Genomic DNA, 57,671 nt, shown 5'->3' on the forward strand with positions numbered 1-57,671 from the left:
TGTGAGCATGACCATGATACGCGCCTGCTTCAGGATGGAAGGGCGCATCCTCAGTGGTTAAGCGTAGACCCAAATGCTCCGCCAAATGTTCAAGCACATGATCCGGCTGAAAACGCAACCAGCGACTGCCTAATTGAAGAGTCACGTGGCGATTACCCAAGTGATAGCAGGCGCGCGCAAAGCTTGCCCAATCATCGGCATGCGCAGTGACTACGTTTTCAGGCTTAGCCACCACAGCAAAAACTCGCCCATCTTCTGCTTGCAGTCTGTCGCCATCTGCCAGCACTTGACCACGCTCTAAAAACACGCCCAATTCAATTCCGTTCTCGCTCACCGCTTTAAAGCGACCTTTCTGGCGCACTTCAAACGGCAAGGTCACGCTATCGTCGACTGCTTGCGTCGTTTGTCCTAAGTAGTGAATAATTTTTAACATAAGTTTTCCCCATTAGGCGTCTTAAAATAACATATATAATTGTGCCATTGGCAGCACTTCAGCAGGCTCGCAAGTCAATAATTCTCCATCACAGCGCACTTCATAGGTCTGAGCATCGACTTCAAGTTCAGGGGTTGCGCCATTATGAATCATGTCTTGCTTTTGAATTGAGCGGGTATTAAAACAGGCGTTTAGCTCACGGGTTAATGCCAGTTTGGTTTTAATATCGCGATCTAGAGCAGCTTGGCTGACGAAAGTAATACTCGTGGCAGCTGCACCACGACCTTGAGCGCCAAACATAGGACGATAATGTACTGGCTGCGGGGTAGGAATAGAGCCATTGATATCGCCCATGGGTGCATAAGCAATCATGCCACCTTTTAAAATCAGTGCAGGCTTGATGCCAAAAAATGCTGGATCCCACAAGACCAAATCGGCAAGTTTGCCAATCTCAATAGAGCCGACCACATGTGAGATGCCATGGGCAATAGCAGGATTAATAGTGTACTTAGCAATATAACGCTTGGCACGGAAATTATCACAGCCTAACGCTTCATCTTCGGGTAATAAGCCACGCTGTTGACGCATTTTATGAGCCGTTTGCCATGTGCGGCAGACCACTTCGCCCACGCGTCCCATCGCTTGGCTGTCGGATGAAATCATCGAGATGACACCCAAATCTTGCAAAATATCTTCAGCGGCAATGGTTTCTTTACGAATACGCGAGTCCGCAAACGCCACGTCTTCTGGAATATTGGGGTCTAAATGATGGCAGACCATCAACATATCCAAATGCTCATCAACGGTATTCACCGTATAAGGGCGCGTAGGATTGGTTGAAGACGGCAATACGTTGGATAAACTACAGGCTTTTAGAATATCGGGAGCATGACCGCCACCTGCGCCTTCGGTATGATAGGTATGAATGGTGCGCCCTTTAAATGCCGCTAACGTGTCATCGACAAAACCAGATTCATTTAACGTGTCGGTATGAATGGCAATTTGCACATCATACTCTTCCGCAACCAATAAGCAGCAATCAATCGCTGCAGGGGTTGAGCCCCAATCTTCATGGAGTTTTAAACCGATAGCCCCCGCGTTTAATTGTTCACGCAATGGGGCAGGTACGCTGGCACTGCCTTTACCCATAAAGCCAAAGTTCATCGGCAGCTCGTCGGTCGCTTGCAGCATACGTGAAATATGCCAGGCGCCAGGCGTACAAGTGGTCGCCTTACTGCCTGTTGCCGGACCTGTACCGCCACCAATCATGGTCGTTACACCTGAACATAACGCTTCTTCAATTTGCTGCGGGCAAATATAGTGAATATGCGTATCGACACCGCCTGCCGTCAAGATTTTGCCTTCACCGGCAATCACTTCACTACACGCACCCAAATTGATGGTTACGCCATCTTGAATATCCGGATTGCCCGCTTTACCAATGGCAACGATACGTCCCTCTTTAATGCCCACATCGGCTTTGACAATGCCCCAATGGTCTAAAATCACCACATTGGTAATCACCGTATCGACAGTATCCGCATCGCCAAGTTGGCTTTGACCCATGCCATCACGGATGACCTTACCGCCACCAAAGCTGACTTCATCGCCATAACAGGCATGGTCGTGCTCAATTTGAATCCATAAATCGGTGTCCGCCAAGCGAATTCTATCGCCCGTGGTCGGACCGAACATCTCAGCGTACGCGCTGCGACTGATTCTAGTCATTTTGATCTCCTAATTCGCCCATAACCTCACCGCGAAACCCATAAACGCGGCGCAATCCACCTAATGCCACTAAGTTAACCTCGCGCGATTGACCGGGCTCAAAGCGAATGGCGGTACCGGCTGCGATATTAAGGCGAAAGCCACGTGCCAGCGTACGGTCTAACAATAATGCTGGATTAACTTCAGCAAAGTGATAATGTGAGCCGACTTGAATGGGTCTATCACCGGCATTAGCGACTATAATAGTGCGTTTTTCACGTCCGACATTCAGCTCAATATCGTCTGCACCCAGTTGTAATTCTCCTGGCTTCATTGGTATTCCTTTTACTGAATCGGATCATGCAAAGTTACCAGTTTAGTGCCATCAGGGAATGTGGCTTCCACTTGTACTTCATGAATGAGCTCAGGTACACCATCCATTACCTGCTCGCGTGTGAGCCAATTGCGCCCGCTGCCCATCAATTCTGCCACCGTACGACCATCACGTGCGCCTTCCAAAATAGCCGCTGACAAATACGCCACCGACTCTGGATAATTTAACTTTAAACCACGTGCCAGACGGCGCTCTGCAACCAGGCCAGCGGTAAACAATAACAGTTTGTCTTTTTCTCTTGGCGTTAATTCCATAATGCATATCCTTGCTAGAAAGCCATTTTTTAGTCCACCAAATATAGGCAAATAAAAAATAGCGGTGTTAAAGGGCGTTAATTTTCAAAGCAATAGTCTAAAAACAGTATTTCTAAAACAATGTTTCTAAAACGGAATTTTAAAATGAATGGTTGTCAATGAGATGAATAACGTGTTTTTAATAAAATATGCCGCTGATAACCAAGCTAATAAGGGTTCAACGAATACTCATTAAGTCAGCCAAATACGTGGCGTACAAGCAGGGCGTCCTAGTAGCATCGGTCGAATCAGCGCCCATGCGCGCCACATACCCGCGCGGCACTCATTCATATCTTCACCCAAATAACGCACTAGCAGCACACCTAAGCGTTGGGTAACGGTAAAGGCGGGGCTAGTAAGTTCGGCACGTAACGTTTTTAACAACGTAGAGTCGAATTCTGTTCCACAAGCCACTAGCGTCCCAAAAACACTGTTATTATTTAACCCCGCTCGGCTGTGATGCATAGTGCTATTAGCTGTCAGCTGTAAGCGTTCGTTGAATAACAAACGTCCATCGCGCCACAAGCGGATACTTTGACTTAATGAACCTTCACTAAAACTCACGCCCGATGCCGGTCGACCTAAGCAAACCAAATCCCAGCCAATAAAACGCGCGCCATTCTCTAGCTCAATACGAGTATCTAAGACGGCATTAGCATCATTATATACGATGGTTTCTTGCGGTAGCCATTCACATTCGGCATTCTCCGCAAGCGTCAGATGTACGGACTGTCCCTGCGGCACACCATCGCTGTCGCGCCCGTATACCTTACCGGCAGACGGTGTGGTCAGCAGCGTTTGACTATTGGCAGCACCGTGAGCATTGATATTTAGTTGATCGCCAGACACCAAACCACCCGGCGGGTGTAAGACATAAAGATGACAAACACCGCCTTCCGGATAAAAAGGACGTTGAATACGTAAAGGGCCGGTAAAAGCCAATTGTTTTAGGTAAGTTTTATCGCCGGTTGGTACCAGCTGAAGGTCAAGCGTAGCGAGCCATTGTCGATCAGCTCCATAACCACGGGCGGCAGGGCTCGACACTGTATTCATGGTCATGACCATGTGGTGATTTCCGAAAAAAAGGACGTTGGAGTAAAAAAGGACGATAGATAGAATAATTGGGTTATGGCTACTAAAAAGTCAAAAGGAACGCTAGAAACCAGCTATGGCGACAAAAAGAGACAAGGCAAACTAAAGTGTTATAAAGGTGATGTTACAACACGGTTGCGCAAAAATAACATTGTCATTATTATATGATGTCTCAAAGAGGTGCATCGTATATAAGTGAGCCATAGACTAAAAAGCTGGATATGAGCCTCAGTAAATAAACCGTAGAATCGTTCAGTACAAAGGCATAAGGTAAACCAGTAATCAGCTTTTAGCATCGTAGCACTACATCATTGCGGGCTAATTTTACGCCTATCATTTCTGATTTAACAGAAAAAATTAAAAAAACACAACGACAAATGTAAAACTATAATACCAATTCCAAAACAAATTTACTGCCCACAAAACCAATCGCTAGCAAAATAAAGGCATAAATGGTGATATTGGCAGCACGTTTACCGCGCCAGCCAGCGCGCCAATTGCCAAGTAACAACGCCCCAAATAGTAACCATGATAAGACGCTAAAGACTGTTTTATGGACGATATGCTGCGCAAACAGGTCTTGGACATAAACAAATCCTAAGCCTAGCGCAATACTGAGTAGCACAAAGCCGACTAAAATCATATCGAACAATAAGCCTTCCATACTTTGCAGCGAGGGTAGTTTATTCACCCAAAAGCGGTGTATGGTATGATGTTTGAGCTCACGGATTTGCAGCCGTAAAAATAGCGCCTGTACCGTTGCCATCAGTAGCACACAGTAGGCGGCAAACGATAGTATAATATGAGCTTCAAGACCTAAACCAACATCCGTAAGTGGCTGGTAGGGTGCACGACCAATATAACCAACAGTCATACCGATAAAGGCAGTTGGCGCTGCTAAAATGCCCAAGCTAACAATAGGGCGGTAGAGACAGAATAATACGTAAAAGAATAAGAAAAATACGCTAATTAGACTGAGCACATTAAATAGATTAAAATTTAACCCATATAAGGTAAAAATATAAGGGTATAAGAGTACAACATGTGCCAGCATACCCACGAGTAATAAGCCAAGACTGGCATTTTTATGGATAGGCTTATCTGTTGTCAGTGCCCAACCGATATGGAAACTAACGACGATATAAGCCATACTAGCTATCACAAACGCAAGTAACACGGGCATGCCTCATTGAGTAACAGGAGTGCCCCATGGTCACTGTTGCAACTTAGGGCCGCTCAAGTTAATGCTAAAATGTTATGATTAGAATAATGGTTCAATTTATCATAAAATAGAAGTCAATTGAGACTCATCGCTATTATTCTTTGGGTTGAGCTTTTATTAATATTTTAATGTGCGCCTTTACTGAAAAATAGTTACCTAGCAAATACGACACATATAGAGTTAAATAGAAAATTTGTGACTGGCGTCCATATTTGAAAAGCTTGTTGATTAAACCCTATTTTCGTTGACCTCGAGACAATCATTACATTGATTACTAACTGATAAATTATTAATTGAAAAACTATTACCTGATTACTAATTGAGAACTATTTATGTTTGATACCTTAACCGAACGCCTCACATCGAGTCTACGCAATATCGTCGGTACTGGCCAGTTGACCGAAGACAATATTAAAGACACCTTGCGCGAAGTACGCATGGCGCTATTAGAAGCTGATGTGGCACTACCTGTAACCCGCGATTTTGTAAAACGTGTGAAAGAGCAGGCTATGGGTGCAGAAGTGCTCAAAGAATTAGCGCCAGGGCAAGCCTTTGTTAAAATTGTCCATGATGAGTTAACCGAGATGATGGGCAGTGCCAATCAGCAGCTCGAGATGACGGGTAAGCCGCCGATTATTTATTTGCTGGCAGGTTTGCAAGGCGCAGGTAAAACCACTACCGCGGGTAAATTGGCTAAATACTTACAAGAGCGCCATAAAAAGAAAGTCATGCTAGTTTCCGCTGACGTTTATCGTCCAGCAGCGATTGCCCAGCTTGAACAAGTTGCTGGGCAGGTTAATGCCAAGTTTGTCAATTCAAGCACGGATGAAAATCCGATTGATATTGCGCTGCGGGCAATTGAAGAAGCCAAAATTCAATATCAAGATATCTTGATTGTTGATACTGCGGGTCGCCTAGCTATTGATGACGCTATGATGGATGAGATTAAGGCGCTAACTGCCGCCATCAATCCTTCTGAGACCCTATTTGTTGTTGATGCGATGACCGGTCAAGATGCGGCGAATACTGCCAAAGCCTTTAACGATGCGTTGCCATTGACTGGTGTTATTTTAACTAAGACTGATGGTGATGCTCGCGGCGGTGCGGCGTTATCTGTCCGTGCTATCACCGGTAAGCCGATTAAATTCTTAGGTCGCGGTGAGCAATTAGACGCACTAGAGCTATTCCATCCTGAACGTATCGCTCAGCGTATTTTAGGTATGGGTGATGTCCTAAGTCTGGTTGAGGAAGTTGAGCAAAAGATTGACCGTGATAAAGCCGAAAAAATGGCGAAAAAGATGCAAAAGGGCGGCGAATTCGACCTTGAGGACCTATTAACTCAGTTCCAGCAAATGAAGAACATGGGCGGTATGTCAGGCTTCTTAGATAAGATGCCAGGTATGGGTGGCTCTGATATGCAAAAAGCGGTCGAAGATGCCAAGCCCGAAGAAAAAGTGCGTGAAATGGAGGCTTTGATTAATTCTATGACCCCGTTTGAGCGTCAAAACCCTGACAAGATTAACCCCAGCCGTAAGCGCCGTATTGCAGCAGGCTCCGGTAAAGACATTCAGGATATCAACCGTCTGCTCAAACAACATAAGCAAATGGCAAAAATGATGAAAATGATTTCAAAGCCTGAAGGCATTGGTAAAATGATGAAGGCTATGCAAGGTTTAACTGGTGGCGGTGCAGCAAGTGGCGGCGGTGGACCGTTATTTGGTGGCGGTCAGTCGCAAGGAAAAAGTGGCATGAAGGATGTCAATCAAGCGCAACTGGCAAAGCAGATGGGTCTTGATCCTAACAACATTCCAAGTACGGAAGAGATGCAAAAGCAGATGCAAGACATGCAAAACCAAGCGCCAAAAGGCTTTAAAAAACGCTTTTAGGTTAGGTTGACTGTATTACTGGTAAAATAAAAGCCCCAAAGCTGATAGTAGTTTTGGGGTTTTTTATGGCGATATTTTTGTGATTTGATTGCCCGTTCTTTAGTGCCTGGCATGTACCGCTTGAATTGACGGCTTTGCAGTCAGTAACTTTAATGAATAAAATTGCGAAAATGTAGAAAGTAATAAAATTTGCTGACCCTAAATGCTATGATAGGCGCTATTTTGCAACATCAGTCGCTTAACCGAGGTCATAATGTTTTTAGCAATGGATACCGTGTTTGACCAGTGTTCGATCGCGATACTTGATGGCAGTGGTAAAACCGTCACCTGTCTTACTGAAACCGGTAAACGCATGCAGACGCAGCAAATATTGCCAATGATTGATGCTGCCTTAGCTGAAAGCCAGCTGAGCCTTGCTGATATGCAAGCATTGATCTTCAATCGTGGCCCTGGCGCATTTAGTGGTATCCGCATCAATACGGCCGTGGTACAAGCGTTATCGGTGGCGCATGATTTACCCTGCGTTGGCGTGTCAAGCCTACAAGCGATAGCACAATGCGCTTATCAACAATATGGCTTAGCGCAGGTGTATAGCGCTCTTGATGCGCGCATGCAGCAAGTCTATTTTGGTCATTATGAATTAAAAAACGATAGCGGATTTAGTAGTGCGATTATGCAGCCTGTTGATATGGAAAACGGCGATGATACTGAGCGCTTGCTCGATTATGAGCGCCAAACGTCCCTTAATATTCCTATTGTTGGTAATGGCGCTGGGCTATTAAGCCTGCATGAGGGACAAATAGGTTATGATGCGGTTTGGCCTGATGCGGTAATTATTGGACTATTGGGTATCGCGCAATTTATGACAACTGGCGGTACCGATGCGGCGCATGCGCTGCCAAAATATCTGCGTAATCAAGCATGGAAAACCCTCAAAGAGCAAGGCAAGGCCTAAGGTCTGTCTACTGCCATTTAAATTTTATTCAGAATGAGCAGACACTTTATTCGAAATTATTAAGCGTCTGGCCTCAATCGTATCACAACAACATCAAACGCTCAGCAAGCCTGTTTTTAGGCCTTTTGTCAGGAAGAAATTGTGGACATCATTTTATTAATACAAGCCGTCATCATGGGTATCGTTGAGGGTATTACCGAGTTTTTACCCATCTCCAGTACTGGTTATCTCATCTTATCAGCGGATTTAATGGGTTTTTGGACCAAAGAAAAAGTTGATTTGTTCGTTGTTGTAATCCAGCTGGGTGCCATTCTAGCGGTCATTTATGATTATTGGGGACGACTGTGGCATGCGCTTACGGGGTTAATAACTGGCAAAGCAGAAGGACTTAATAATCCAAGACAGCTAGGGTTAAGTCTTATTATCGCTACTATTCCAGTAATGATACTTGGTTTTATCTTCGCCGATGATATTAAAACGCATTTATTTAATCCAGTTACTGTAGCAATTATGCTCATTATTGGTGGTCTGCTGATATTTTATGTCGAAAGTCGCCCCAAAACTATTATTGCGGTCGAGGCCGAAGATGTCAGCTTTAAAACGGCATTGATGATTGGACTGTTTCAGTGCTTGGCATTGATACCAGGTACGTCCCGCTCTGGTGCAACTATTATTGGGGCGCTGTGGCTTGGGGTGTCGCGTAAAGCATCGGCGGAGTTTTCTTTCTTCTTAGGTATTCCGGTTATTATCGGTGCTGCGTTACTTGATTTACTCAAGCATAGCGATGTACTAACCAATAGCGAAGATTGGTTAGTACTCGGTGTGGGTACACTGGTGTCCTTTATTGTTGGGCTATTGCTTATTCGCTGGCTCGTGGCATGGGTTAGCCTACGTGACTTTAAGATTTTTGCATGGTTACGTATTATCACAGGCGTTGTAGTATTAATCGCAGCTTGGGTGTTTGGCTATCAGTTTGCAGGCTAGTCGCAGTTTGTTTTCATGCTAAAGTTATTTTTTTCTATAAGCTTCGTTGTGTTGGTTTTTAGCTTAACATTTGAGGAGTAATAGTCATGACTGCTCAACTTATGGCTGGTTCGTTCAACCAGTGTAAATTACTCTATGTTAATAAGGCGCAGTTACCAGAAGTTGAGCGCCTGCAAACATTAGCGCGTGAGCATGATCTGTCATTATCTTTATCTATTGAATTGATTAGCGGTAAGCTGAACCAAAAAAGCCGTGAGCAATTATGTTCGGACACTACCCAAATTATTTTATTATTAGATGGTAAAAATAAGCTGTCATGGCTCAGTAATGGTCTCAGTGTCGCGCCTGAATGGGATAAGTTACAACGGCGCGTGGTCAGCGCAGGTCGTAAGACGGAGCTATTGTTACAAGCGGCAAAAGTTACAGCGGATAGTGTGGTAATTGATGGTACTGCTGGCTTTGGTCATGACAGTTTAATATTGGGAAGTACTGGTGCACAAGTTACCATGCTAGAGCAGCAGCCGTTAATGGCCTTATTACTGCTTGCAGAACAGCAACGTATGAGTACTCGGCCCAATTGGCAAAAACTGATGGCGCGCTTGCATATTATAAATACCGATGCGCTTAGTTATTTTGAAAGTATGCAAAATATGACAGAAACTGCTGATTTATCTGATAAGAAAGTAATTGATGTTATCTATTTAGACCCTATGTTTCCCGATAACAGCTATCAAGATAGCAAAACTGGCAAAGGGGCTAAAGTCGGCAAACATATGCAAGCGCTGCATTATTTAGCCAATCCACCGACCTTAATTGAGGAGCAGCAGCTTCTCCACAATGCGCAAGCGCTGGTAAGTAATAAGATCAACGAGAATAAACAGCAGGGGCGGGTTATCGTCAAGCGTCCGCAATATGCACCACTATTCGCCAACCAAAAACCAGATGATAGCTGGCAGAATGGTGCGGTACGTTTTGATGGCTATTTTTCATAACAGCTATTTGGTATAGGCGTGCTGAGTAAAATTTGGCATAACTTTTGGCATAAATAAAGTCCAAGAACAGAGGAGTGGGTGATGCTAACAATTATAGTTTGGGCGGTGGGTGCAGGCTTACTACTAATCAATATTATGCTGCGCACACGGATTCTTCGGTTAGAGGCGCGCTTAAAAGAGTTAACTAATCCCCAACAGCACTTAGCCTACTTACGTAAGCTGCCCGTAAAGAATGATAAAATAGCGGCTATCAAGGCCCTGCGTAAAAAGTATCCTGAATTATCATTGGTCGAAGCCAATAAACTATGGCAGCAAAGATAGAAGCTATAAAGATAAAAATTATAAAGATAAAGAGCATAAACCTATGATATCGAAGCGCCCCTCAATGACCTTTAAAGACAAACTTCACGCTTATATGCAGCTGACTCGCTTTGATAAGCCGGTTGGGATTGAGCTCTTGTTATGGCCAACTTTATGGGGGGTATTACTGGCGGCGATGGGTCAAGCCCAGCAGCAAGGTGCGACCGCTGGTTTACCCAGTCTAAAAATATTTGTAATTTTTGCGCTTGGGGCTATTTTAATGCGGGCGGCAGGTTGTGCGATTAATGATTTTGCTGACCGTAAAGTAGATGGTCATGTCACCCGTACCAAAGGCCGTCCATTAGCCGATGGTCGCTTATCGGGTAAAGAGGCTATTGGTGCATTTTTAATATTAGTATTATTAAGTGCCAGTTTATTATTATTGTTACCGATTCAGGTGTTTTATTGGGCGCTTGGGGCGGTATTTTTAGCCTTTATTTATCCCTTTATGAAGCGTTATACCCATCTGCCGCAACTGTTTTTAGCGGCTGCTTTTGGTTGGGCAATACCGATGGCTTATGTGGCTATCGCGGGTGCGCCTGATATTTGGTGCTGGCTGCTATTTTTAGCTTATATGTGTTGGACAGTGGCTTATGATACCCAATATGCAATGGCAGATCGTGAGGATGATTTAAAGATTGGGGTCAAGTCTACAGCGATATTATTTGGTCGCTACGATATAGTGATTGTCTCTATTTTACAAACCCTATTCTTATTATTAATGGGCGTGGTGTTATGGCATTATTTTGCGCCAACCAGTTTGGGTATCTCACTGATATTTGGTTTGGCCTTAGTCGCTATGATGTTTACCAAACAAAATAATGCTTGTGCCAGTCGTCAGGCATCTGCTTGTTTTCAAGCCTTTTTAGCCAATATTTGGGTGGGGCGCTATGTCTTTGCCTTAGTCGCTGCCGCTTGCATTTGGACCAGCCTAAATGGGTAAGTTGCCGAAGTTAAAAAAGACTAAGCCTGCGACCCTCTCTGCTGTTGACTATCAACTTAACCTTACCCAGCACGGTTTGACCCGCGCGCAAGTGATCGCCACTGAGCGCAAGTTAGCCAAATTTGCTAATGCTATGGACTCAATAGTGCGTATTCCTTTTACCAAACAAGGGGTAGGTGCGGATGCAGCGTTATCAACGATACCCCTAGCGGGTGACTTGGCAGGATTGGTCTTGACTAGCTACGCTTTTATATTAGGTCGGCGCTTGGGTGTGCCGATACAGAAGATGACCCCTGCGGTTAGACTGGCGCTCATTGATATGGTAGTAGGGATTGTTCCAGGAATTGGTACCTTGCTGGATATATTCATTCGACCCAGCCGTAAGACGCTGAGCATTGTCCATAAACATATACAGGATGAATATGGCATCACAGAAACCACCCATATGGACCGCCCATTTTTACATCAACAACTAGAAGACAAACAGCAACACAGCCGTTTTTGGCGCCATCCCATCGCTGCTTGGGTTTATCTACATATTCCTGATGTATTGGGCATTATTGTAATTGGTCTGCTAATTTGGGGCTTGTGGACAGCCATTGGCTGGTTAAGTAATATTTTTGGCAATATGACCGGCTTTGGTTAAAGGCCGCTACTCAGTTTTTGTCTGCATCGTTTGTTGATGGCTTCCATTTTAATACCCTTAGCTTTTTAGATGCTCTTTTAAGTACTAGGTAGTCAATCTTATGCAACGTTTAAAAATCGTTTTTAGCGGGCCGATAGGCGCAGGTAAGACCCAAGCTATAGCCAGTTTATCTGATATTCCAGTCGTGTCGACTGAAGCACAAAATACCGATTTGGCTGCGCATACCAAAGCGCTTACTACAGTCGGGATGGATTATGGTGAGCTGACTTTAGAGGGTGGAACAGGTATTGGTCTGTATGGTACACCAGGGCAAGAGCGCTTCAATTTTATCTGGCCAATATTATCGCAAGGGGCGCTAGGAGTGATTATTCTCATAGATCATTCTGCTGCTGACCCGGTACAAGATATGGCGCGTTATTTGGCAAATTTTGATAAAATATATCAAGGACACATTATTATTGGTGTCAGTCAAATTGATAAAAAACCAGAACGTCCTTTTGAGATTTATCGTGATTGGCTGCGTGAAAACTCGCGTAATTTACCGATTTTCCCAGTAGATATGCGTAAAAGAGACGATGTGTTATTGCTGGTTGAAACTATCATTACTAAACTTGAGCAAGAATAAATATTAATAATTGTATATTTAAATACAAAGTAAAAAAGCCGTTGTAACCTCAAACCTATATAAGCAATCCCTTTAAAGAATAATCGACAAACCTACCAAATAAAAGCTAAGCAGATCAATCAAAACCTAAAAATAACGGACAATATACAATGAACGATAAGCTGTTTCAGATGGAATCAAATCGCCTAAAACCTTCTGAGCAATATTTAGTAGCCGCAAAAGAGGTGCTGCACGAATTAGTACACGCGACCAGCGGTATTGATGGCGTACTGCTGGCTTCAACTGACGGTTTTGAAGTCAGCTCTATCTTTCAAAAGGATTATGACGGCGGTAAGTTATCTGCTGTCGGTAGCTCTATTTTAGCCTTAGTACAAGCATTGACTAGTGAGGCGCAGCTGACCGGTTGTCGCTCAGTGATTTTGGATGCCCAAGACGGCAAAATCATGATTAGTGCCGTACCTAACCAACACCAGCCAATGATAGTCATTATAGTGACCAAGCAGCAAGTATTGCTTGGACAAATCATGCATGGCATGAATAAAGCGATTAACCATTTAACCGAGCTTGACCAGCAGTACAATAATAAATAGCATTATAGATTAAGCGCCTACTGATTTTTAAACGTAGTCTCGATCAATTTTTAAATGCAGCGATAGCCAGTAGCCGTGCGGCTTTATGATCGACCCTGGGTACTGGATAATCGATAAGATTAAACAAACTGCCAGTAGTTAGTGCAGCTCGTAGTTTATCCTCTGCATGCAAGATATTAGCGGGCAGTTCTTGCAACTCAGGTAGCCAAGTTTTAATAAATTCAGCATCAGGGTCGTGACTTTTGGCTTGGCTAAAAGGATTCATAATACGGAAGTAGGGCGCTGCATCGGTACCCGTTGAGGCGCTCCACTGCCAGCCGCCATTGTTAGAGGCAAAGTCCCCATCTATTAGCTGCTGCATAAAATAACGCTCACCCCAGCGCCAATCAATCAGCAAATCTTTAGTCAAGAACATCGCCGTGACCATCCGCAGACGATTATGCATAAAGCCCGTTGCATTAAGACAGCGCATCGCGGCATCTACTAGCGGCACACCAGTTTGTCCGACACACCAAGCGTCAAAATCGTCCTGATTATATGACCAGTTGATACTCTTATCCATATCATCTTTATAAGCCTGATGGCGAATCAGTGCTGGCTTATCCGCCAATACATGCCGATAAAAATCTCGCCATGCCAGCTCACTTATCCAGCGATTAATGTCTTTATTATCACTATTATCTTGCAAGGCTTTAGTGGCTTGGATATAACAATGGCGCGCGCTGATAGTACCAATAGTAAGGTAAGCGGACAGCTGGCTGGTAGCATGTAAGCTAGGTACGTCGCGGCTCACATTATAATTATTAATGCCATCAGCGATAAATTGGTCTAAGCGATGACAGGCCGCAACCTCACCAGCAGGGTAGGCCGCGCGAGCATGAGACAGCTGCGTAGTACTTTCATTACTGCCTACTATTCCAGCGTCTTGTAAGCACAGTTGGTAATCTTTGACTACTTTTTCGCCCAATGTCTTTATAGTTTCAGCACTACTTGCACTGGCCGTTATTTGAGTCAGCTCTAGTAAGCCATTACTATCTTGAGTGTTTTGGTTTGAGTTTTTGTTGTCCTTAACCGCTTGTGCTTGATAAGACTCAATGAGACCAATATCCAAAGTGTGCCGCCATTTTTTATAAAATGGGGTAAATACTTGGTACATGCTGTCATCATTGGTCGTGATACTTTGGGGCGGTAAAATACATTGGTCATGGAAACGTAGAAATTCAATATTATGCTGTGCTAGCCGTTTAATTAACTGCTCATCACGCACAATCTCATGGCCTTCATATTCGTGATTTGCCATTACTTGAGTTATATTTTGCGCTGCATAAGTCTCGATGATTAAATCATTACAATCTTTAAAATTTTCACAGACATAAACGGTCAAAGGAATATTCAATTGTTTCGTTAAGCTTTGCGCCAACTTTGGCAAGGTACGGGCAATGTGGTCAACTTGCGCTAATGACGTATCATGCGACTGCCATTGCTCAGGAGTGAAGAAGAATAGTGCTGATGCCTTTGCATTATCTGATTGAGCGCGCTCGCAAAGTGCGGTCAAGGCTGTATTGTCATGCAGACGCAAATCACGGCGGAACCACATTAAATAATGTGGTTGGTTAGGATTAGTGTCAGTGGTCGCATTTTCCTCTCTATTCCTATCGCTATTCTTGTCACTGTCTCTAACGTTATCAGGGCTTGTATTGTCAGTTATTGGGGCAGGCGTGGTCATTCACGTATCCTTTTTTGAATCATAAACAAAACTATGAATAAAAGTATGCTAGGATAAGTTTTTGGATGCAATTTATTTGGCATTCAATTAACAAATCCTAACCATTTCTTATGATTAATTATTCATTTTGATTCATAATCAAGGCTTGCCGATTGTTAAGGTCATATTAAGGTTATACGATGCACGTTAAGTTCTGTGGTTTTACTCAGCTTGCCGATATCCATACTGCTGTTGCTTTAGGTGCCGATGCGGTAGGCTTAGTGTTTTATCCACCAAGTCCGCGTGCCGTAACCCCAGTACAGGCGCAAGCTTTGAGTGCGGCGTTACCTGCTTTTGTGAGCGTAGTCGCTTTGGTGGTTAATATGCCACAAGAAGAATTAGTTGAGCTGGCAGATACAGTAACCTTTGATATCATACAATTCCACGGTGACGAAAACCCTGAACAGTGTCAGCGATTGGCGGCGGCTGTTAATAAACGCTGGATAAAAGCTTTGCGTATTGATACCGAGCAAGACACGCTTGCTAGTGTAAGCGCTCAAATCAGAGAATTTGCAGCAGTTGGCGCGAGCAGTATTTTACTTGATGCTTATCATCAGCAGAAATATGGTGGTACTGGTGCGCGCTTTGATTGGAGTCTTATTCCAAAGGGTAGCGCACTACCGATTATTTTAGCCGGTGGCTTGGATGCGCAAAATGTTGCCGCTACTCGTGACTTGCCTATTTATGGGGTTGATGTCAGCGGTGGTATCGAAATCGATAAAGGTAAAAAAGACCCCGCTGAAATGCGCGCCTTTATGAAAGCCGTTAAGCGTGACCGATGGTAAAACGATACGGGCGTTGACGTCAGCTAAGCCTGTTCGTAGTAGCGTGCTCTTCTGCTAACTATTTATCCTTACCTGTTTGTCATTCCGAACTCCTTTATTAAATCGATATTCTTTTATACCTTGTTTTACACTTGTCTCAAAATCATTTATAAACACCACTTATTGTAGGAATTATCATGAGTCATGTCGACAGTAATACTGCAACTGATGCTTCATCTGCTACTGCTCAATCTGTGAATACTTTTACCAATCCAAAAGACGTACAGGACTTTAACCAGTATCCTGATGCCCGCGGCCATTTTGGTGTGCACGGTGGCCGTTTTGTCTCCGAAACTTTGATGGCCGCGCTAGAAGAGCTAGAGGCGTTATATACCAAAGTTAAAGCGGATCCGGCATTTTGGGAAGAGTATCACACTGATTTGGTCAATTATGTTGGACGTCCAACGCCGCTTTATCATGCCAAGCGTTTGAGTGATGAGATTGGCGGGGCGCAGATTTATTTTAAGCGTGAAGACTTAAACCATACCGGTGCTCATAAGGTAAATAATACTATCGGTCAGGCGTTATTGGCCAAAATGTGCGGCAAAAAACGCATTATTGCTGAAACGGGTGCTGGGCAACATGGCGTTGCGACGGCCACTATTGCGGCGCGGTTGGGACTTGAGTGTATTATTTATATGGGTGCCGATGATGTCGAGCGCCAAAAGATGAACGTCTATCGTATGCGTCTGTTAGGTGCGACTGTTGTGCCGGTGACTTCTGGTTCACGCACACTCAAAGACGCGATGAATGAGGCGATGCGCGATTGGGTGACTAATGTAGACAGCACTTATTATATTATTGGTACGGTAGCAGGCCCGCATCCTTATCCGCTGTTGGTACGCGATTTTCAGGCAATTATTGGTAAAGAAACCCGTATTCAGCATTTAGAAAGAACTGGTAAATTACCCGATGCCTTGGTTGCTTGTGTTGGCGGTGGCTCCAACGCGATTGGTCTATTCTTTGACTTCCTAAATGACACGAGCGTGAAAATGTATGGTGTCGAAGCGACTGGTGATGGTATCGAAACCGGTCGTCATTCAGCGCCACTTGCTGCCGGACGTATTGGTGTGCTACATGGCAACCGTACGTACCTCATGGCAGATGATGACGGTCAGATTCAAGAAACGCACTCAATTTCAGCAGGTCTTGATTATCCCGGTGTTGGCCCTGAACACAGCTTCTTAAAAGATATGAAGCGGGTTGAATATGTTGGCTGTACGGATAAAGAGGCGTTAGAGGGCTTCCATGAGTCAACGCGTAAAGAAGGTATCATTCCTGCGCTTGAAACGGCTCATGCGGTTGCGTATGCGCTCAAGCTTGCGAAGACTATGACTCCTGACCAAACCATCGTTGTAAATATGTCTGGTCGCGGCGACAAAGATTTGCATTCTGTTATGAAAGCGGAAGGTCTTGAGTTTTAGAGTTATATAGATTTTTAACGATCTTAAATAGGGTAATTGCATAACTAGTAATTGCTCTTTTAATTACTACCAGTCCTCATATGAACTATTAACAGCTGTTTAAAGTAGGCTGCTTTTGCGAAATATTTAAAAATAATAAGAGACCACTATGACCCGTATTGAAACCACTTTTGCAACTTTAAAATCACAAAATAAAAAAGCCCTCATTCCTTACGTGATGGCAGGCGACCCTAACCCTAGTAACTTTGTTGGCTTGCTACATGACTTAGTCAAGCACGGCGCAGATATGATTGAGGTTGGTTTGCCATTCTCAGACCCAATGGCTGATGGCCCAACGGTAGCATTAGCTGGAGAACGTGCTTTAGCAGCGGGTACTAGTACGCGTGACGCGCTAAAAATGGTTGAAGAATTCCGCACTACAGACACCCAAACGCCAATTATTCTAATGGGTTATTTGAATCCTGTTGAAATTATAGGCTATGACAAGTTCGTCGCACTGTGTGAGCAGTCCGGAGTTGATGGCCTATTGATGGTTGATTTGCCACCAGCGGAAGCGGGAAGTTTTACCCAGCATTTAACCGATCATGCAATGAATGAGATTTTCTTATTATCGCCAACCACGTTAGCGGAACGCCGTCAGCAAGTATTGACCCATTGTGGGGGTTATATTTATTACGTATCGCTTAAAGGCGTGACTGGCTCAGCGACACTAGATACTGATGATGTAGCGACACACGTAAAAGCGATTAAAGCGGAAACTGATTTGCCAGTATGCGTGGGCTTTGGTATTCGTGATGGGGCATCGGCGAAAGCGATTGGCATGCATGCAGACGGTATCATTGTCGGTAGCGCTTTGGTAGAGCATTTTGCTGATATAGATGCGAATGATGATGAGGCTATTGGTATTGCTCAGCAAAAAATCATGGCAAAAATGGATGAGTTACGTGAGGCTTTAGATAGCCTAAGCGCGTAGCATTATCACATTTATAATCATAGTGGCTTTATGCTAAGAATGGCAGATTCACCAATAACTACAAAGATGTTGAATGACTTTGCTAATTTTAGTTTACGTGTGTAAACTAATATGACATAAATATAGTGATAAACTACGCGCAAGCGTGCCTCATAACTGCTCATGTTATGACTAATTTTGATTTTCAAACTAACTCTAAGCGACAAGCGAATGAGCGAGCTTGCCAATAAGCCTTTGATAATGGCGAATAATATGACTGATACCATAAAAAAACCTGATACTCAAAACGATAGCGCGATTAACTCTGCTGAAAGTAACACACCGGCGAGTACGTCATGGTTTACCCGCTCGGTACCGGGCGTCAAGCAGCAGTTAACGGCACCATTGACAGCGGTCGAGACTGAACCATCAACTGAGTGCACCAGCTGTCATTCGATGATTACAAATACGGCGCTGATTTTTAACTGCTATGTCTGTCCGCATTGCGATCATCATTTGCCGATGTCTGCCCGCGAGCGTCTGCAATGGTTCTTAGATCAAGTCGATGGCGAACTTGGACAAGAGTTTGTTGCCAAAGATCCGCTAGGATTCGTGGATAGTAAGCCGTATCCGCAGCGTATGACTGAAGCACAAACCAAAACGGGCGAGACCGAAGCACTGATTGTTCTATATGGCAAATTGCGTAATTTGGATGTGGTTGCTTGTGCCTTTGACTTCCGCTTTATGGGTGGTTCGATGGGTTCGGTGGTTGGTGACCGTTTTGTACAAGCCGCTGAAAAGGCATTGGCAGAGCGTAAACCATTAGTCTGCTTTGCAGCATCGGGTGGCGCACGCATGCAAGAAGGCTTACTCTCATTAATGCAGATGGCGCGTACCGCTGCTGCCATTGAGCGTTTGCGAATAGCTGGCGTGCCTTACATTGTTGTATTAACCAACCCCGTTTATGGTGGTGTGACGGCATCCCTAGCTATGTTGGGTGATATTCATTTAGCAGAACCAAAAGCGATGATTGGCTTTGCCGGTAAGCGCGTTATTGAACAAACGGTGCGTGAAACCCTAGAAGAACCCTTCCAGCGTGCTGAGTTTTTATTAGAGCATGGTGTGGTTGATGAGGTCGTCCATCGTCATCAATTGATTGATACCATTTATCGTTTATTAGCAAAATTATGCAGCCAACCGAACGTTGATGCTTAGCTTTTTATTTTTTTAGGTTAATTTTTAAACTCAATTGTTTAAAAAAATAATGAGCAAGCATTCTAATAGCATTTACCGTCAAGCGATGGTAAATGCTATTTTGGTTTTCGCCTTTGGTTTTTAACGCGCTTGTTATACACTGGTCTCAGCACTCATTTAAGTGTTGATTTATTTTCAATAGACCGTCTTTTGACTCTACCTTTTAACACTGTCACGTTCTTTACTATAGGTTTTATTCATGTCTGCATCTTTATCTTCTAACACGGTTACGACCGATATTCCTAATAGCCAGTCTAGCCTTACAGAATGGTTGGATTATATGCAGCAGATTCATGTGTCAGCCATAGACATGGGGCTGTCACGGGTGTTACCTGTGGCTGAGTATTTAGGAGTGGTACAATCGGCTAAAGACGATGCTTATGTATTTACCGTTGCCGGCACGAATGGTAAAGGGTCGACGACAGCAGTGATTAGCGCCATGTGTCAAGCCGCAGGTTATAAAACGGCACTGTATCAGTCACCGCATCTCAGCTGTTTTAATGAGCGCGTGCGTATTAATGGCGAGATGGTCAGTGATCAAACTTTAATTCAGGCTTTTAGTAAAGTTGAAGCGGCACGTTTACAGTGTGAACTAACGTTGTCATTCTTCGAGATGACCACACTAGCGGCACTATTAATATTTGCCGAAGCGGATTGCGATGTTTGGGTGCTAGAAGTAGGGCTAGGCGGACGCTTAGATGTGGTGAATATTATTGACCCTGATATGGCAGTAATTACTAATATCAGTATCGATCATGTTGATTGGCTAGGGGATAATGTCGAGCAAATCGGTGCTGAAAAGGCGGGCATTTTACGTGACGATATTACTTTAATTTATGGTGCAGCTGACATGCCATATAGTGTGCAGCAACTTATTAAGACTCATCATGCCACTTGTTATCAAGTTGATCAGGATTTTAGTTATCGCGTACAAGACGCACAGACATGGCAATATAGCAATGCAGCTGTTACCTTGCAATTACCGCGACCAGCATTGTCATTAATGAATACAGCTAACGCCTTATCCGCAGTGCTGGCAAGTCCGCTTAAAGTTGATATAGCTGCTATTGAGCAAGCCTTAAAGACAGTGAAGCTGGCTGGACGCTTTGATTATCGTGATCTTGAAAACCGTCATTGGTTGTTTGATGTCGCCCATAACGAGCAAGGCGTAAATTTTCTATTGGCCCAGCTATTGCCGCTTTGGCAGCAGCATCTTGAAAGCCAACAGCATAACAAAACGGGTAGCATTAAAATGCTGTTTTCAATGTTAGGGGATAAAGACATTGGGATGGTGGTACAACGTTTAACGCAAGCTGACTTACCGATGACCGATTGGTTTATTGCAGAGATTGACTATCCACGTGCAGCGAATGTTGAGCAACTTCAAAGCGCGTTAGCGGTGCATGTTGCGCCCACTAACATTCATGTTTTTACGAGTTTACAACAAGCAACTCATGCTGTTATTGCTAGCAGTCAGCCGCAAGATTTAATTGTTGTTTGTGGTTCTTTTCATACGATTGGTGAGGCGCTTGCGGCACTTGAAGTTTAATGATATCTAACAGCAATTAGATATTGTCTAAGCATTATATTAAGAGTGCTTTGATAGCAGACAGCTTGAAAAATATGTTTTATAATCAATATGTTTACGTGAAAATAGTGATGTTCTTATATTAACACTATGAAATTTTAGACGCGCCGATTACTCAACCTTACGACAACTAAGAGACGGGAACGAATGAGCTTTTCGAGACAGGCCTTATTGGGCATTGGGATGGTTGTAGGCGGCATTGTCATGCTATCTGCTATGGTGCAACAGCTTGGAGTGAGTGATGACAACCCCTCCCTCACACCGGCTATTGTAGACAAGTCAAGCGCAGAGACCGCCTCGTCCTCGTCTTTGACGACAGATGTAGATACTGAAAAACGCCTTCTGGCATTAAAACAAAAAGAGCGAGCCGCACGCGTCGCTGAGCAAGAAAGACGCGCAGAGTTATTTTCAGAAGAGCAAGCCAGTGCAGAGACCCAAGCCTTGGCCAAAGCCCGTAACGAAAATCAGCAATACAGTGTCAATGATGACCCAACAGAAGAAACAGGGCAAAGCGACGTTACCTATCCTAAACTACAGCCGCGCGCCGGTAGTACGGTCAGCACTCCTGTAAGCTCTACTAATAAAGCTAATGATGACTCTCAAAAAGCTGAGCAGAAAAAAGATAAAAAACAGGTTGAAGAAAAAGCGGCTAGTAAGGAGGTCAAAAAGTCTCCACCGAAAGCGCCTATTGACTATACCATTGAGAGCGGTGATGGCTTGTTAAAATTGGCGCACCAATACAACGTCTCTGTGGCAGTGCTAGCACAAGCTAATAATATTGAGCCATCAGCAACGTTGCAGATAGGGCAGGTATTGACCGTTCCTTCACGTAAACAAATTGAACGCCTAGAACGTGAAGCGACTGCAGCTGAGAAGAAACGCGACGAAAAACGTAAGAAAGAAGAGGCCTTGGCTAAAAAATCTGTTGAAGCAAAAAATGAGGCTCAGAACAAGCTTGGCGCAGCGCGTAAAGAAGTTAAAGAGACGGATGCTAAAGGTAGTTTTGGGGTACAAGTTGCGTTAGCAACCAACCAAGCTTCAGCTGATGAAGTTGTTAAGAAGTTTAAAGCCGCCGGTTATCAAGTAAAGACTAGCCAAACCACTCGTGGCGTACGCGTCGTTGTAGGGCCTGAGCGCGGCAAAATTGCTGCCTTGGCATTAAAAGACAAAGTCAATAGTGATCCTGATGTGAATACTACCAGCGCTTGGGTTTTATATTGGTGATAATTAGTGGTATTAAATTATTAACTAGATAACAGCTTTATTTAATATAAAGATATATTTAATACGAAGCTAAGCATCCTCCAAAACACGACTTTTATGGTCGTGTTTTGTGCTTTATAAAATGTATATTATGATTTATTTTAATCAAAACAATATACTCTTTTCAACGAAATTATTCTGTAAGTGATGTCGTTCTAACAAACTAGCAGCGTTACGATTAAGAGTCTGGCCTATATAATATTTTGATTATCTGACTTTGATAAAGGGAAAGCTATGTCATTTGGCGTTATATTTTTAGTGTTGGCCGCTGGGTTTTTGGGCTTGATAGTAGTGTCAAAGTTGCGTTCATCGCACCCATCAAAGCATCAGGAACCAACTAAAGATACGGATTCTGAACCAAAACCAGTAGGTGGTGACGAATTGGCTATTTGGCCATTTGCGCCTATGCCAATTATGACGGATACCGAAGTTATATTTTTTCATAAGCTCAAAAACGCGCTGCCGGAATATCATATTTTTGTGCAAGTCCAGTTATCACGTATCATTGCTAGTAATAGTGAAGAGGCGTCTGAGCGCAGCTTTTGGTTCAATCGTATTTGCCGTCAAAGTGTCGATTATGTGATTATAGATATTGACGCGCAGACTACCCTAGTCGCTATCGAGCTGGATGATTGGACGCATAATAGCAAAGCAAGTCAAAAGGCAGATGATAAAAAGGACAAAGCGCTTGCCAGTGCCGGTATTCCAATTGTGCGCTTTCATGCTGAGCGTATGCCGAGTGCTGACATGCTCCGTTATGAGTTGATACAAGTCATCGAGACTTATTAAGCTTCTCTAAACCTAAAGCTTCTATGTCAACTAAAACAGGTTACCTACAGCAGCTGACTATGTTAATTAGACAAGCTGTCATGCCCGTCATCCTTATTGGTTTGTAAAATAACTAAAGGTTCATAATATGCTTGTGATGATCGCTTTTGATTAGCATTGACCTCTATAAAATATAACCCTTGTGGCAAAGCTTGATGATTGGACAACATCTCGCTGCTAGTACTTTCTTTATTGTTTTCTCCGCTTTCACTTCTACTATTTTCTACATATTTACTATTATAGAAATCGCGCTGAGTAAACCATTCAATATAATGCGCTCGGCGGATGCCAGTAATGCCGTCAAGTGGCTCTATAATACTTTCAATACTACTGACTTGATTCTGTTTTTGAATAATTTCAGAGTTAGGTTGGTCATCCCTATTATTTTGAATTTTAAGGACAGCCAGCCAGCGATGCATAGGAAGGCTTGGGGCTAACCAGTTGGGATAAATAAACTTAGTGACAGTTGTGGGGAGGAAAAACCGGCCTTTAATCACCGCATAACGCTTATCAATTTTAACTTGTCCATGATTCTCAGTGTCTACCCAAACGGTACAAAACTGCTTGGTTTGCATATGGGACATTTTACGTTCTAGATTATCATTAGAGTTGATACCGACCCAATTCTCAGGTGCAAACGGCGCTGAGCCCATAAAGAACTTGATGGCTAGTTCCCAATGTTCCGTTAGCTTTTCCTGATGATTATATAAGATTAAATCTAGCTCACCAGTGGTTTGCTTACCGCGGAATAACTGTACATTACTAGCGATTATTTCATAAGAATGCAGTCCATGCGTATAGCCGTCGGTTAACCAAAATGACAATAAGCCTTCAAAATGAAAACCCAAACGATTGGAGCTTGGTCGTGCCAGTAAGTAGCGGGTTAAGTCTTGATAGGCAGTGGTAGTATCAAGTTCAACTAATCGTACACGGTAAGCTTCATATTGGCCTTGCCAAAAGCTTGCACTATGTACGGCAATTATGGCGTTATTCTCATGAGGCGCAAAGTCTATCCATTCAGCTAAAACATTGGGACAAGCGAGGGCATAAGCTAAATCGCGTACATAAGGACGCTTATACTCTTCCCATGGTGCATCTTTTTTAATAGTTAGGTTTTCAACAGCAGCGTTTATAAGAGTAGAAGAGAGATGAGAGGTAGGCTCGGTCATAGGGTGAACCTTAATGGATTATGAAGAATTTACCCTAACTGTTCACTTAGTAAAAGTCTAGCTAGAGTAAGTATCAGTTAGGGCAGCGCTCAACTTTTTTAAGTTTAAAACATGACTTTAATGATATAAATATTTAAATAGATGTCAGGTGTGTTTAGCAATAAGGGCATTAGGATAGTGAGTAGGATGTTTAGTACGCCTAATTGCCATTTAGCTGGCTTGCTAAAGAAGATTTTTGCAGGTGTGGCTAGTCTGTTTTTTGATAAGTCGTTGGGTTTATTTGGCTTATCCATCTGTATAGCTCCATGATATATCGCAAAGATGTTTTGCGGCTCGTGGTGCTATGTTATGGGATGGGGTTATTTACGGCATTGCAAATGCAATTTGGGTATTAGAAAGTATTAATTCTTTTTAGCATCATTTAGCAAACGATTAGCTTGTGAGAATATGCCGTTTATATTCCTAGTTTTTAAGCCTTTAATGTTCATTTCATCAATGTATTCTGCAAGCCCTGCTTGTGTAGGTTGGTTGGTGCTTTTATTAGTGTCAGTTTTAAAGTTATAAGCATTAATATCAGGGTCAAGTAATAAGTCTTTTAAAACTGCTATTAAGCAATAGGCACTATCTTTGAGGCTTAACGCTCTATCATTAGCAGGCATGTCTTCCTTTTTCTTTAGCATATCAAGCTCAGTATTGGCTTGTGATAACTGATTAGTAAGACTGTTTATTTGTTTTTCATAATATTTTTTATGGTTTTCGCCGAATAGTTCATCAATATCAATTCTAGGATAGCGTAAATCATGAAAGCCTATTAGCTTGTCATCATGCAGTTCTATTCGCTTAAACAAAGCACCTTTCTTGAACATGTTATGAAAATCTGCTAAATGCCGCAAAACTATTCTTTCAGCCATATAATTAGGAATATGAAGCCAGTCTCTAAAAATCTGACCTTTAACATTCTTTTTGTCAGATGCTTGTAAATAGCTATCCTGTTGCTCAATTAAAGATGCCAAACTATCTGCAAAAATATATAGGTTGCCATTTTCTTTTTCATGATGGACGGGCTGAGCTGCATTATTACGATAACCCGATGCTTCTGATGTGTAAATACCGGCATAGTTGAAAGTAGGTCTTAATCTACCTTCTCTTATAAAATCTAGCAGAATACTTTTAACCTTAATGAAGGCGCTATCACTGTCTAAGTCATATTTGTTATCTGAGTTACTAATAAGCTCAGCAAATTCATAAAACGTTAGAACGGGCTTATTTAATTTTTGCATCGCTACACCTTTAGTTTCAAAGCAGTGACAGCTTGAGGACATCAATAGCTGTAGTTCGGTAATTTTACCCCAAAAAAAAGCCAACCATTGCGAACAATGATTGGCCTTATTTTACTACTATATTTGGTCGGAACGGCAGGAAGTAAAGCTTCCGCTATAAGTATTGTTATTAAAGACATTGGTTTTTTATAGAAAAAAATATACCGCAAAATATACCGCATTTTGCAAAAGTCACCTGCAATTTAGTGCTTATTTATATCAATATTATAGTTCTAATATTAGCTGTCTATGTTTTTAACTTATAAATCAATTCTAGTTTAGATGCAAAACCAGATCGGTAGTATTTTACTTTTAGCTTTGCTAATTTTCATCTATTTTGCTTCCATAGAATATAGTCACCCATTGATACTAATCTTCTACTAGCATAAAATGATCTTTATAACCGATGTAACCAACATCTTTCACCGTAGTTCGCCTTCCTCCAGTTTACAATCTACATTATAATCCTAAGCATTTTACCAGCATCCCCATATTCTAGTTTTTCTATATTGGTTTTCCTTTATTAGACTCACACAATAAGACTCTCCTATGACCACTCACAATTATTCTCATACAGCGGCTTTCATCTGGTCAGTCGCTGACCTTTTGCGCGGCGATTTTAAGCAATCACAGTACGGGCGCATTATCCTGCCATTTACCTTGCTGCGCCGCTTAGAGTGCGTATTGAGTGATCACAAAGAAGCTGTCGTTGAGAAGTATGCCACTATCAAAGACCAAACCATACCAGAAGAAATGCAAGAGAAGCAGCTGACCCGTATCAGTAAGCGCGCATTTTATAACACGTCGCCTATGAATTTGAGCAAGCTTGGGCAAAGTGACATCAAGGACAATCTAAGCAGCTACATTCAGGCGTTCTCTAAAGACGCGCGGGAGATATTCGAGCACTTTAAGTTTGAAGAGTTTGTTGGGCAGTTGAACGATGCCAACTTACTATATAAAGTCGTGCAGCTGTTTGCCAATATTGACCTTAGCCCTGAGAAGATATCCAATCATGACATGGGCTTTGTATTTGAAGAGCTAATCCGCCGCTTTGCCGAAAGCTCAAATGAGACGGCAGGGGAGCATTTTACCCCGCGTGATATCGTACGTTTGACCACTGCTTTAGTATTTATGGAAGATGATGCGGCGCTGACCGAAGACGGTATCATTCGCACCATCTATGACCCCACAGCGGGTACAGGCGGCTTTCTGTCGTCTGGTATGGAGTATGTGCTCGAACTCAACCCCGATGCCGTCATGCGTATCTTTGGGCAAGAGCTGAACCCTGAGTCTTATGCCATCTGTAAAGCCGATATGCTGATTAAAGGACAGGACGTTAGCCGCATTAAATTAGGCAATACCTTATCCAATGACCAGCTGGCAAATGAGCAGTTCGACTACATGCTATCCAATCCGCCATTTGGTGTGGACTGGAAAAAGATATCGACTGAAATCAGCGATGAGCATACGGAAAAAGGCTTTGATGGGCGCTTTGGTGCCGGCTTGCCGCGCGTGTCTGATGGTTCGTTACTATTCCTGATGCACTTGTTAAGCAAGATGCAGAACACGACTGCTGACAACCAAGGCAGCCGTATCGGTATCATCTTAAACGGTTCCCCGCTGTTCACGGGCGGCGCGGGTAGTGGTGAAAGTGAAATCCGCCGTTATATCTTAGAAGTGGACTTATTAGAAGCCATCATCGCACTGCCGAACGATATGTTTTATAACACCGGTATAGCTACCTATATTTGGATATTAAGCAATAAAAAGGCAGATGAGCGCCGCGGGCAAGTTCAGCTCATTGATGGTAGTAATCTATACAGCAAGATGCGTAAATCGCTTGGCTCAAAGCGTAACGAGATGAGCGAAGACGATATCAAAACCATTACCCGTAGCTTTGGTGACTTTGAAGTGGTTGATGCGCGCGTACTTGATAAGCCGGAAGAGGTGAAATCAAACCGTGGTCGCCAATCGGCAAACCCAAAAGCGGAACCGGCTAAAACCTTTGCCAGTAAAATATTTAAAACCCATGAATTTGGCTATCGCCGCTTGACCATTGAGCGTCCATTGCGCTTATCGGCACAGCTGACAGATAGCGCCATTGAAAACCTACGCTATGCACCAAAACCTTTTGATATGGTCATGCCAGCGTTATATGAGAAGTTCGCTAGTGATTGGACGACTGACAGCAATAACAATAGTTATGGCGACTTATCAGCGGTGACGGTTGATGCGCGCGCTATGATAAAGGCAGAATTTAGCGAGCTTAAAGAAAGCCAAGTGAAAGATGTGCTCGATGCCAAGATATGGCAAACGCAACTTAAGCTGATGAATAAAGCCAGAGCCTTACAGTCGGCTATCGGTGTTAGCCAATCAGATGATTTTAACGAGTTTGATAAAGTGTTTAAGCAAGCGTTAAAAGACACTGGCATTAACTTAGATACCAAAGAGAAAAAACAGATGATAGATGCCATCACATGGAAGAACCCCAATGCTGAGCCAGTCATCAAAAAGGCGGTCAAGATTACCAATCCGCTTTATGGCGCGTTTAGCTATACTGATCCTAATAATAAAACCAAAATCGTTGAGTTCCAGACAGACAGCGATCTACGTGATTATGAAAACGTACCGCTTGACCCAAGCATGACCACCACCGCGCTGATTGAAAGTTACTTCGCTCGTGAGGTGCAGCCGCATGTGCCGGATGCGTGGATTAATGCTGAAAAGCAGGATGCTATTGATGCAGAGATTGGCGTGGTCGGCTATGAGATACCCTTTAACCGTCACTTCTACGTGTATGAGCCACCGCGCGCGCTTGCCGATATCGATGCGGACTTGGATGCGGTCAGTACGGAAATCATGCAGTTATTGGGTGAGGTGCATTCGTAATGACTGAATTGGTAACGAAGTATCAGGAGTATGCAGAATATAAGGATTCTGGGGTTGAGTGGTTGGGAGAAATACCTAACCACTGGGAAATTACTGCATTAAAGAGATATTGTAATGTAAAAGGCGGATATGCTTTTGCAAGTGATGCATTTACAGATGTAGGTAAGCCTATTATAAGAATTGGAGATATTAAAGAAGATGGGTCTATTAGTCTTGAGAGTTGTAAGTTTATTTCTACTGAGTTAGCAAAAAGTAGTCATGCTTATTTAGTTGAAAAAGGGCAGCTGCTTATGGCTATGACAGGTGCAACAATTGGAAAAGCAGGTGTGTATATAAGTGATAGTCCTGCCTATCTAAATCAGCGTGTTGGTAAGTTTGTAATTGATAACGATGAATTAAACTATGGCTTTTTATGGTACACGTTAAAGACAAATGGTTATCAAGAATATATAAAATTAACTGCTTTTGGTGGGGCTCAACCAAACATTAGTGATACTGGAATGGTTGATTATATATCCTGTTTCCCGTCATTAATCGAACAAACCCAAATCGCCAATTTTCTCGACCACGAAACCACCCAAATCGATACCCTAATCGAAAAACAGCAAACCTTAATCAAGCTATTAAAAGAAAAACGCCAAGCAGTCATTAGTCATGCCGTCACTAAAGGCTTAAACTTTGACGCGCCAATGAAAGATTCTGGGGTGGAGTGGTTGGGGGAAGTGCCTGAGTATTGGGAAGTTAAAAAGAATAAGCATTTACTTGAATTCGTTACTAGTGGCTCGCGAGGTTGGGCTGGTTATTATTCAGATGAAGGTAAATTATTTTTTAGGATTACTAATCTAACTAGAGACACTATCGAACCCAAACTAGAGTCAATCCAAAACGTTCTACCTCCACTTGGTGCAGAAGGTGAACGTTCTAAAATTCAATTAGATGACCTACTCATTTCAATTACTGCTGACCTAGGTTCTGTTTGCGTAGCTAACAATTCAATATCTGGTGGTTTTGTAAGTCAGCATGTTTCGTTGTGCCGACCTAATTCATCTGTCAAATCTGCAAGATGGCTTGCTTACTTTATCCTTTCTGACTCAGCTAAAGAACAGTTTGTTGGGTCTGGTTACGGTGGGACAAAAATACAACTCAGCTTAGAGGATATTCGAGAGTTGAATATTGCTTACCCGCCTAAAAAAGAACAGGAAGATATTGCGTCATATATTGAGGTAAAACTTAAAAAATTTGAATTGCTAATGAGCCAAGCCGAACAAGCAATCCAACTTATGCAAGAACGCCGCACTGCCTTAATATCTGCTGCTGTCACGGGCAAGATTGATGTGAGGGGTTGGGTTGTGCCTGAGTAGGGTTTGTTTCACATATCTATCAATTTTAATGACATTAAGCTGTGTAGAATTCACCTTATACTTTTATGATATTGCCAGATCAATTTCAACGAATGGAAAAAACATGGTCAACAAAAAACCTATAAAAGAGTGGACAAGCTTTAGTCAACAGCTAGAGCTTCTAAAAAAGCGTGGGCTAATTGTTGAAAATGAACAAAAAGCTTTGGGCTATTTAAAAACTATTGGGTATTATCGTTTGAGCGGCTATTTATATTCTTTTAGGCAGTTTGATCCTAATAATACAAGCAATAAGTTGGATAACTTTATAGAGGGCAGCCATTTTGAAGATGTTAAAAACCTATATATGTTTGATAAAAAACTTAGGCAACTGGCTTTAGATGGCTTAGAGCGGATTGAAGTGGCTTTGCGGGTCAATATCAGTTATTCATTAGGTCGATACAGTCCTATAGCTTATTTAGATAGCCAATATTTTGATGAAAATTTTAATCATTCAGAATGGCTTACACGTCATATAGATGCAATAAAGAATGAGCAAAGAAAAAAGAATACCTTTGTTAATCACCACACGCGACATTATGCTGCCTTACCAGTTTGGGTAAGTTGCGAGACTTGGGATTTTGGCACCATGTCAACGCTATTCAAAGGTATGAAAGAAAGCGATAAAGATAAAATTGCAAAAATTTATCATCTTCAAAGTGGAAGTCATTTACAGTCACATCTACATGCCTTTAACTTTATACGTAATGTATCAGCGCATCATAGCCGATTATGGAATAAAGCCATGGTATTCAAAGCGAGTCTAAAAGGGCTAAGTGATGACGAATGGCAAGCTTTATCAGTCAAAAAAGTATTTGTTTATTTTTGTTTGATGAAGAGAATGCTGGATGTGATTTGCCCTAATTCAAAATGGGGCGAACGTTTTCTTGCACTTCTAGATGAGTTTCCGAAAGTGGGAAATAATTCCGTTTATTTGGAACAAATGGGTGTCAATGTAGACCCCGACTCTTGGCAGTTATGGCAGGGTGACTAAACAAAATAGCCAGACAAAAAAAGCCCCTAGTCTTATGATCCAATCACATGGATTGGGAAAACTAGGGGAGTTATTGCGTACTATTATACGCAGCTTACCTTATTATGTCAATTAACATAAATACCTGTAATTTATGTTTTTGTAGGATGTACTTCATGCGCCATGAATCTACTCATTAGTCTAAACAATAATAAAAATGGATTTAATATGCCTAACACCACTTACGAATCTGTATTCCAAGCCGATATAATCGACCAAATGCAAACGCACGGCTGGCAGTTAGGTCAAGCATCAGGCTATCAGCGCGCGACAGCGCTGTATGAGCAAGACGCGCTGAAACCACCCAGCCGGATGAGTGGGATAAGTTTTGCCGCGTGTTTCCTATCGATAGTGAGCGCCATTTTATTGAAGCATTGGTTAAGCAGCTCAATAAAGCGGATATAAACGCTACCGATAGAGCCTCGCGCACTTATGGCACCCTTGGCGTGTTGCGTCATGGTTTACGGATTCGTAACGCGCTTTCTACGCCTAGCATCTCAATCAAAAAGTTATCTTCTCTCAGGTTCTTTATGGAAGTACGTTAATTATATCTTAATGCTCAAAGTTTATTTCGTCTGGCGATTTAAATTTAAATCCTAGCTTCTTAAAGAAGTCTTTACCTCTCCAATTTTCATCTACGCTAATCAAATTAGGTAGCTTCTCAGATTGAGTTATTATTTTGATAACAGTCTTTAAAGCTTCTTGTTTTTTTAGTTGATCAAAGGCAACAGTTAGATAAACAAGCCCCATAAAAACCCAAAAAATGAAATCCTCTACTTCGATAATATTGATTGAAAGTAAGTCAAAAGCATTAATTACAAAAATTATTACTGTAATAAGTATAATTAACATGCCAACTAGAAAGTATGTAAACCCTAAAGTATTTGCAAAACTTCGCTTAAAAATTAACCAAGGCCTATAATTCACGATAATACTATTGTTCTTAAATTCTAGATAATGTGCAGCTTTTTTTATATCTTCACAATCGATGTTAACATCAGATTGACGCTCTATTTTTAGTGCAATATCTCTATATTTTTTACTAAGGTTTAAGCCATATAATTTCTTAAAGACTGCTCTATCTCTTGCGTCCATAAGGCTTACTTTCATTTCACTGCTCAAACCATCTTCATAGTCCTTTGTGTTGATTATTTGTTTAAACTTTGACATCTCAAAATCAATGTACGTATCCTTAAGGAATTTAAGAAAAGGTACAAAAGTAACAATTATAATAATAGCTATTGCTATGGGCTTTATACCATCAGGTAGGTTTGTTATATCCATAAAGCAATCTCTTCGAATTAGGTTTGAATAGTCGCATAATCAATCCAACTTATGCAAGAACGCCGCACTACTTTAATTTCTGCTGCCGTCACGGGTAAGATTGATGTGAGGGGATGACAAGCCCTTGATAAAACTTAGAAGAGTAAATTCTAAGTATCATCAGAAATTATCCTACACTTTTAAAAACTTGAGTTAATAGTCAGCTGAGATTTAGACCATTAAAAGGGAACACTATGCCAGTTTTATAAAAGATTATTATCGTTCTCATGCTATGGTGTTGCTCATCAGCGATGGCGGCTCAGAATCTTAATAATTTGATTGCGTTAAATAAGCTTGGCGATCCTCAAGCGAGTCTCAGCTATCACCCGTCAGATTAGGTAGAGTTGACGCTATAATGGCTCAGAGTCATACAGATGCTAAAAGTGGCGATTCAGAAGTGCAAGTTATGCTAGGTATGGCTTATTCAGTAGGCTATGGACTCCCTCAAGATATAGAAGCCGCAGAATATTGGCTTAAAAAGGCTTTGGCTCAAGGTAATCAAGACTCGCTGATATACTTAAATAGTCTCTATACGCTTGAAGGTAAGTTAATTGAAATACTCAACAATTAAAAGGATTTAGTTTATGAAAGCATTTACCGTAGCAGCATTACTTGCCTCAATGGCAGTCACCACTATCGCCCAAGCCCAAATTTATAAATGGGAGGCTGACAACTGTAGTTATAAAGGCGACTTTAATACTAAAAAATACAGCGCCGCGCAAATTAAAAACTCTCATTTTGTATTAGAAGGTTTAACGAGAACAAATCTAGATAGCTTCTTTCCACCTATGAGTATTGATGCTCTAGACAAGTTATCTATGAAAGACCTAGATATTTTGACTGAAGAATATAAAAAAGTTAAGAGTAATGCAGAGCGACTTAATGTCGTACCTGAAGCGCGAGGGTATAAGCAAGAGTTACTGAAAAGTATTGACGGTGAATATGAACAAAACCAATTAACTATTCTAGCTTATCTGAATCCTCGTGAAGCTCTCAAGCAAAGCCCGCAAATGTGTAAACAGTATATTGAGCCCTTATTGCAGAACGAAACGGTGGTGCAGAACAGATGGAAGAAATTTGTTGAGGAACAAATTCAGGAGCAAGGGCAACATGGTGCTGAGCAATTAGCTTCGTATCGCAATATTGCAATGACCCGCTATCAGGAAGAAAAAGCCAGTAACCCTGCTAAGTACGCCAGAATTAATTTGATTACCTTTGGTTTTAGCAACTGCGTGAATGAACAGGTCTATCATGCTGATTCTGAAAAAGTCTTTAGCAATCAGCAAAAACTAAATAAAACGTTATTTGGTAAGAGCTTTAAACAGACGTGTTATGAGTAATAAGGCTTAATTTAAGCTAAAAAATCGAGATAGCCATGAAAAATAACGTATTAAGATATCGCAAAATAAGAGGCATTAACCGCCGCAAGCGCACTATTGAACAATGGGGCGAAGCTAATAAAGTTCTTGATGTTGATCGGTTAAACCGAGAAAAGCGAGATTACGTTAAGTTTTTGGTAGATCCATGGTCACGCTTGTCTTTGATTAATAGTATCTATCCTGAGCCAACGGGCGACTGTGAATATTTATTGATCAAAAATGTGCAAAATATCTATCAGTCATGGAGAGACTCGCTAGAAGAGTTGCAAACTCCTTATTATTTGCAAATCTGGCTACGTGAAAACTACGTCAGCCGCTCACAAATCGTATGTGCTATCGATGAGATAAAAGACTTCTACGATGATGCGTTTGAAGCGATGGACACACAACCTGAGAATTGCATCCGTAGCTCAAGCCACTACAATGACCAGACAGCTGCAGTGTTAGATCTTTACAATTGGACACTCTATCGTTATACAGAGGCGTATGACTTAACTGATCCTTGGGATGCTGAATATGTTGAGGGTTTAGACAGCCAGCAATTATTAAGAACACAAATCATCGAGCAAATAGAGTATCAAATCGTTGAGATTGATAAAGTATGGTTACTCGCATAAGTCTATCTCATAATTAAAACTAATAATAAGAACGCCACCATGATCCAGTCCAGCACTGCTAACGCCCATAACGTCAGTTACGAAACTGTCTTCCAAGCCGATATCATCAACCAGATGCAAGCGCACGGTTGGCAGTTAGGTCATGCCAGCGGTTATCAGCGCGAAACCGCGCTGTATGAGCAAGACGCGCTCAACTTTGTGCAGAAAACCCAGCCGGATGAGTGGGATAAGTTCTGCCGCGTATTTCCCATCGATAGTGAGCGCCATTTTATTGACGCCTTGGTTAAGCAGCTGAATAAAGCTGATATCAATGCTACCGATAGAGCCTCGCGCACCTATGGCACCTTGGGCGTATTGCGGCACGGACTAAAGATTCGTAATGCGCGCTTTAGCTTGTGCCAGTTTAAGCCGGAGCATGGCTTAAACCCTGATATTATCGCCCGTTATCAGGCTAATATCTGCCGTATCGTTCCTGAAGTAGTATATAGCCCGCACATCAAAGCGAGTGATGACAGCGACGGCAAAACCGCCAAGCGTAACCGCATTGATCTCGTATTGCTCATTAACGGCTTGCCCGTGGTGACCATGGAGCTTAAGTCTGAGTTTAAGCAATCTGTGGACAATGCTATTACCCAGTATAAGCAGACCCGCCAGCCAAAAGACCCAGATACTAAAAAGCCTGAACCGTTATTAACCTTTAAGCGTGGCGCATTGGTGCATTTTGCTGTCAGTCAGTACGAAGTCTATATGACCACACGGCTGGCAGGTGACAGCACTTACTTCTTACCATTTAATAAAGGCACAGCGGACGGCGGCGCGGGTAATGATGTGCCGTCAGATAGCAGTCGTTATGCTACTGATTACCTCTGGAATGAGGTACTGACCACTGAGAACCTACTCGCTATCCTTGGGCATTTTGTGCATTTGCAAATTGAGGATGTTGAAGACTGGGAAGGGCGCAAGTCCAAAAAAGAAACCTTAATATTTCCGCGTTATCATCAGTGGGACGTGGTGAGTAAGTTGGTCAATGATGCCGTTATTGAGGGCGCAGGGCAAAAGTATCTGATTCAGCATAGCGCCGGTTCGGGTAAATCGAACTCTATCGCATGGACGGCGCATCAACTATCGACGTTATATAATAGTGACGGCGATAAGCAGTTTCATTCGGTGATTGTTATTACCGACCGTACTGTACTCGATGACCAGCTGCAAGACACCATTTATCAGTTTGAACATGCTGATGGCGTGGTCGGGCGGATTAATAATAAAGACGGCGGCGGTTCCAAGTCTGAGAAGCTTGCTGCGGCACTGGTCAACGCGCAACCGATTATTATTGTCACCATTCAAACCTTTCCCTTTGTGCTAAAAGCTATTGAAGACTCTAGCGTTCTAAAATCACGCCGTTATGCCATTATCGCCGATGAAGCGCACTCATCACAGACTGGCTCAACCGCGCGCCAGCTCAAAGAAGTATTAGTGTCTGGTGATGTAGAAGAGGGTAATGAAGATAAGGTGCTATCTAGTGAGGATATGCTGGATGCCACTATTGCCGCGCGCCGTAGCAGCCCCAATTTGAGCTATTACGCCTTTACCGCCACACCAAAAGCCAAAACCATTGAACTGTTTGGACGCGTTCCCAATCCTGAGTTGCCAGCATCAAAAGATAACTTGCCAGCTGCGTACCATGTATATTCCATGCGTCAAGCGATTGAAGAGGGCTTTATTTTAGACGTACTTAAAAACTATACCAATTATAAAGTGGTCTATCAGCTGAGCCAAAAGCTGGCTGCCCAAGATAAAGAAGTCGATACCCGCCGCGCAAAAATTAAGCTAAATAACTGGGTACGCCTGCATGACCATAATATCGCGCAAAAAGTTAAGGTCATCATTGAGCACTTTAATAAACACGTTAAAGGCTTACTCGGCGGACAAGCTAAAGCCATGGTCGTGACCGGCTCCCGTAAAGAAGCAGTACGTTATAAGATGGCGTTTGATAGGTATATTACTGATCATGGCTATAAAGGCATCAATGCCATGGTGGCGTTTTCAGGAGAGGTTAATTTTACCGCTAACGACCCTGATAGCAGCGCACTATTGGATCAAAAGTTCACTGAGCATAATATGAACCCTAATCTAAAAGGGCGTGATATGCGTAAGGCATTTGATAGCGACGATTATCAAGTAATGCTAGTCGCTAATAAATTCCAGACCGGCTTTGATCAGCCCAAACTATGCGCCATGTATGTCGATAAAAAGCTTGGCGGCGTGGACTGTGTGCAGACGCTCTCCCGCTTAAACCGTACCTATGCGGGTAAGTCAGTCAGCGGTACCTTTGTGCTCGACTTCTTTAATGAGCCAGAAGACATATTAGCAGCGTTCCAGCCTTATTATAAAAATGCCACCTTAGATGATGTATCTGACCCTGACAGCGTGTTTGATCTACATGAGAAGCTATGCGCCACTGGTATCTTTCAATGGTCGGAGGTTGAGCAGTTTGCGATTGCTTTCTATGCTAAAAATAAATCCAATGCCGCCATTAGTAATATCTGCAAGCCCGCCGTTGAGCGTTGGCAAAAGCAGTATAAAGAAGCACGCGAGCAAGCGTTGAACGCTAAGGTGCTGCTTGAGCATAGCAAGGCGACAGGGGACGCGGTATTGATTGCTAATGCTGAGACCGATTATAGAGGCTATAAAGTCGAACAAGACGCGCTAGGGCTGTTTAAAAAGGATTTGAGCACCTATACGCGTTCTTATGAGTTTATGTCGCAGATTGTCGATTATGACGATAAGGACTTAGAAAAGCTGAGCCTTTTTGCCCGTCACTTGCAACCTATGCTCCGTGAGAAGCTAGACGATGAAGACGAAGTGGATTTAAGCAATATCATTATGAGTCATTACCGCTTATCTAAACTCCGTCAACAAGACCTAAAGCTGCAAGAAGAGAATATCGAGCCGCTACAAACTGGCGGCGGTGGTGCAGGGAAGGCAAGAGATAAGGAAGAAGACTTACTATCTAAAATCGTGGCGCGTCTGAATGAGATGTTCGATACCGAAAAGCTGACCGATAGTGACATGCTGAACTACTCGCAGACTATTTGGGATAAGGTCAATGAGAACCCAATCGTCATGCAGCAGATAGCCAATAATCCCGCTGAAAAAGTCATGCTCGGTGATTACCCTGATGCCACACTAGACGCTATCTTTGACAGTCAAGACGCTTATCAAGAGATCACACGCCAGCTATTATCAGACTCTAATCGCTTGGCGCAATTTACGCGATTCTTGTTGGATAACAAGATGGATGCTTAGGAATGGGGGAATCGTGTTAGAAAAATATATGGTGATAATCTAATCGTTCAATGTATGCAAAATTAAGAGTCTTTGCGCGCATTTGGCTGATAAAAGTATTTATATAAGATGCTTTTTAAGTCCTTGTTTGGCAAGATTAAAAAACCATCTGTTTTTTAATCTTGGTTCCATATAAATATTTAATTTACTTCCTAACGTAACGCCTTGCTGCCTTGGAGAAGAGTTTTTATTAGGAAAACTCCTTTAGGAGAGTTTTTTTGGTTCCAATTTTTCCAGTTTTAGTCTTTTTTGGTTCCACTTTCTCATAGCAGATAATGCCAGTGGTAAACTACTTTACCTGCTAACCAGCCACAAAAAAATATAAGGATTTATAGCTATAAAACTATCTATATGATGGACTTTTTTAGCCGTAATTTAGAATGATAAACAAAATCTCCAGTTTAGTTTTCACTGATTCCATTTTGCTCAAAAGTGATTCCCTACAGTTATCTGATATTTTCTATAATCTATATAGTGCCGGATTTACAGAGGAATCACTTTGGAATCACTTTTTAAGATGGAATTTTTTTGATTCCCATTTTGCTGATTTAGCCTTTAGTGATTCCCATCTAGTGCCCGTGTTTCAAAAGGAATAATACCGTTAAAAAGTGAATTTATATGCTAGCCAGCCATAAAAAAACGTTTAAGTTTTATTAACTATTTCATTTTAATTGTGATGAGCAGTTACATATTTTAATGAATACGAATAGTTATGTATTTTATTAATCCTCATAACCTGAGGTACAGATACTATCTTCTTTTTCTAGCTTTCTTATTGCTATTCGGTCGCCTGCTAACGCGCGTTTAGCCATCTTTCCGCATTCAGAATTAGGTTCATCAGCATAGAAAGAAGCTAAATTTCCAGATTGAGCAGACGATAATTCTGTCTCGAAATTAAACTTATTCCACGCATACTCATAATTTCTTCCAGCACGTGAACGACTATCAAGACCAAGCGCTTCTTTAATACCTTCCACTTCCGAGCGTCTTATATAACCGCGGTCTATCAAGCCTTCGATATCATCATCGCCATAACCGCATAATTCCGACACTACACCTTCATGATAGCGTGAGAAGTAACCATCTCTAAGTCTCGCTTCTATAGCTAAGGCTTCCATATTCTCATGATAGTTGTCATTGCCATATTTAACGTCTTTGCAGTTAAGAGCTGCGTTTGAGAATGTCACAACCATGGATAAACTAATGCCAACCCCTATTTTTCTGAATACTGATTTTGATGTCATTCTATAACTCGCTATATGATGTAAATAAATGGATTGTAGCACTGCTTACTTGCCAGCAATGAAAAAAGGCAGACGATTAACGCCTACCTTGTAGAATTATAATGAAGGTTCACCCATTGGGTGAAAGTCACACCTGCCAATATAGTTTTATACCTACGAAAACCTGCTTAAAATGCTTAAAATGGCTGTAGTATATGATGGGCAAGGCATTAACTTAAGGTGAGCGTTTGCTTAACGTTGCCTAAATTGCTTAAGTCCGTCTTAGATTGGCTTGTTTTAAGCTGAGTTTAAGCAGTTTAAGTAAGCTTAAGATTTGGCAGTCTTAATATAAATCCCCTAGCTGTAAAGGCTGGGGGCTATTTAAGCAGTTTGAGCAAGTTTTCTTAAATATCATTAATATTAATTGTATAGCTTTGGATTAATAAATATCACTTTGCTACGCCCCTCTATTTCCTGCCTGATATGTTTAGCGGTTTCTAATTTATCTAACTCATTTTGTAATAACTTAGTGTTTTTACGCATTGGGTTAGGGGCATTGTTAGCTATATAAGTCCTGCTTAATTTATGGGGCTGCTTGCCTTTGGCTTTATCCACTAGCCAGCCGCTTAACTTCTCACTGTCGTTCTGTTCACCTGTAGGGGTTGCATCGAGATAGCGCAAGCGTTCGGCTGTAGAATATTCAACCAACATAAAAGCCCGTGTAATATCGTCTATGGTGACTGTCTTACGTCCCTCAAAAAATGCCATTAATGACGCTATACGGCTAGCGTTCTCTGCCATACGTGACGCATACGCTTTTAGATACTCCAATGTCTGCCCGTTGGCTTGGCGGTTCTCTATCGCTTGCATGTGCTTATAAAATACTTGTTCTGCTTGCTGGTCTGCCCATTGCATCTTAATGCGCTGGGATGTGCCTGTGATGTCATTGGGCTTGCTTGCTGGTAATGGATCAAGTAAGGCAAGACAGCGTAACCAGTATTCTATTAAGTCAGGATTATCATAGGGGCTGTCGTTCCTACGCTGTGGATTATCCCATATTCGTTTGCCTCGTAAATCAGGCGGGCAAGCAATCAAGGCACGGGCTAAAAAGCCTTGACCATTCATCAAGGGATCAGTGAGTGCTTGTTCTAATACTACCCGTTGACCTTGTAGCAGTAGCGTCATGCGTACGCCATGTGCATCGGTTTGCGGTGTGGCATAAGCAGACTTTTGCGAACGTAACCGCGATACTTCGCCATCACTCCATAACTTCGTAAGTGCTGATAAGGCGCTGCCAGCGGTGTCACCTGTCATGGTGTGACCATTAAAGAATTGACCTGCTTCGTCTGTCGTCCATGATGCGTTATTCATTTCACCACTGATAAACCTATCTAATATCGGCTCAATGGTGGCATCATCAAACAAGGTTTTAGGGTTCTTAGGTTTAGGGTTTTCATCTATAAAAGAGGCTTGCTCTTTACCCTTCAGGCTTGCCTTGTCACTTTCCCACGTTGCCACATTATCTAAGTAGTTGGCGTATTGCTGACGCTCATACTCTTTAATCTTAAAGTGAGTTAAGCCCATCGCTTGCGTTTTACCTGATCCGCTTTCGCCTTCTGTGATTAACATTAGACTGGTTGGCATGTGACCGTGCCCCATCGGTGCATCAATGAAACGTTGTCCCATGTGTGCCAGTGCGCCTAACACGCATTGACCTGCCATTGCATCAGGTACTTGTGAGTAGTGCGCCACTGCCTGAACAACATTCTTTAGCAGTCCTTTGAACGCATCTATAGGGTATAGTGTAGGCTGGCTTGGGTCATTGGCTAATGGTTCGGGTTCGCCCCATGCCAATATTGATAAGTCGATAAACTGAGACTCTTCAATAATATTGCTTATCGGCTCACCATCATTTAAACGGTTAATTATGGTATCAACGGTAAAATAACAGACAGCATTCACACCTGATAGCCGCTTTTCAATTACGCTTCTATGTTCAGCGGTGTCTGTAATTTTAATTGTTTTAATTTCTGAGAAATGTTTAAGCGTCTTATAAAAAAGACTAGGATTAAGACAAGCCAGCACACTAACATTAGGATCATCTATCGTTAAAGATGCATACAGTGTTACTGCATCACTTAAAGTAGTTACTAGCCACCAATCGCTATTCTGATTCATAGAACCGATAGCGTAGGCACTGGCTTGTGTGGTATCTGATATAAAAGATACGTTATCACTGTTAGTTATATAAGCAGCTACATTAACCGGCTCAGCTTTGTTATTAACCATCACTAAGCCAAAACCGCCCTTAGTATTTCCTGCCTTTTCACCTTTGTTATTACCGCCTCTCATGCTAAGATTGTCATGCAAAAATCGTGTATTATCAATGTGATTAGTCGATAAGCCTAAATCATGCAAGCTGTCTAGCTGGCTTAAACTAGCATCTTGTGCACGTTGTTCTAAAGTAGCATTGTCAAAGTCTGCTATATATTCAATGAAGCCGCCCGTGTCATCAGCATGGGCTTTTTCATTGGTATTTTTTTGTGTTGTAGGGATCATTGAGTCCCCCTTACCAAAAAACAGCTAAAGCTTTTCTGATTTAAATTAAGTATAGACAAGACATCATCAAATAATATGTGAATGACTTTATGAGTTGGTTTAAGGTTATTAATTTGTGAGGTCGTGCGGATTGAGTTAGGCATGATAATAGCCTCCTTGCGCTGTTTTTTGAGTAGGTATCACGCTATAAATAAATATAGGGTGAGAGGAATCACTCTCGGTCACGCAAGCAACCGCCCCGCTTATTCGCCTTACGGCTATTTTATTAAGCGATGTCTTCCCCTCATAGTCTGTTGGCAAGCATTGAGGGGCTGCCATAAATATGAGGGATTGCACCCTTGTTGTGCTTAGATGCACTTTTTGGGCTGTGCTTGAATATTTAGAATGGATTTGAGAGTCCACACTGTTATCAGGCACAAAAAAAGCCAAAGAGTAACGGCTTGGCTTGCCGCTTGCGTGTTTTTTAAAGAGATTTATATAGTAACGACTGTTACCTTCACTTGCAATCGGTTTAGGGCGTGGCTGTTGACACACAAATAATGATAATGATAAACCTATGATACTTAAAAAGAACATAATAGTAATAAAGTTTATTGGTAAGCCATACCTGTATGAGTGAGACTCGCTTAGATATGGTTCTAAAATATTTTTTAATCTGCTCATAGCGTCACCTCATCAGATAGGTCATTAGCTTGCTTATCTATCCAATATCGCTTAAAGCGCTTGCCATTTTGTTTAACAGTTTCATCTTGGATAATCACACCAGTGGCGCGTAATTCACTGATGCGCTGTAAAAAGCAAGTTATACCGTACTGTGTGAAAGCTTCCATAGTTGATATGGTTTTACCTCCCAGCATATGATTATGAATAATTTGCTTATAGTTCTGCTTTGGTTGCGTTGTATTCATGATTACACCTCGCTACTAGTAGAGGTAGTTTGATTGTTCAGCCATGCCAATACCTCAGCGTTGCGCCAAGCAGTCATAGTAGAGGAAAGTTTGATAGGTGCTGGGAAGCGTCCATCACGTGACCATGCCCATAAGGTAGTAATGCCAAACGGTAAAAAGGGCAAAAGCTGGCTTGCTCGGCTCATGCCTTGCGGTGCTAAATAAGGAGTATTTAAGTTATTGGCTGTTTGCTCAATATCTTTAGATTTTTTTTCAGAAACTGCGCTAGATAAGTTTTGTACGCTCATATTTATAGCTCCTTGATGAACCACTACACTATGTAGTAGTTCATGACGCTATGTTATGAGGTGAGGTAGATATAGGGAATAGTTATGCGTCGCAAGCAATAGTGTTTGCGACGCATACCCTATTTTTATGAATTGGTGAAAATACCTTTCCTTGCCTTACTTAAATGATCTCTGATAGTTTCAAGCTCTAATTGTTCATCGTTATGATGTTCGCATATCCATTGTGCCACTGCTTTAATAGTCTGCTTCTTATTTGACGATCCTTGTCGGATTTCATCTAAGCTTAAGTAGTGACGTCTTAGCTGCTCTACATGTCCTTTCCATCTAGCATCATTAGATTTTCTATTTCTACGTGATAGTTCGTTTTTTAAAGCCGTCATAAAGTGTATGTTTGTAAAAACTGTATGTAAGTGAGTCTCTTTGGCCGTTTCATGAAATAAATAAGATACTTGATAGTGACCATTAGCAAAAGCAGCTAAAGATAACACCCTATTCATTATAATATGGGCAGCAAGTATTCCCCATGCCCAAATCTTCTTTTCATATTTAGATACTAGATCTTCCAATATGTTATGTGTCTCTTCTAAGAAGAAATTCTTAGAGAGTAATTCTAGAGAATCAAAGGTACTTTCATACGTTGAGAAATTAATCTTATTATCATTGTCTTTAACATACTTATGTATGAGGTTTTCAATACTATCTAGAAGTTCTTCATATTCGGGGTTAATTACGTCCTCGTAATCATTTGGATTGTTTCTATCTGCAAAAGCTGCACATGCTATGACATTATTTAGAGGCTTACTGATCATAACTTTAAAGGTTGCATGTAAATTTCTATTAACGTCTTCCATAGTGATTTTTTTACTATCATCATTCATATTCACACCCCTACACCCTCAAAGCAAAGTAGGTGCAAGGCATTGACAACATAAGGGTGTGAATAGTTGCCTTTCGGGTAATTAGTCCTAGCCTTGCATGGTTGGTGCTAAGCTTTAGCTCAGCTTCTGTGCTTGCTGTTTGAAGTTACCGTGAATGACGTTATCAATCTTGCCAGCATAGGCATCATCAATATAATTTGCCCATTGGCGCATCATGTCCGTTCTATAGGGTAGGTGTTGCGCCCCGTTATATGCTTTGCTTATCTTGTTTTCTTTCTCATGTGCCAGTTGCAGCTCTATAGCTTCGTGCATAAATTCCTGTTCATGTAATGTGGTACTGGCAAGCCCTCGAAAGCCGTGCCCTGTCATTCTGCCCTTGTAACCCATGCGCCATAGGGCAGTAATAAAAGCGTTCTCACTGTAGGGCTTACGGGTAGAGATATTAAAGAAAACATACTGATCCGAAAACCCTAGCGCCTTGATCCGCTCTAAGATTGCCATTACTTGAGGGGCAAGCGGTACTAAATGCGGTCTATCCATTTTCATCTTATTGGCTGGTATACGCCATACTTTGGCTTTGTAATCTATCTCACTCCATTCCATAAAGCGTAGTTCTTGCGTTCTCACAAACGTATAGCACATAAACCAAAAGCCTAACTTTACTAATAGATCACCACCGTAAGCATCAATGTCTTTTAGTAGCTTTGGTAATTGCTGGCTAGTGATACGGCTATGGTGCTTCACCTTATGCGGTTGTAAGGCTTCGGTTAGGTCATTGGCTGGGTTATGGGTTATCAATCCCTCACGTATGGCTTGCTTGAATATCTGCCCCGTTTGCCGTATCGCACGCCTAGCCATATCAGTAGCGCCTCGTGCCTCTACTGTTTTACCAATAGCCAAAATATTAGGCGCGGTTATGTCCTCTATGTTCAAGTAACCAATGGCAGGCTTAATATCGCGCTGGTACTGTGAATAGTCACGGCTATAGGTAGTGGGGGCAATGTGTGCTTTGCGATCGTCATGCCAGCGTTGCGCTAGGGCATCAAATGTCTTTGTACCGTCAATGTCTGCCTGTTGGCGCTTCTTATCATGCTTTGGGTTGATACCTTGCGCTATCAAACCTTTTATCTGTTGGTTGCGCTGGCGTGCATCGGCTAGGCTCATGGCTGGATATTTGCCAATAGTCAGGCTTTGGCGCTTGGTTTCATACTGATAGTCACTTACCCATACCTTGCTGCCCGTGCTACGAACCCATAGACGCAAATTATTACCATCACTGTATTTATCAGGTCGGCTGGGGGTGCAAGTATCAGTAGGTTTTAAGCGTTTGATTTGGCTATCAGTTAATGACATGACGGTATATTTCCATTACGGTATAAAATATACCGCAAAATATACCGCATTTTGACATGGATTACCACGTATTAAGGTGGTCTATAGCGTAGTGCGTATTACTTGAAACGCTCATAGAAAAAGGGCAGACGGTCAATGACGGTCTGCCCTAATATCGTGTTTGGTCGGAACGGCAGGATTTGAACCTGCGACCCCTACACCCCCAGTGTAGTGCGCTACCAGACTGCGCTACGCCCCGAATGACTGACTATTTTACGCAAAATCGCACATATTGCAAGGGTTAATTATTTCAGCGCTTGCTATGAGACTTTACCTATTACAGTCAGCGTAATATATTGCCAATAACAACTAGCCCAATAACTCTTTTAGAACTTGGTTCACCTGTTGTGGATTAGCACTACCGCGACTGGCTTTCATCACTTGACCGACGAGACCGTTAAAGGCTTTTTCCTTACCACCGCGATATTCTTCAACCATAGCGGCATTGTTAGTAATGACTTCTTCAACGATAGCTTTGATAGCGCCAGTATCCGTTTCTTGCTTGAGGCCTTTCGCTTCAATGATTTGATCAGCGGCATCATCTGTATCGCCACCCGCGCGCTCATAAAGCGCACTAAAAACAGTTTTAGCCATTTTACCAGATAGGGTGTCATCAAAAATTCGTTTCAGCATACCTGCTAATTGCTTGGCACTAATTGGGGAGTCGATGATGTCTTTATCATCTTTATTCAGTGCACCCAGTAAATCGCCCATCACCCAGTTAGCGGCACTTTTAGCATGTTGCTGACCGACTTCATCAACTACCGCTTCGAAATAATCCGCTAAATGACGGCTTCCGGTTAAGATGCGAGCATCATATTCTGTTAGCTCAAGCTCGCTCTCTAAACGTGCACGGCGTGCTACTGGTAACTCAGGCATTGCCGCTCTAATAGTATCGACGGTATGTTGCTCAATACGTACGGGCAGCAGGTCAGGGTCGGGAAAGTAGCGATAGTCGTTGGCGTCTTCTTTGGTACGCATCACGCGGGTTTCGTCTTTTTCGAGATCATACAGCATGGTTGCTTGAATGACTTTACCGCCTTCTTCAATAATATCGATTTGACGTTCAATTTCGCGGTTGATAGCGCGTTCGATACTGCGGAACGAGTTCAAGTTTTTAAGCTCAGTACGGGTGCCTAAATCTGCTCCAGGCTTGCGGATGGACACGTTACAGTCGCAGCGGAATGACCCTTCGGCCATAATAGCGTCTGAGATACCTAACCACGTCACCAGCTGATGAATGGCTTTAATATAAGCAAGTGCTTCATGTGCTGAGCGCATATCAGGCTCAGATACAATCTCAATCAGTGGCGTACCAGCGCGGTTAAGGTCAACACCGGTCATACCTTCGACGGCATCGTGTACTGATTTACCCGCATCTTCTTCTAAGTGTGCACGCGTAATACCCATACGTTTAGGATATTCATTTTTTTCACCTTCATTGACCACCACATCGATATGACCAGAACCAACAATCGGATTGGCCATTTGGGTAATTTGATAACCTTTTGGCAGATCAGGATAAAAATAGTTTTTACGGTCGAAAGTATTGAATAATCCCAGCTCAGCATCAACGCCAATCCCAAATTTTAGCGCGCGCTCAACGACACCACTGTTAAGAACAGGCAATACACCCGGTAGGCCTAAATCGACGATGCTGGCCTGAGTATTGGCTTCATGACCAAAATCAGTAGGCGCACTTGAAAATATTTTACTGTCAGTGTTGAGCTGACAGTGAATTTCAATACCAATGACCACTTCATAGCCATCGACCATTAGATCAGTACGAACGGTATCAGTTACTGTTGTTGAGTTCATTATACTGTCTCCTTAGCGATAGCAGAATGCTGCAGGTGATGATCGGTATGCTGCTGGAATAGATGCGCGGTGGTGAGCAATTCGCTTTCTTGCCAATGTTGTCCGATCAGCTGTAAACCAACAGGCAGTCCTTCAGACGTCAAACCCACTGGTTGGCTGAGCGCTGGTAGACCGGCAAGGTTGACCCCAATGGTATAAACATCACCCAAATACATGGTAGCAGAGTCTAAGTTTTCGCTAAGCTTATAAGCAGGTGTTGGTGCCGTAGGGCTAGCAATCACATCACAATTCTTAAAGGCATCATCAAAGTCTTTAACAATAATGCGGCGAATCTTCTGAGCTTTGGTGTAATAAGCATCAAAGTAACCGGCAGATAGGGCATAAGTGCCCATCAAGATGCGGCGTTGTACTTCAGGGCCAAAACCTTCTGAGCGTGAGCGGGTATATAAGTCAATTAAGTCTTTCGGGTTCTCACAACGATAGCCAAAACGTACACCATCAAAGCGCGAAAGGTTTGATGAGGCTTCAGCAGGCGCCAGCATATAATAAGTGGCAAGGGTAATCTCAGGATCAGTGATAGTCACTTCTACAACCGTAGCGCCAAGATCTTCATACTGCTGTAATGCGGCACGTACCAATTGATCGACTTCAGCATCGAGTCCCTCACCGAAGTATTCTTTGGCGACCCCAATGCGTAGACCAGCAAGTGGTTTGTCACTGTTGCCAGCTTTTGCTTCAGCTTCGTTAATATCTTGGATGTAATCTGGCATATCATGTTTGATAGAAGTGGCATCACGGGGGTCATGACCAATCATAGGTTGCAGTAGATAGGCACAATCTTTAGCACTACGACCCATGCTACCGGCTTGGTCAAGGCTTGAGGCATAAGCAATCATGCCAAAACGCGAGACTCGGCCATAAGTAGGCTTAATACCAGTCAAGCCACAAAATGATGCAGGCTGACGAATAGAGCCGCCAGTATCACTAGCAGTTGCCAGCGGAATAAAACCTGCGGCCACTGCCGATGCGCTACCGCCCGATGAGCCACCAGGGACGTGCTCAAGATTCCATGGGTTGTGCACCGCACCATAATACGAGCTGCTAGTGTCTGAGCCCATAGCGAACTCATCCATATTGAGCTTACCAAGGCTAATCATGCCGGCTTTGTCAATGTTGGTGACGATAGTAGCATTGTATGGTGACACAAAGTTATGCAGCATTTTGGAGCCACAAGTGGTCAACACGCCTTGGGTACAAAAGATATCTTTATGCGCCATCGGCACACCTAGTAGCGGACGCATATCGCCTTGTGCTCGCATCTCATCTGCCGCCTGTGCTTGTGCGCGTGCAGTCTCAGAGGTATGAGTAATAAAGCTATTAATTTTGCTATCTAAAGCGTCAATACGCTTGATAAAGTGTTCAGTCAAATCTAGACTACTGAATTGTTTGGTTTGCAAACCTGTAATCAGTTGCTGGGTACTTAAATGATGAAGTTCAGACATAAGGGGTCGTCCGTCAAAATATTAATTGCGTAAAATAAGGAAAAGCCGACAGGGACTTTTCACGCTATAGGGTATCAAACAAGCTATTAAAATCGAGCTGTTGAAATCTAGGGATTGAAGTTGGGCTTAATAAAAAGTGCCTAGTGAAATCAGCCTATTAAAAGCTATTCAATGACTTGCGGCACTAGATATAAGCCTTGTTCAACGGCTGGCGCGACCGATTGATTGCGCGCGCGGTCGATATCGTGCTTGGCAACGTCAGCGCGTAAGTCTTGGCAGACCTCATGAATATTGGCTAATGGGGTCAAATCGGTGGTATCGACACCCGCTAGGGTATGCATTAAGCGTAAAACTTTGCTGATGTCATTGGCATAACTATGGGCCGTATCTTCATCGACGCCTAAGCGCGCTAGGCTAGCAACTTCAAGGATTTCGTGACGGCTGACGCTACTGTCAGTCGCGGGTGTTGGTTGTGATATATTTGACATGGTTTCTCCAGTCCAAGACAGTGTTTATTAGAATTTTTAATTTAAGGCTCAGAGGCCCTTTAAAACAATCTGTGACTTATTATAAAGCATCTTACCCAAGTTTACAGACCATGACGCTCGATTGCGGCACAAACACAAACAAGTAGAACAATGACGGTTTGTTTATGTACTTACTATCAACTACTTACCTATTAAACGTTTAAATACGTTACAGTAGCGGCGCAGAACTGAGCAAAGTTAACGTATGGATGTAGAGTGTTATGGCCTGTCAATAGGAATAACCAGCGGTGCTAGTTGGAATTTTGCTAAAAACAAGACTTTCTGAATAAAGTCTTGTTGCTTACTCTTGCAAATACCTATATTTTTCTGAGCCAAATCGGTATAATTTAGCTCATTTTCACTATTAATTTTTAGATTCGACTGGGCATACAGGTATATTATAGCGACGATGAGTATCCAACGCTGCCCCAATCGACGCTGACGAGCAATAGCTTAAATCTCTCATTCATTTTATTTGCAATACCTTGGATATATTAGTCATGAACCTGTTTGGATTTTTATCAAATAATATCGCAATCGACCTTGGTACTGCGAATACTTTAATTTTTATCCCTAATAAAGGGGTGGTGCTCGACGAACCTACTGTCGTGGCCTTACGCACTACCAATCATGCGTCACGCTCTACAGTTACTGCCGTCGGTGCTGATGCTAAGCAAATGCTTGGTCGTACTCCTGCCGATATCACCGCTATCCGGCCGCTAAAAGATGGCGTAATTTCTGACTTTGATGTGACGCAACAGATGCTCAAGCATTTCATTAGCAAAGTTAAGGCCAAACGTTTTATGGCACAGCCAAAAGTAGTGGTTTGTGTGCCTTATAAATCAACGATGATTGAGCGCAAAGCCATTCGTGCTGCGGTAATGTCGGCCGGAGCCAGCAGAGTATTATTAATAGAGGAGCCAATGGCAGCCGCTATAGGGGCAGGGTTACCCGTTCATGAAGCCAGTGGTTCAATGATTGTGGACATTGGCGGTGGCACTACTGAGATTGCCGTTATTGCGTTATCAGGCTGTGTTTATGCCGAGTCTATTCGTATCGGCGGCGATATTTTTGATGATGCTATCATTACCTATGTACGCCGTACTTATGGCTGCGTCATTGGCGAAACTACCGCTGAACGGATTAAGCAAGAAGTAGGCTCTGCCCTCGATAATCAAGATCGTCCGTTAGAAGTAGAAGTTCGAGGTCGTAGCATGGCAGAAGGTATGCCCACGACCTTTACCGTCAACTCAACAGACATCCAAAAAGCATTGCGCGAGCCGTTAAATGGTATTATTAATTCTATAAAATCAGCGCTAGAGCAGACACCGCCTGAATTATCATCTGATATCGCCGAGCGCGGTATAGTACTGACGGGCGGTGGCGCTTTGCTACGTGATTTAGATAAGTTCATCTCCAAAGAGACTGGTTTACCTGTCAGTGTGGCTGAAGATCCGCTGACTTGTGTGAGCCGCGGTGCGGGTAAGGCACTGGAGTTTATTAATAATAGAAATCTTAATATGATTTTTGTATAGACACTATTTTAAATAGTAAGTGTTTTTTAGGGTAGAGGCTAAGGCAGGTGAAAAACACTGCCTTTTGTAGCTTTGATAACTGGCAATAGTTATCTTTGATGACGAATAAATAACGACTACCAATCACGCTATAATAGTCAACGTCCGACATTCTAAACCCCAGCTTTGGGTACCGCTCACATTAGACGCCTTATGACTCCAAGTATGTTTGCCCGCCAGCCTTTGTCACTTCGAACGACTATTATTGTGTTAATAATGGCGCTGATACTAATGTGGATGGATAGCAAAAATCCAGAATGGTTTACTCCTTTACGTAATACCAGTCAAGCAGCGATGCAGCCTATTTATGAATTCTCGTTGTTACCCAGTTACGTTGAGCACTGGGCAAGTGGGCGTTTGCAGTCAAAAGAGGCGCTACGCCGCGAAAATGTGCAGCTTAAATCGCAACTGATTCACGCGCAGGCCAAGCTACAGCAACAAGATCATGTCTTGGCACAAAATGCGCGCCTGCAAGGTATACTCTCGACCACGACGTCCGAACAGTTCGACTTAAACTTAGCCCAAGTTATCGGTACAGATACCAACCCAGTTAAACAAATCGTAGTGCTAAATAAAGGGGTGAAAGATGGTGTTGAAGTCGGGCAGACAGTCATTGATGAAGCCGGTATTTTGGGTCAAATTATTACTGTTTATCCTAACACCAGTCGCTTGATGTTAATTACTGATGAGCAACAATCAGTATCAGTGAAGGTTAAACGTACGGGTCAGCGAGCGATTGTTACTGGTAAAGGGTTACCAACCTCGCTAAACCTTAACTATGTGTTCAAAAGCTCGGATATGCGGGTAGGTGATGAGCTTATCTCCTCCGGTCTTGGTGGCCGAATTCCAGCAGGCTACCATGTCGGGCGAGTGGCCCGTATCAAAGACACCCAAGCGGACAACTTTAGAGATATTGACGTAACGCCCGCTGCTAACTTCATTGATAATGCCTACGTATTAATTTTACAAGATAAAATGGTAGACGCTGACCCTGAACAATGATTATTTATAGCTGTTAGGTAAGATACTATTATTATAGAGCCGACCATTAGGTCTTATTAGGATAGGCTTTATCAGGACAGTGTTTTCTATTCAGTATTAATAAATAACCATTATCGTAGTCGCCGCACAATCATCGTTAAGGCAAGCATTTATGGTGCATCCCCATTCTGAGTATTCCACTGGCATGTTACTGAGCGTCATTATTCTAAGCTTTGTCGTCGCCTCATCGCTCAATGTTTACCCTCTTAGCACTAACGTTGCCAGCTTACGACCATTGTTGATGATCATGGTGCTAATTTTTTGGGTATTGTTCCAGCCGCGCTATGTTGGTGTTTTTACAGCGTTTACTATTGGTCTGATTGCAGATCTTATGATAGATACCCGCATGGGTCAGCAAGCCTTTGCTGCTGTGATGGCGACAGTTGCGATTAAAATGATGGGTCTGCATACTAAGCCGTTAAATGCTATTACGTCATGGTTCGTTGCGACGTTAGGATTATTGGTTTTTCAGCTCAGTCTATGGCTATTACAGCTGATCACTCAAAATATATTTTCCGCACAATCAGGCTTACCCTTACTAATAAGCATCGTCAGCTGGCCACTAGTATTATTGGTTTTACATAGATTCACCCTATCAGACACCCGTTAGCATAAGAGTATAGTAATGGATATTATATTAGCTTCTGGTTCGCCGCGTCGCCATGAACTACTTGCTGCTGCACAATTAGAATTTAGTATCATGAGCGTTGATATCGACGAAACGCCGCACGATGATGAAAGCCCAAAAGATTACATTCAACGTATGGTGACTACTAAAGCTACCGCTGCTGTCGCTAAATTAAATGCTGATCATCAAAACAATCAGTCTCAGCTATCCACATTTTCTCTAGCATTGAACATCCCTTTTATAATTTTGACCGCCGACACTATCGGTGTGCTGCCAGACGGTAAGACAGTTTTAGTCAAGCCCACAGATTGCAATCATGCTTATAGTATGTGGCAGCGAATGTCTGATAAGACGCATCAAGTGTGGACTGCAGTGCAAGCCACGCAAGTAATACTAACTGCAATAGACAAAACTAATTCTAACGACAGCATAAGCAGTGTAGATACTATTGAATTACAGGTAATTTGGCAGCAGCAAATTATTGAACGTACCGACGTCAGCTTTGTACCTTTAACACCGGATATGATGGCGAATTACTGGAACAGTGGTGAGCCTGCTGATAAAGCGGGTGGTTATGGTATCCAAGGTTTAGCAGCGGCATGGGTGACACGAATTAATGGCAGTTATACCAATGTTGTTGGCCTTCCATTAGCGCAAACGCTTGCCTTAATTAACGATGCCAGTAACGGCTACAACAATAATAAGATTAAGCTAATAAGCTAAGACACATAATGACACGGCAGGATAGTGGGCATAGTTATAGCGTGTTTGCTACACTAACCTACAATTAAGTTATTCACGCTATTAGTAACTATTCATTAGAACAATGATAATAAGAGAAGAGGCACTATGTCTGAAGAGCTGCTGATTAATGTCAGTCCGATGGAATCCCGTGTGGCAGTCTTAGATAATGGTGTACTAGGCGAGATTTATATTGAGCGCCACCATAAACTGGGCTTAGTGGGTAATATATATTTGGGCACGGTGGTACGCGTTCTGCCTGGGATGCAAGCAGCCTTTGTTGATATTGGCCAGTCACGAACCGCGTTCTTGCATGTGAATGATATGCAGCGTGAATCGCGTCCATTGGTTAGTAAAAGTAATAAAGTGGTAGATATTACCGATGACAAGCCTATTGCCGTACCTGAAGTTGACTTGGCCATATCACCCCCAGTCGTCAGCGCTCAAAGTGCCAATGTCGTAGTTACTGCCAGTAAAAGCCTCATTCAACATCGACTGCATGAAAGCCAGCGTATCTTAGTGCAAGTTACTAAGGATCAACTGGGTAGTAAAGGCGCACGTCTGACGACCAATATCTCTCTACCATCCCGCTATTTAGTCTATTTGCCATCCAGCGATCACATTGGTATTTCTCAACGCATTGACGGTGACGAGGAGCGCACACGGCTTAAGACTGAACTGAATAGTTTGATGCAAACCGTCAACCTGCAAGGTGGTCTCATTGCCCGTACCGCTGCTGAGCGTATGCCAGTAGATAAGCTTGAAGAAGATATCTACTACCTGGTACAACTTTGGCGTACCATTTGTGCTAGACGACAAGAGATCAATCATCATAAAAGCTCAGAGCTCATCTATCAAGAGCTGTCTCTACCGCTGCGTTCCATTCGTGACTTGGTTCATGGGGATACCGAAAAGGTCATCGTTGATAACGAGCAAATTTACGCACAAGTCCGAGAGTTTGCCAAAGAGTTCGTGCCTTTTATTTATGATAGCATCGTTCACTATACCGCTGAACCTGCGTTATTTGATGTACACCGGGTCGAAGAGGACTTACGTGACGCACTCAAACGTCGGGTTGATCTAAAATCTGGTGGTTACCTGATTATTGATCAAACTGAGGCCATGACTACAATCGATGTCAATACCGGTTCGTTCGTTGGCGGTCGTTCGTTAGAAGATACGGTATATAAGACCAATTTAGAAGCTACCCATGCTATCGCACGGCAACTGCGCTTGCGGAACTTGGGCGGTATTATCATTCTAGATTTTATTGATATGCTAGAGCAACCGCACAAAGATGATGTACTTGAAAGCCTACAATCGCAATTAACAAAAGATTATGCTAAATCTAACATCACCCAAGTCAGTGAACTTGGCTTAGTTGAGATGACACGTAAGCGCACACGCGAATCGTTAGGCCAGCAGCTGTGTGAGCCATGTTCGACTTGTCAGGGACGCGGCTTTGTCAAAACTGCTGAAACCGTCTGTTTCGAGATATTCCGTGAGATTATGCGCTGTGCTCGTACCTATAACTCACCGAAAAAGTTTACTGTGGTCGCTCATGCCGCTGTCATTGATTTGTTATTGACCTCAGAAGCAGACACGGTAGCCGATTTGGAATATCTATTGGGACGAGTTGTTACTTTTGAAGTTGAAAGCCTTTATACCCAAGAGCAATATGATATTGTCTTAGATTGATTATTGCTAAAAATTATAGATATAAATGAGAACCTAATATAAAGAAATTAGTAAAATAATGACATCTATATACTTAAAAAACCTATGATGAACAGTGTAAAATAACGTAGAGTCCTTGAATACAACCCATATTGCACTTGCAATCATCAAAATGTTCTGTATAATCTACACTACTGAATTATAAGCGCACGGCCGAACAGCCAGCGCTATGACAGCTAGGGCATCGTTTCTAGCACTATTTCATTATGCTTTTGCTGACATCCATATAATTAGGAGAGTTGGCGGGGCTTTAAATTATTTTGCTTTTGGCACGCTGCTGGTTCTACTAAGAACAGATTCTGATAAAGAATAGGAAGCCGCTTGAAGTAAGTCTTTAACCAAACAGCTTTTAGTCATCCACTTGCAACGCAAGAATGATTGAAGCACATATTAGGAGCTTGCTGGCATGGCTAACCAGAGAATCCGTATCCGACTCAAATCTTTTGATCATAGATTAATCGACCAGTCGGCTCAAGAGATTGTTGATACTGCAAAGCGCACTGGTGCGCAAGTTTGTGGTCCTGTACCGTTGCCGACTCGCATTGAGCGCTTCAACGTTTTAACCTCACCACACGTCAACAAAGATGCTCGTGATCAGTACGAAATCCGTACCCACAAGCGTATGGTTGATATTGTTCAGCCTACTGACAAAACTGTGGACGCGTTAATGAAGTTAGATTTAGCGGCGGGCGTTGACGTTCAAATTGCTTTGGGTTAATGCACATTAAATATCCAAACCATTAATAGAAGATATAAAGAGGTTTAAAATGGCGATTGGTTTAGTCGGTAAAAAATGCGGCATGACCCGTGTCTTCACTGAAGCAGGCGCATCTATCCCTGTAACAGTCGTTGAGATTAGTGCGAACCGCATTACTCAAGTAAAAAATACTGATGTAGATGGCTATCAAGCCATCCAAGTCACCACAGGTACCCGTCGTGACAGCCGCGTAACAGCCGCACAAAAAGGTCACTTCGCAAAAGCTGGTGTTGCAGCTGGTCGTGGTGTTTGGGAATTTCGTGCCAATGAAAGCGATCTTGAAGGCCGCGAAATTGGTGGTGAGATCCTAGCTGACCTATTTGTAGAAGGTCAGATGGTTGATGTCACAGGAAATAGTAAAGGTAAAGGCTTTCAGGGCGGCGTAAAGCGTCACAACTTTAGCATGCAAGATGCCACTCATGGTAACTCAGTGTCTCACCGTGCCATTGGTTCTACTGGTCAAAACCAGTCGCCAGGTAAAGTGTTTAAAGGCAAAAAGATGCCAGGTCAGATGGGTAATAAGCGTGTCACCGTTCAAGGCCTAGAAGTGGTCTCGGTTGACGTCGAAAATGGATTACTTGTCATCAAGGGTGCTATCCCAGGTGCCACCGGTGGCGATGTCATCGTACGTCCGTCAGTCAAAGCCTAAGCAAGGGGATTAACGTGGATTTAAAAACAGTTACAGGGGCAGCGGTTGAGCTTTCTGATACGGCTTTCGGTCGTGAATTCAACGAAGCATTAGTGCATCAAGTTGTTACCGCATATCTTGCTGGTGCTCGCCAAGGTACTCGTGCTCAAAAGACTCGTGCTGAAGTTTCTGGCGGTGGCATCAAGCCATGGCGCCAAAAAGGTACTGGTCGCGCTCGTGCAGGTTCTATTCGTAGCCCAATCTGGCGTGGAGGCGGACGTGCGTTCGCTGCTAAACCACAAGATTGGTCGCAGAAAGTTAACCGCAAAATGTATCGCGGTGCTATGCAGTGCATTCTAGCCGAGTTAATACGTCAAGATCGTCTGATTCTAGTTGAAGACATTACTATGTCGGCACCTAAGACCAAAGACTTAATCGCTAAATTAAGTGAATTGAATGCACCACGTGCATTAATCATCACTAAAGAAGTCGATGAAAACTTGTACTTAGCCGCCCGCAATATTCCACACGTCAATGTACTAGGTACAAGTGAAGTGGATCCAGTGAGCTTGATTGCTTTTGATAAAGTAATCATGTCAGTTGAAGCTGCGAAACAATTTGAGGAAGCACTAGCATGAACAACGCAAGACTTTATCAGGTCTTAAGAGGACCTGTCTTCTCAGAAAAATCTCAGATGCTCGGTGACTCACTTGGCGTGCAAGTATTCAAAATTGATACTAACGCTACTAAGCTTGAAGTTAAAAAAGCAGTTGAGTTAATGTTTGAAGGTGTTGAAGTTTTAAAAGTAAACACTTTGAATGTTAAAGGTAAGACAAAGCGTTTTGGTAAAAACATCGGCCGTCGTAATGATTATAAAAAAGCCTATGTCACCTTAAAAGCTGGTCACGATGTACAAATGGCTGATGCTGGTGAGGATGTAGCGAATACTACTACCTCTACTAGTGAAACAGCGAACAACGAATAAGGATTACACTCATGCCTATCGTAAAAGCGAAGCCAACATCACCAGGCCGCCGTTTTGTTGAAAAAGTGGTGCATCCACACCTTTATAAAGGTCGTCCGTTTGCAGCACTTCTAGAATCAAAAAGCAAGTCAGGTGGTCGTAATAATAATGGCCGCATTACTACTCGTCATATTGGCGGTGGTCATAAGCAACATTACCGCATCATTGACTTCAAGCGTACCAAAGACAATATTCCAGCCACGGTAGAGCGTATTGAATACGATCCTAACCGCACAGCTCATATTGCTCTTCTTAAGTATGCTGATGGCGAGCGTCGTTACATTATCGCTGCTAAAAAACAAGCTGTTGGTGATACAGTATTATCAGGTGAAGCGTCTCCAATTCGCCCAGGTAACTGTTTACCACTTAAAAACATCCCGTTAGGTACTGTGATTCACAATATCGAGCTCAAAATCGGTAAAGGTGCACAGATTGCTCGTTCAGCGGGTGCAAGTGTTCAGCTACTGGGTCGTGACGGTATTTACGCGATTCTTCGTCTGCGTTCAGGTGAAACTCGCCGTGTACATGTTAATTGCCGTGCGGTTATTGGTGAAGTCTCTAATACTGAAAACAATTTGAAATCACTTGGTAAAGCGGGTGCTTCACGTTGGCGCGGTATTCGTCCATCTGTTCGTGGTGTCGCGATGAACCCTGTTGATCACCCACATGGTGGTGGTGAAGGTCGTAATAAAGGTCGCCATCCAACCAGCCCTTGGGGTCAGAAGTCTAAAGGACTTAAAACGCGTCATAATAAGCGTACTGACAGTATGATCATCCGTCGCGCCAAGAAGAAATAAAGGAAGAATCTCATGCCTCGTTCATTGAAAAAAGGTCCATTCATAGACGCGCACTTGTTTGCTAAAGTTGAGAATGCATTAGAAACCAACTCACGCAAACCCATTAAAACTTGGTCGCGCCGCTCGATGATTTTGCCACAAATGGTTGGCCTAACT

At 42.7% G+C, this 57,671-nt stretch carries 55 protein-coding genes, 1 tRNA gene and 2 pseudogenes (2 of these 58 only partly in view); 36 read left to right on the forward strand and 22 right to left on the reverse strand.

The window, feature by feature from the left end; genetic code table 11:
- The 6 genes from ureE to ES754_RS10210 form a co-directional block, all read right to left on the reverse strand.
- Positions 1-433 carry the 5' portion of an urease accessory protein UreE gene (gene ureE / locus ES754_RS10185; RefSeq protein ID WP_147224080.1) on the reverse strand. It extends 38 nt beyond the left edge of the window, so 433 of the gene's 471 nt are visible here — the first part of the coding sequence; its start codon is at positions 431-433; its stop codon lies off the left edge, out of view.
- Positions 434-454: 21 nt separating this feature from the next.
- Positions 455-2,161, reverse strand: coding sequence for an urease subunit alpha (ureC, locus tag ES754_RS10190; protein ID WP_147224081.1), 1,707 nt, complete (start codon positions 2,159-2,161; stop codon positions 455-457).
- Positions 2,154-2,474 (reverse strand): urease subunit beta, encoded by a 321-nt coding sequence (locus ES754_RS10195; protein WP_147224082.1) that lies wholly within the window; start codon positions 2,472-2,474, stop codon positions 2,154-2,156. The genes ureC and ES754_RS10195 overlap by 8 nt, the downstream gene beginning before the upstream one ends.
- Before the next feature lie 11 nt (positions 2,475-2,485).
- Positions 2,486-2,788 (reverse strand): urease subunit gamma, encoded by a 303-nt coding sequence (locus tag ES754_RS10200; protein WP_062533700.1) that lies wholly within the window; start codon positions 2,786-2,788, stop codon positions 2,486-2,488.
- A gap of 231 nt (positions 2,789-3,019) precedes the next feature.
- On the reverse strand, positions 3,020-3,880 hold the full coding sequence (locus tag ES754_RS10205; protein ID WP_170231105.1) for an urease accessory protein UreD: 861 nt from the start codon (positions 3,878-3,880) through the stop codon (positions 3,020-3,022).
- A 424-nt stretch (positions 3,881-4,304) separates the two neighbouring features.
- Positions 4,305-5,096, reverse strand: a complete 792-nt coding sequence (locus ES754_RS10210; protein WP_201538799.1) for a cytochrome C assembly family protein — start codon at positions 5,094-5,096, stop codon at positions 4,305-4,307.
- A gap of 377 nt (positions 5,097-5,473) precedes the next feature.
- Between ES754_RS10210 and ffh the strand changes: the two genes are divergently transcribed.
- From ffh to ES754_RS10255, 9 genes are all read left to right on the forward strand, one after another.
- Positions 5,474-7,027: a signal recognition particle protein gene (gene ffh, locus ES754_RS10215; RefSeq protein WP_147224085.1), complete on the forward strand. Its 1,554-nt coding sequence runs from the start codon at positions 5,474-5,476 to the stop codon at positions 7,025-7,027.
- A 253-nt stretch (positions 7,028-7,280) separates the two neighbouring features.
- A complete protein-coding gene (tsaB, locus tag ES754_RS10220) occupies positions 7,281-7,982 on the forward strand; it encodes a tRNA (adenosine(37)-N6)-threonylcarbamoyltransferase complex dimerization subunit type 1 TsaB (protein ID WP_147224086.1) in 702 nt (233 codons plus the stop codon).
- A gap of 141 nt (positions 7,983-8,123) precedes the next feature.
- Positions 8,124-8,966, forward strand: coding sequence for an undecaprenyl-diphosphate phosphatase (locus tag ES754_RS10225; protein WP_147224087.1), 843 nt, complete (start codon positions 8,124-8,126; stop codon positions 8,964-8,966).
- Positions 8,967-9,052: 86 nt separating this feature from the next.
- Positions 9,053-9,958, forward strand: coding sequence for a class I SAM-dependent methyltransferase (locus ES754_RS10230; protein WP_147224088.1), 906 nt, complete (start codon positions 9,053-9,055; stop codon positions 9,956-9,958).
- Positions 9,959-10,039: 81 nt separating this feature from the next.
- The gene (locus ES754_RS10235; RefSeq protein ID WP_147224089.1) at positions 10,040-10,279 is read left to right on the forward strand and encodes a hypothetical protein; all 240 of its coding nucleotides are present in this window, start codon (positions 10,040-10,042) and stop codon (positions 10,277-10,279) included.
- Positions 10,280-10,343: 64 nt separating this feature from the next.
- Positions 10,344-11,261: a 4-hydroxybenzoate octaprenyltransferase gene (ubiA, locus tag ES754_RS10240; RefSeq protein WP_147224201.1), complete on the forward strand. Its 918-nt coding sequence runs from the start codon at positions 10,344-10,346 to the stop codon at positions 11,259-11,261.
- Positions 11,254-11,907 (forward strand): DUF4112 domain-containing protein, encoded by a 654-nt coding sequence (locus tag ES754_RS10245; RefSeq protein ID WP_147224090.1) that lies wholly within the window; start codon positions 11,254-11,256, stop codon positions 11,905-11,907. Before ubiA ends, ES754_RS10245 begins: the two co-directional genes overlap by 8 nt.
- A gap of 100 nt (positions 11,908-12,007) precedes the next feature.
- On the forward strand, positions 12,008-12,532 hold the full coding sequence (locus ES754_RS10250; protein ID WP_147224091.1) for a GTP-binding protein: 525 nt from the start codon (positions 12,008-12,010) through the stop codon (positions 12,530-12,532).
- A gap of 149 nt (positions 12,533-12,681) precedes the next feature.
- Positions 12,682-13,122: a roadblock/LC7 domain-containing protein gene (locus ES754_RS10255; RefSeq protein WP_147224092.1), complete on the forward strand. Its 441-nt coding sequence runs from the start codon at positions 12,682-12,684 to the stop codon at positions 13,120-13,122.
- A gap of 43 nt (positions 13,123-13,165) precedes the next feature.
- Here ES754_RS10255 and ES754_RS10260 read toward each other — a convergent pair whose 3' ends face one another.
- The gene (locus tag ES754_RS10260; protein WP_147224093.1) at positions 13,166-14,848 is read right to left on the reverse strand and encodes a cryptochrome/photolyase family protein; all 1,683 of its coding nucleotides are present in this window, start codon (positions 14,846-14,848) and stop codon (positions 13,166-13,168) included.
- A gap of 179 nt (positions 14,849-15,027) precedes the next feature.
- On the opposite strand from ES754_RS10260, the gene ES754_RS10265 reads away from it, so the two are divergent.
- The 7 genes from ES754_RS10265 (at position 15,028) to ES754_RS10295 (ending at position 22,981) form a co-directional block, all read left to right on the forward strand.
- The gene (locus ES754_RS10265) at positions 15,028-15,672 is read left to right on the forward strand and encodes a phosphoribosylanthranilate isomerase (protein WP_147224094.1); all 645 of its coding nucleotides are present in this window, start codon (positions 15,028-15,030) and stop codon (positions 15,670-15,672) included.
- 176 nt (positions 15,673-15,848) lie between these two features.
- Complete coding sequence (trpB, locus tag ES754_RS10270) at positions 15,849-17,135, forward strand: tryptophan synthase subunit beta (RefSeq protein WP_227677813.1); 1,287 nt, start codon at positions 15,849-15,851, stop codon at positions 17,133-17,135.
- 148 nt (positions 17,136-17,283) lie between these two features.
- Positions 17,284-18,108 (forward strand): tryptophan synthase subunit alpha, encoded by an 825-nt coding sequence (gene trpA, locus ES754_RS10275; protein ID WP_147224095.1) that lies wholly within the window; start codon positions 17,284-17,286, stop codon positions 18,106-18,108.
- A 240-nt stretch (positions 18,109-18,348) separates the two neighbouring features.
- Complete coding sequence (gene accD / locus ES754_RS10280) at positions 18,349-19,302, forward strand: acetyl-CoA carboxylase, carboxyltransferase subunit beta (RefSeq protein WP_147224203.1); 954 nt, start codon at positions 18,349-18,351, stop codon at positions 19,300-19,302.
- 238 nt (positions 19,303-19,540) lie between these two features.
- Positions 19,541-20,890: a bifunctional tetrahydrofolate synthase/dihydrofolate synthase gene (gene folC / locus ES754_RS10285; protein WP_147224096.1), complete on the forward strand. Its 1,350-nt coding sequence runs from the start codon at positions 19,541-19,543 to the stop codon at positions 20,888-20,890.
- Between the two features lie 186 nt (positions 20,891-21,076).
- A complete protein-coding gene (locus tag ES754_RS10290; RefSeq protein WP_147224097.1) occupies positions 21,077-22,153 on the forward strand; it encodes a LysM peptidoglycan-binding domain-containing protein in 1,077 nt (358 codons plus the stop codon).
- Positions 22,154-22,426: 273 nt separating this feature from the next.
- Positions 22,427-22,981 (forward strand): DUF2726 domain-containing protein, encoded by a 555-nt coding sequence (locus tag ES754_RS10295; RefSeq protein ID WP_147224098.1) that lies wholly within the window; start codon positions 22,427-22,429, stop codon positions 22,979-22,981.
- 62 nt (positions 22,982-23,043) lie between these two features.
- On the opposite strand, the gene ES754_RS10300 is transcribed toward ES754_RS10295, so the two are convergent.
- The 3 genes from ES754_RS10300 to ES754_RS10310 all read right to left on the reverse strand — a co-directional run bounded on the left by ES754_RS10300 (position 23,044) and on the right by ES754_RS10310 (position 25,469).
- Positions 23,044-24,189, reverse strand: a complete 1,146-nt coding sequence (locus tag ES754_RS10300; protein WP_147224099.1) for a DUF1853 family protein — start codon at positions 24,187-24,189, stop codon at positions 23,044-23,046.
- A 104-nt stretch (positions 24,190-24,293) separates the two neighbouring features.
- Entirely contained in the window at positions 24,294-24,482 is a 189-nt protein-coding gene (locus tag ES754_RS10305) for a hypothetical protein (RefSeq protein ID WP_147224100.1), read from the reverse strand.
- Positions 24,483-24,590: 108 nt separating this feature from the next.
- Positions 24,591-25,469: a hypothetical protein gene (locus ES754_RS10310; protein WP_147224101.1), complete on the reverse strand. Its 879-nt coding sequence runs from the start codon at positions 25,467-25,469 to the stop codon at positions 24,591-24,593.
- Positions 25,470-26,057: 588 nt separating this feature from the next.
- On the opposite strand from ES754_RS10310, the gene ES754_RS10315 reads away from it, so the two are divergent.
- From ES754_RS10315 to ES754_RS10330, 4 genes and pseudogenes are all read left to right on the forward strand, one after another.
- Positions 26,058-28,397 carry a type I restriction-modification system subunit M gene (locus ES754_RS10315; RefSeq protein ID WP_147224102.1) on the forward strand — a complete coding sequence of 780 codons (2,340 nt, stop codon included), beginning with the start codon at positions 26,058-26,060 and terminating at the stop codon, positions 28,395-28,397.
- The gene (locus ES754_RS10320; protein ID WP_147224103.1) at positions 28,397-29,758 is read left to right on the forward strand and encodes a restriction endonuclease subunit S; all 1,362 of its coding nucleotides are present in this window, start codon (positions 28,397-28,399) and stop codon (positions 29,756-29,758) included. The genes ES754_RS10315 and ES754_RS10320 overlap by 1 nt, the downstream gene beginning before the upstream one ends.
- Before the next feature lie 103 nt (positions 29,759-29,861).
- On the forward strand, positions 29,862-30,788 hold the full coding sequence (locus ES754_RS10325) for an Abi family protein (RefSeq protein ID WP_147224104.1): 927 nt from the start codon (positions 29,862-29,864) through the stop codon (positions 30,786-30,788).
- A gap of 207 nt (positions 30,789-30,995) precedes the next feature.
- Positions 30,996-31,306, forward strand: a pseudogene (locus ES754_RS10330) (hypothetical protein); the annotation flags it as partial.
- Positions 31,307-31,379: 73 nt separating this feature from the next.
- On the opposite strand, the gene ES754_RS10335 reads toward ES754_RS10330, so the two are convergent.
- Positions 31,380-32,111 carry a hypothetical protein gene (locus ES754_RS10335; RefSeq protein WP_147224106.1) on the reverse strand — a complete coding sequence of 244 codons (732 nt, stop codon included), beginning with the start codon at positions 32,109-32,111 and terminating at the stop codon, positions 31,380-31,382.
- A 39-nt stretch (positions 32,112-32,150) separates the two neighbouring features.
- On the opposite strand from ES754_RS10335, the pseudogene ES754_RS12515 reads away from it, so the two are divergent.
- The 5 genes and pseudogenes from ES754_RS12515 to ES754_RS10355 all read left to right on the forward strand — a co-directional run.
- A pseudogene (locus ES754_RS12515) lies at positions 32,151-32,228 on the forward strand (type I restriction endonuclease subunit S); the annotation flags it as partial.
- 277 nt (positions 32,229-32,505) lie between these two features.
- Positions 32,506-32,721 carry an SEL1-like repeat protein gene (locus ES754_RS10340; protein WP_147224107.1) on the forward strand — a complete coding sequence of 72 codons (216 nt, stop codon included), beginning with the start codon at positions 32,506-32,508 and terminating at the stop codon, positions 32,719-32,721.
- 13 nt (positions 32,722-32,734) lie between these two features.
- Complete coding sequence (locus ES754_RS10345; RefSeq protein WP_147224108.1) at positions 32,735-33,490, forward strand: hypothetical protein; 756 nt, start codon at positions 32,735-32,737, stop codon at positions 33,488-33,490.
- Between the two features lie 35 nt (positions 33,491-33,525).
- Entirely contained in the window at positions 33,526-34,146 is a 621-nt protein-coding gene (locus ES754_RS10350; RefSeq protein ID WP_147224109.1) for a hypothetical protein, read from the forward strand.
- 39 nt (positions 34,147-34,185) lie between these two features.
- A complete protein-coding gene (locus tag ES754_RS10355; RefSeq protein ID WP_147224110.1) occupies positions 34,186-37,455 on the forward strand; it encodes a type I restriction endonuclease subunit R in 3,270 nt (1,089 codons plus the stop codon).
- A gap of 761 nt (positions 37,456-38,216) precedes the next feature.
- On the opposite strand, the gene ES754_RS10360 is transcribed toward ES754_RS10355, so the two are convergent.
- From ES754_RS10360 to gatC, 11 genes are all read right to left on the reverse strand, one after another.
- Positions 38,217-38,687: a hypothetical protein gene (locus ES754_RS10360; RefSeq protein ID WP_147224111.1), complete on the reverse strand. Its 471-nt coding sequence runs from the start codon at positions 38,685-38,687 to the stop codon at positions 38,217-38,219.
- Between the two features lie 450 nt (positions 38,688-39,137).
- A complete protein-coding gene (locus ES754_RS10365) occupies positions 39,138-41,276 on the reverse strand; it encodes a DUF3987 domain-containing protein (RefSeq protein WP_147224112.1) in 2,139 nt (712 codons plus the stop codon).
- A 135-nt stretch (positions 41,277-41,411) separates the two neighbouring features.
- Positions 41,412-41,939: a hypothetical protein gene (locus tag ES754_RS10370; protein ID WP_147224113.1), complete on the reverse strand. Its 528-nt coding sequence runs from the start codon at positions 41,937-41,939 to the stop codon at positions 41,412-41,414.
- Positions 41,936-42,184, reverse strand: a complete 249-nt coding sequence (locus tag ES754_RS10375) for a helix-turn-helix domain-containing protein (RefSeq protein ID WP_147224114.1) — start codon at positions 42,182-42,184, stop codon at positions 41,936-41,938. Before ES754_RS10375 ends, ES754_RS10370 begins: the two co-directional genes overlap by 4 nt.
- Positions 42,185-42,186: 2 nt before the next feature.
- Positions 42,187-42,471, reverse strand: coding sequence for a helix-turn-helix transcriptional regulator (locus ES754_RS10380; protein ID WP_147224115.1), 285 nt, complete (start codon positions 42,469-42,471; stop codon positions 42,187-42,189).
- 125 nt (positions 42,472-42,596) lie between these two features.
- On the reverse strand, positions 42,597-43,349 hold the full coding sequence (locus ES754_RS10385; RefSeq protein ID WP_147224116.1) for a hypothetical protein: 753 nt from the start codon (positions 43,347-43,349) through the stop codon (positions 42,597-42,599).
- 114 nt (positions 43,350-43,463) lie between these two features.
- Positions 43,464-44,702 (reverse strand): tyrosine-type recombinase/integrase, encoded by a 1,239-nt coding sequence (locus tag ES754_RS10390; protein WP_147224117.1) that lies wholly within the window; start codon positions 44,700-44,702, stop codon positions 43,464-43,466.
- A 161-nt stretch (positions 44,703-44,863) separates the two neighbouring features.
- A tRNA-Pro gene (locus tag ES754_RS10395) sits at positions 44,864-44,940 on the reverse strand.
- A gap of 110 nt (positions 44,941-45,050) precedes the next feature.
- Positions 45,051-46,559: an Asp-tRNA(Asn)/Glu-tRNA(Gln) amidotransferase subunit GatB gene (gatB, locus tag ES754_RS10400; protein WP_147224118.1), complete on the reverse strand. Its 1,509-nt coding sequence runs from the start codon at positions 46,557-46,559 to the stop codon at positions 45,051-45,053.
- Positions 46,559-48,061, reverse strand: a complete 1,503-nt coding sequence (gene gatA / locus ES754_RS10405) for an Asp-tRNA(Asn)/Glu-tRNA(Gln) amidotransferase subunit GatA (RefSeq protein WP_147224119.1) — start codon at positions 48,059-48,061, stop codon at positions 46,559-46,561. Before gatA ends, gatB begins: the two co-directional genes overlap by 1 nt.
- A gap of 164 nt (positions 48,062-48,225) precedes the next feature.
- Positions 48,226-48,549, reverse strand: coding sequence for an Asp-tRNA(Asn)/Glu-tRNA(Gln) amidotransferase subunit GatC (gatC, locus tag ES754_RS10410; protein WP_147224120.1), 324 nt, complete (start codon positions 48,547-48,549; stop codon positions 48,226-48,228).
- Positions 48,550-49,079: 530 nt separating this feature from the next.
- Here gatC and ES754_RS10415 point away from each other — a divergent pair.
- The 11 genes from ES754_RS10415 to rpsS form a co-directional block, all read left to right on the forward strand.
- Positions 49,080-50,123 carry a rod shape-determining protein gene (locus ES754_RS10415; RefSeq protein ID WP_201538839.1) on the forward strand — a complete coding sequence of 348 codons (1,044 nt, stop codon included), beginning with the start codon at positions 49,080-49,082 and terminating at the stop codon, positions 50,121-50,123.
- Positions 50,124-50,315: 192 nt separating this feature from the next.
- The gene (gene mreC, locus ES754_RS10420) at positions 50,316-51,164 is read left to right on the forward strand and encodes a rod shape-determining protein MreC (RefSeq protein ID WP_147224122.1); all 849 of its coding nucleotides are present in this window, start codon (positions 50,316-50,318) and stop codon (positions 51,162-51,164) included.
- 151 nt (positions 51,165-51,315) lie between these two features.
- Complete coding sequence (gene mreD / locus ES754_RS10425; RefSeq protein ID WP_147224123.1) at positions 51,316-51,813, forward strand: rod shape-determining protein MreD; 498 nt, start codon at positions 51,316-51,318, stop codon at positions 51,811-51,813.
- A 15-nt stretch (positions 51,814-51,828) separates the two neighbouring features.
- A complete protein-coding gene (locus tag ES754_RS10430) occupies positions 51,829-52,554 on the forward strand; it encodes a Maf family protein (RefSeq protein ID WP_147224124.1) in 726 nt (241 codons plus the stop codon).
- Positions 52,555-52,680: 126 nt separating this feature from the next.
- The gene (locus ES754_RS10435) at positions 52,681-54,270 is read left to right on the forward strand and encodes an Rne/Rng family ribonuclease (protein WP_147224125.1); all 1,590 of its coding nucleotides are present in this window, start codon (positions 52,681-52,683) and stop codon (positions 54,268-54,270) included.
- 445 nt (positions 54,271-54,715) lie between these two features.
- Positions 54,716-55,027: a 30S ribosomal protein S10 gene (rpsJ, locus tag ES754_RS10440; protein ID WP_010196670.1), complete on the forward strand. Its 312-nt coding sequence runs from the start codon at positions 54,716-54,718 to the stop codon at positions 55,025-55,027.
- A 49-nt stretch (positions 55,028-55,076) separates the two neighbouring features.
- On the forward strand, positions 55,077-55,715 hold the full coding sequence (gene rplC, locus ES754_RS10445; protein WP_147224126.1) for a 50S ribosomal protein L3: 639 nt from the start codon (positions 55,077-55,079) through the stop codon (positions 55,713-55,715).
- Positions 55,716-55,729: 14 nt separating this feature from the next.
- The gene (gene rplD / locus ES754_RS10450; RefSeq protein WP_147224127.1) at positions 55,730-56,332 is read left to right on the forward strand and encodes a 50S ribosomal protein L4; all 603 of its coding nucleotides are present in this window, start codon (positions 55,730-55,732) and stop codon (positions 56,330-56,332) included.
- Positions 56,329-56,679 carry a 50S ribosomal protein L23 gene (gene rplW, locus ES754_RS10455; protein ID WP_147224128.1) on the forward strand — a complete coding sequence of 117 codons (351 nt, stop codon included), beginning with the start codon at positions 56,329-56,331 and terminating at the stop codon, positions 56,677-56,679. Before rplD ends, rplW begins: the two co-directional genes overlap by 4 nt.
- Before the next feature lie 11 nt (positions 56,680-56,690).
- Positions 56,691-57,515: a 50S ribosomal protein L2 gene (gene rplB / locus ES754_RS10460; protein WP_147224129.1), complete on the forward strand. Its 825-nt coding sequence runs from the start codon at positions 56,691-56,693 to the stop codon at positions 57,513-57,515.
- A gap of 12 nt (positions 57,516-57,527) precedes the next feature.
- Positions 57,528-57,671, forward strand: the 5' portion of a protein-coding gene (gene rpsS, locus ES754_RS10465; RefSeq protein WP_068034604.1) for a 30S ribosomal protein S19. It continues 132 nt past the right edge of the window; only the first 144 of its 276 coding nucleotides appear in the window; its start codon is at positions 57,528-57,530; its stop codon lies off the right edge, out of view.

This window comes from Psychrobacter frigidicola (assembly GCF_007997305.1).
Classification (GTDB): domain Bacteria; phylum Pseudomonadota; class Gammaproteobacteria; order Pseudomonadales; family Moraxellaceae; genus Psychrobacter; species Psychrobacter frigidicola.

Coding starts and splice junctions, on each gene's coding strand:
- ureC (WP_147224081.1), bottom strand. CDS start 2,161: ATGACTAGAATCAGTCGCAGCGCGTACGCTGAGATGTTCGGTCCGACC.
- ES754_RS10195 (WP_147224082.1), bottom strand. CDS start 2,474: ATGAAGCCAGGAGAATTACAACTGGGTGCAGACGATATTGAGCTGAAT.
- ES754_RS10200 (WP_062533700.1), bottom strand. CDS start 2,788: ATGGAATTAACGCCAAGAGAAAAAGACAAACTGTTATTGTTTACCGCT.
- ES754_RS10205 (WP_170231105.1), bottom strand. CDS start 3,880: ATGAATACAGTGTCGAGCCCTGCCGCCCGTGGTTATGGAGCTGATCGA.
- ffh (WP_147224085.1), top strand. CDS start 5,474: ATGTTTGATACCTTAACCGAACGCCTCACATCGAGTCTACGCAATATC.
- tsaB (WP_147224086.1), top strand. CDS start 7,281: ATGTTTTTAGCAATGGATACCGTGTTTGACCAGTGTTCGATCGCGATA.
- ES754_RS10230 (WP_147224088.1), top strand. CDS start 9,053: ATGACTGCTCAACTTATGGCTGGTTCGTTCAACCAGTGTAAATTACTC.
- ES754_RS10235 (WP_147224089.1), top strand. CDS start 10,040: ATGCTAACAATTATAGTTTGGGCGGTGGGTGCAGGCTTACTACTAATC.
- ubiA (WP_147224201.1), top strand. CDS start 10,344: ATGACCTTTAAAGACAAACTTCACGCTTATATGCAGCTGACTCGCTTT.
- ES754_RS10245 (WP_147224090.1), top strand. CDS start 11,254: ATGGGTAAGTTGCCGAAGTTAAAAAAGACTAAGCCTGCGACCCTCTCT.
- ES754_RS10250 (WP_147224091.1), top strand. CDS start 12,008: ATGCAACGTTTAAAAATCGTTTTTAGCGGGCCGATAGGCGCAGGTAAG.
- ES754_RS10255 (WP_147224092.1), top strand. CDS start 12,682: ATGAACGATAAGCTGTTTCAGATGGAATCAAATCGCCTAAAACCTTCT.
- ES754_RS10260 (WP_147224093.1), bottom strand. CDS start 14,848: ATGACCACGCCTGCCCCAATAACTGACAATACAAGCCCTGATAACGTT.
- ES754_RS10265 (WP_147224094.1), top strand. CDS start 15,028: ATGCACGTTAAGTTCTGTGGTTTTACTCAGCTTGCCGATATCCATACT.
- trpB (WP_227677813.1), top strand. CDS start 15,849: ATGAGTCATGTCGACAGTAATACTGCAACTGATGCTTCATCTGCTACT.
- trpA (WP_147224095.1), top strand. CDS start 17,284: ATGACCCGTATTGAAACCACTTTTGCAACTTTAAAATCACAAAATAAA.
- accD (WP_147224203.1), top strand. CDS start 18,349: ATGGCGAATAATATGACTGATACCATAAAAAAACCTGATACTCAAAAC.
- folC (WP_147224096.1), top strand. CDS start 19,541: ATGTCTGCATCTTTATCTTCTAACACGGTTACGACCGATATTCCTAAT.
- ES754_RS10290 (WP_147224097.1), top strand. CDS start 21,077: ATGAGCTTTTCGAGACAGGCCTTATTGGGCATTGGGATGGTTGTAGGC.
- ES754_RS10295 (WP_147224098.1), top strand. CDS start 22,427: ATGTCATTTGGCGTTATATTTTTAGTGTTGGCCGCTGGGTTTTTGGGC.
- ES754_RS10300 (WP_147224099.1), bottom strand. CDS start 24,189: ATGACCGAGCCTACCTCTCATCTCTCTTCTACTCTTATAAACGCTGCT.
- ES754_RS10305 (WP_147224100.1), bottom strand. CDS start 24,482: ATGGATAAGCCAAATAAACCCAACGACTTATCAAAAAACAGACTAGCC.
- ES754_RS10310 (WP_147224101.1), bottom strand. CDS start 25,469: ATGCAAAAATTAAATAAGCCCGTTCTAACGTTTTATGAATTTGCTGAG.
- ES754_RS10315 (WP_147224102.1), top strand. CDS start 26,058: ATGACCACTCACAATTATTCTCATACAGCGGCTTTCATCTGGTCAGTC.
- ES754_RS10320 (WP_147224103.1), top strand. CDS start 28,397: ATGACTGAATTGGTAACGAAGTATCAGGAGTATGCAGAATATAAGGAT.
- ES754_RS10325 (WP_147224104.1), top strand. CDS start 29,862: ATGGTCAACAAAAAACCTATAAAAGAGTGGACAAGCTTTAGTCAACAG.
- ES754_RS10335 (WP_147224106.1), bottom strand. CDS start 32,111: ATGGATATAACAAACCTACCTGATGGTATAAAGCCCATAGCAATAGCT.
- ES754_RS10340 (WP_147224107.1), top strand. CDS start 32,506: ATGGCTCAGAGTCATACAGATGCTAAAAGTGGCGATTCAGAAGTGCAA.
- ES754_RS10345 (WP_147224108.1), top strand. CDS start 32,735: ATGAAAGCATTTACCGTAGCAGCATTACTTGCCTCAATGGCAGTCACC.
- ES754_RS10350 (WP_147224109.1), top strand. CDS start 33,526: ATGAAAAATAACGTATTAAGATATCGCAAAATAAGAGGCATTAACCGC.
- ES754_RS10355 (WP_147224110.1), top strand. CDS start 34,186: ATGATCCAGTCCAGCACTGCTAACGCCCATAACGTCAGTTACGAAACT.
- ES754_RS10360 (WP_147224111.1), bottom strand. CDS start 38,687: ATGGTTGTGACATTCTCAAACGCAGCTCTTAACTGCAAAGACGTTAAA.
- ES754_RS10365 (WP_147224112.1), bottom strand. CDS start 41,276: ATGATCCCTACAACACAAAAAAATACCAATGAAAAAGCCCATGCTGAT.
- ES754_RS10370 (WP_147224113.1), bottom strand. CDS start 41,939: ATGAGCAGATTAAAAAATATTTTAGAACCATATCTAAGCGAGTCTCAC.
- ES754_RS10375 (WP_147224114.1), bottom strand. CDS start 42,184: ATGAATACAACGCAACCAAAGCAGAACTATAAGCAAATTATTCATAAT.
- ES754_RS10380 (WP_147224115.1), bottom strand. CDS start 42,471: ATGAGCGTACAAAACTTATCTAGCGCAGTTTCTGAAAAAAAATCTAAA.
- ES754_RS10385 (WP_147224116.1), bottom strand. CDS start 43,349: ATGAATGATGATAGTAAAAAAATCACTATGGAAGACGTTAATAGAAAT.
- ES754_RS10390 (WP_147224117.1), bottom strand. CDS start 44,702: ATGTCATTAACTGATAGCCAAATCAAACGCTTAAAACCTACTGATACT.
- gatB (WP_147224118.1), bottom strand. CDS start 46,559: ATGAACTCAACAACAGTAACTGATACCGTTCGTACTGATCTAATGGTC.
- gatA (WP_147224119.1), bottom strand. CDS start 48,061: ATGTCTGAACTTCATCATTTAAGTACCCAGCAACTGATTACAGGTTTG.
- gatC (WP_147224120.1), bottom strand. CDS start 48,549: ATGTCAAATATATCACAACCAACACCCGCGACTGACAGTAGCGTCAGC.
- mreC (WP_147224122.1), top strand. CDS start 50,316: ATGACTCCAAGTATGTTTGCCCGCCAGCCTTTGTCACTTCGAACGACT.
- mreD (WP_147224123.1), top strand. CDS start 51,316: ATGGTGCATCCCCATTCTGAGTATTCCACTGGCATGTTACTGAGCGTC.
- ES754_RS10430 (WP_147224124.1), top strand. CDS start 51,829: ATGGATATTATATTAGCTTCTGGTTCGCCGCGTCGCCATGAACTACTT.
- ES754_RS10435 (WP_147224125.1), top strand. CDS start 52,681: ATGTCTGAAGAGCTGCTGATTAATGTCAGTCCGATGGAATCCCGTGTG.
- rpsJ (WP_010196670.1), top strand. CDS start 54,716: ATGGCTAACCAGAGAATCCGTATCCGACTCAAATCTTTTGATCATAGA.
- rplC (WP_147224126.1), top strand. CDS start 55,077: ATGGCGATTGGTTTAGTCGGTAAAAAATGCGGCATGACCCGTGTCTTC.
- rplW (WP_147224128.1), top strand. CDS start 56,329: ATGAACAACGCAAGACTTTATCAGGTCTTAAGAGGACCTGTCTTCTCA.
- rplB (WP_147224129.1), top strand. CDS start 56,691: ATGCCTATCGTAAAAGCGAAGCCAACATCACCAGGCCGCCGTTTTGTT.